The sequence below is a fragment of the Dongia sp. genome (assembly GCF_041906375.1).
Classification (GTDB): Bacteria; Pseudomonadota; Alphaproteobacteria; order Dongiales; family Dongiaceae; genus Dongia.
In genome coordinates this window covers 1-57671 of the sequence record NZ_JAYRJJ010000005.1, presented here as the reverse complement: position 1 = coordinate 57671, position 57671 = coordinate 1, and the positions used below count along the sequence as shown (strand labels likewise).

Genomic DNA, 57671 nt, shown 5'->3' with positions numbered 1-57671 from the left:
TTGCTGCAAAATGCAAATTTATCAACTTTCCTGCACGAGACGGGGCATTTCTTCCTCGACGTCTACGAGGAACTGGCGAGCCAGCCGGAAGCGCACCCCGAGATCACGCGCGATATGCAGACGTTGCTCAAATGGTTTGGCGTCAAGGACATCGCGACGTGGCGGGCGTTGTCGTTGAAAGAGAAGCGTCCCTACCACGAGAAATTTGCCGAAGGGTTCGAGCGTTACCTGTTCAAGGGCGAGGCGCCCAGCGTCGATATGCAAGGGCTGTTCGCCAAGTTCCGCGCCTGGATGATCGCCGTCTACAAATCCCTCAAGGGCACTTTCTCGCCGGAGGTGAAGGCGGTCGTCGATCGGATGATAGCCAGCGACATGCAGATCGCCCAAGCGGAGGCGGTGCGCAACATGGCGCCGATCTTCTCCACGGCCGAGCAAGCCGGCATGACACCGGAAGAGTTTGCGGCCTATCACGAGCTCGCGCAGCGAGCGACGGAGGAGGCCCGGCAGGATCTGCAGAAGCGCAGCCTGGCCGATATGAAGTGGCTTTCCGAGGCCAAGGCCAGGGCCCTGCGAGAGGTGACCAAGGACGCAAAGCTAAAGCGCGCCGAGGTCGAGGCCGAGGTGCGTGACGAAGTCCTGCGCCAGCCGGTGTACGCAGCGATGCGCTTTATGTCGCATGGCGAGTTGCCGCCCGGGTTCGAGCCCACCAACAAGGCGGCCCGCCGGGCGGGACAATCCAGCCAACTCCAAGGGAACAAGATATCGCTCGCCGCCCTTGAGGAGATGTACGGCCCCGGTGCGCCCTCGCTCTCTACCGGCAAATATGGTTTGGCGACCAAAAAGGGCGGCCTGCACCCGCAGGTCATCGCCGACCTGTTCGGTTTTCGCTCGGTCGACGAGTTCCTGCAGGCGATCACCAAAGCCGAGCCGCTCGGCGATCTGGTCGAGGGCATGACCGACCAGCGCATGCTTGAGCGCTACGGCGACATATCGAGCCCCGATGCTCTTGAGCGCGCCGCCGAGGCCGCCGTGCACAACGAGGCCCGGGCACGCTTTATCGCGGCTGAGCTTGCAGCCCTGCAGAAGGCGAACGATACCACCACGCAAACCGGCACGGACAGGAACGGTCGCAAGATCAGTGCCAATACGCTGGTACTCGCGGCGCGGAAACTCGCGGCCGAACTGATCGGGCGGACCCTCGTCAAAGACGTCTCGCCCGCCCAATACGCCGCGGCGGAGGCCCGCAACGCCAAGCAGACGTTCGAGGCCATGAGCGCGGGCGATCTCGAAAAGGCAGCAGCAGCCAAGCGGCAGCAATTGATCAGCCACCGCACGGCGACTGAAGCAATCCGCGCGCAGGCCGAGGTGCAGAAGGGGCTCCGCTACCTGTCCAAATTCGCAAAGGACAAGGTACGGCAGAATATCGACCCGGAATATGTCGAGCAGATTTTTAACCTGTTGGAGCGGTACGACCTGCGCAAGTCGACCACCCAGCGCCAGATGCAACGCCGCCAATCGTTGCTGCAATGGTATGAGGCCCAGCTCGCCGGCGGTCAGCAGCCCGTCGTGTCGCAGGCCCTGCTGACGGATGCCCGCAAGCTATCCTACAAGCAACTCACGGTCGCCGAGTTTCGCGACCTTATCGATGCGGTCAAGAATATCGAGCATCTGGGCCGGCTCAAGCAGCGGCTCCTCACCAACAAGGATGGGCGCGAGTGGGACGCCATCAAGGCGGATATCACGACGTCGCTGCAGGCGAACCGTACGACCGATCGCCGCACCTATAGCGAGGACGGCTGGCGCGCCAAGGCGGCCGATCTGTGGAACGGCTTCTTGGCACTGCACCGCAAGGCCGCCAGCCTGATCTATGAAATGGACGGTTTCAAGGATGGCGGCGTCCTGTGGAACTATTTCATCCGACCGATGAACGAGCGCGGCGCGCTCGAAGCCTCGATGCGCGAGCGCGCCACCATCGATCTGTCGCGGATCATGAAGCCGTTGCTGAAGAAGGGCGGGCTCGGGGGACGTCGGATCCTGTACGCCGAGGTTGGGCAAAGCCTGACGCGGGAACAGCTCATCACCGTAGCGCTCAATCGGGGGAACGAAGGCAACCTGCAGCGCCTACTCGACGGCGGCATCAAGAACAGCGGGCCGCTGCGCATTGAGCAGATCGACGCGTTGCTCAGCCATCTGACCGCTGACGAGTGGAAAGTGGTCCAGGCGATCTGGGACTATTTCGATAGCTACCGCCCGCAGATTGCCGAGAAAGAGCGCCGAGTTACCGGCGTCGAACCGGAATGGATCGAGCCGGCGCCGTTTGCAACGCCGCACGGCACAATGCGCGGCGGCTACTATCCGATCAAATACGACGCCAAGGCCAGCAAGAAAGCCGAGCAGTTTGCCAACGCCGAGGCCGCGCGGGCGCAGATGCAGGCGGCCTTTACCAGCTCCACGACCCGGCGCAGCTTTACCAAAAGCCGGGCCGAGGCCGTAAGCGGTCGCCCCTTGATCCTGAATTTCAGCGGCATCTATCAGGGGCTCAACGAGGTCATACACGATCTGGCTTGGCATGAATGGCTGATCGACGCCAATCGCATCCTGCGCGACGAGAGCATTGACCGGGACATGCGCTCGGGCTGGGGGCCGGAGAGCATCCGCACACTCACCTCGGCCGTCGAGGATATCGCTCGCGGGGACGTCGGGGCGCAGAACGAATTCGAACGGATCATCAACCATCTACGGACCGGCGCGACTATCGCCGGTTTGGGGTGGAACCTCATGACGTCATTGATGCAGCCGCTCGGCCTGACGCAATCGATGGTGCGTGTCGGCACGCCATGGGTGGCCAAGGGGATGACGGCTTGGATCAAAAACCCGGTCGCCTCTATCGAGCAGATCCACGCCAAATCGGAATTCATGCGGCTGCGCGGCAAGACGATGCAGCGCGAACTTAACGAACTCGAAAACCGGGTGCAGGGCCAATCCGATGGCGGCGCGCTGTTCCAGACCTCGCTGTTCTACATGATCCAAAAATTCCAGGCTTTGGCCGATGTGCCGACTTGGTTGGGGGCGTACGAGAAGGCCCTTGCCGGCAACGAGACGGAGGAGCGCGCCGTCGCCTTGGCAGACCAGGCAGTGCTCGACGCGCAAGGCGGCGGCCAGCAAAAGGACCTCGCTGCGATCCAGCGCGGCGGTCCCATGATGAAGCTGTTTACCAACTTCTATTCGTTCTTCAACACCACCTGGAACTTGGCGGTTGAACGCACAAAGGCGACGGCGGCAAAGCCCAGCCCACAGGCCATCGCCGGCTTGGCGGTCGATTACGCCCTGCTGTTCGCTGTCCCGGCCATCGCCGGCGAGCTCATGCGCATCGCCCTGAACGTCAGTATAGGCGGGGAGCCGCCCGACGAGGAGGAGATTGCCAAGCGACTTGCCGCAGCGCAGCTCTCCTACCTGCTCGGGACATTGGTGGGCTTGCGCGAGATCGGTGGTGCCTTTGGCGGCGCGGTCGGCTACAGCGGTCCCGCCGGAAATCGGTTTTTTGCAAGTCTCACCGATCTTGGCAAGCAGGTCAGCCAAGGCGAGCTCGACCGGCCGTTGGCCCGCAAGGCGATTGACGTGGTCGGCATTCTGACCCATCTGCCTTCCGGGCAGATCAACCGGTCGCTCGACGGTGTTATGGCGTTGATCGAGGGCGACACCGTGAACCCCGCCGCGGTGCTCCTGGGCGCCCCGCGCTAGTGGCGCATGACGCCACGCACGGCGGGTAGGATGGCGACAAACCGGAGAGCATCGCCATGCCCGTTAATTCAGCCGTTCGTCGTGCTGGGCCCTATACCGGCGGAACCGTGTTTCCGTTCGACTTTACGGTGTTCGAGGACACCGATGTGCAGGTCGTCGTCACCAACAGCGATGGGGTCGACGCGACCCTCGTCCTAGGGGTCGACTACACCATTTCGCGCAACGCCGACCAGAAGAACGACCCCGGCGGCGAAGTCACTTACGCCAGTCTGGCGGGGGGATCATCTCTCGTTATCCTTGGGGCGATCGATTACGAGCAAGGGGTCGAGCTACCCTCGGGCGGCAATTTCAACGCATCGGTTATCCAGCAGGCGCTTGACCGCGCCGTGATCATGATCCAGCAGTTGCGCGAGCAGATCTCGCGGGCGCTGCTGCAACCCGTATCGACGGCGTCAACCGACTTGGCCGTACCGGAGCCGGAGGAGGGAACCTTCCTCCGCTGGGTCGGCGGCAAACTCGTAAACTCGGCGCTGGTCGTGGCTGGCGCGTTGTCTTTGCCGGTCAGCATCGCCAACGGCGGTACAGGCGCCTCTACCGCCACCAACGCACGCACCAATCTGGGCCTGGGCACGCTGGCGACCAAGGCCAGCGTCACCCACACCGAGCTCGACAAGACGGCCATCTCCGGACAAACCGAGCTCACCGGGGTCGACACCGCCAACGACTTCGTCCTCGCCTGGGACGCCAGCGCCAACGGGGGCACGGGCGGCTTGGTTAAGGTCAAGCCGCAGAACCTTATCAGCGTCGGAGCGGCATCGCTCGACGTCCTCACAAAGACCGCGACCTACCCAGCCAACAACACGACCGACAAAGGCAAGGTCATCCGCTTCACGACGTCGAGCACGATCCTGCAGTTGCCAGCGGTGTCGGGGAACGCGGGCCTTTGGTACTGGGTCGAGAACGCGGCGGCGAGCGGCGACGTCACAATCGATCCGAACGCGAGCGAAACCCTCGACGGCCTCGCAACGCGTTTGCTACGCCCCGGCGATCACGTGCTTCTTTATTGCGATGGCGCGGGGTGGAAGACGCTCTCCGGCGCCTACAGCTTTGAGAGCGCTGAGCAGACGGTCACTGTCGGATCGGTCGCTGTTGTCGCCCACGGCCTCGGCAAGAAGCCGGAGAACGTTACGGTGTGGCTGCGGTGTAAGACTGCAGAGTTCGGCTGGTCTATCGGGGACGAGGTGCTTGTCTATGGCGCCGGCCTGGGCACCAACTCCGGCGCGTATGCGGATGCCGCCAACATTGGCTTACCGATCGCCGGAGCATATGCGTTTCAGGTCAACACCAAAGGCGGCGGCGGCTACAACAACGTCACCCCGGGGAACTGGCGTGCCGTCATCCGCGCGTATGTGAGGTAGCACGATGCAAAGGTTCTTCATCGACGCGCAGGGTTATCTGATCGGCTCATACGACGGGCCGGACCCGCACCCGTTCGGCGAGAACACTACGGCCCTCGACCATGGACCGACCGACGGTCGCATGCGGTGGGACGGCACGGCGTGGTGTCTAGACAAGAGCATCTTGCTGGAAGTTGCGGCGGAGAAGCGTTGGCGGGTAGAGCAGGGCGGGACGACCTGGAACAGTTGGGCGCTGCCGACCGATGACCGTTCACAATCGAAGTATCAGGCCGAGCTCGCTGCGGTAAACGAAGGGGTTCGCCTGGACGGTGACTTCTGGAAGTTCCCCCACGGTTTCGAGCCCATCACAAACACGCAAATCCGCGCGATGGCGATACAAGCCCGGCAGCACGTGCTGGGCAGCTTCGCGCACGAGGCCCAGCTCCAAGGGCTCATCATGTTGGGCCAGATCACGACCCCAGAGCAGATCGAGAATTGGGAGGGCTGGCAGTGACAGGCGGCGAGCTCAACGAAACGTCGGTCGCCATCGGCGAGTTGAAAGCCGGCTTGGCGGCCCTGCGGCAAAACCATGACGACAAGGCGCGCAAGGACGAAGACTTCCGCAAAGCGGGCTACGAGGCGTTCGGCGCACTTAAGCACATCGCCAAAACGCAAGAGGAGCATGCCGCCGCGCTTAAGACGCACGGCGACCGCCTTGACGATGTGGACCAGCGGCATAGCAGACAGAAGGGCGTCATGGTCGCCCTGGGCGCGGTTGGCTCGGCTATTATGGGCGCCGCCGGGTTGCTGGTGCAGTACATCACATCCGGTCCGAACGGCCAATGACGGTCGAGCGCCAAGCGCCAAACCGCATCGGCAAGGTTCCTCTGGCCATCGCGGGAGCCGGCGCGCTCGGCATTGCCACCTTCCTGCTGCAGCCGTTCGAGGGCCGCGAATACGACGCCTATTGGGACGCGCCGGGTCAAGTCTGGACGATCTGTGACGGCGCCACGACGGGGGTCAAGAAAGGGGATTTTGCCGACGATGCTGACTGCAATCGCATGACGCGGCGGGATGCGGCGGTCGCCGATGCGACGCTGAACCGCTGCGCCCCTGGGGTCGAGATGCCACCATATCGGCGCGCCGCTTTTATCGACTTCATCTACAACGTTGGCCCAGGCCGCACAGGTATCAAAGACGGCTTCTGCGTCCTGAAATCCGGCCGACCGTCGACGATGCGCGTCAAGCTGAATAGCGGCGATCAAATCGGCGCCTGCAATCAACTCCCCTTCTGGAACAAGGCCGGCGGCAAGGTGCTGCGCGGCCTCACCGAGCGCCGCGAAGTCGAGCGGCTGATCTGCCTCGGCCTCATCGTCGAAGGCGCCGGGCACTGGCACGACTGGAGAAAGCGTTAACATGAGCCAGCTCAAGCGCGTTGAAATCTATATCCCCAGCGACGTCGGTTGCCGTTGCGTCGTTCGCACCGAGACGCTCGGCGGTTCGGCGGTACCCGGCGTCCCTTTCCGCATCATCGATCCCGGCGAAAGCGCGGCATTCGAGCTCGATCCCCTGTCGCAACAGCTTGTCGTTGCGGCCAAGCCGGAGGAGTAGGCGGCATGATCGGCATCGATGACCTCGCTGTTGCCGGCATTCTCGGCGTTGCCAAGCGGAACTGGAAGCCGTTGCTGCTTGGCGGGGTAGGGCTCGCCGCGGCGGTCTATATCTGGATCCTGCGGGGCGACGTCGCCGACCTCGAGCGCGACGTCGTAGCGGCCCAAAAAGGTGAGCAGGCGGCGCAGACCGAACGCGACATCTGGCAGGCCAGCGCCGAAGCCCAAGCCGCCGGCGCGCGTGACGCCTACCGCGTGGTCGAAGGCCAGAAGCGCCAGATCGACCTCCTCACCACCGCTTGGCGCGACACCAGGGCCGATGCCGAGAAAGCCGCCGCGCGCGCCAAGGCCAGGGCCGCAGCCTATGCCGAGGCCGAGCGCAACACCACGGAGAGATCCCATGATCCGAAAGCTGATCCTGCTGACATCGCTCTGCGCAATTTTGAGTGCCTGCGCAGGCTCCGGGAAGCCGGCGCTTCCGCCACCGCCGCCACCTGTCGAGACTAAGGTCGTCTTTGCCCCGCTCGATGGCGCGCTTCTGGACTGCCCGCAAGGGCCGGATCTGGCTGCGGCCATGGCGCAGGTCGAGGCGGTGAAATACGACCCGACGCTGCCTACGGCCGACGCCAAGGCCAATGCCATCATCGGCATCCAGGGCGTCACCATGCTGCGGTACCAGAGCGACCTCACGACCTGTCGCGACAATCTCGAAACGATCCGCAGCATCCAGGGCAAGGAAGCCCCGGGGCCGTGATTCGGGCGCTCGCATTGGCGCTTTTGCTCGCCGGCTGTCAGATCGAGCTGCCGGGAGGGATGTTCTCCCCGCTCCAACCCGAGCGGCCGGTGGAGTTTTTGGTTACCGTTTGGACGATCCGTTTCTGACCCGGACTGTGGGGTAAAGGTAGAACATTTTCCCCACACAATTCCCCAAGTTTGAGCGGATCATAGCAGATTATTAGCAGTCGCTATCTATTCTGCTAAACCAAAAAATCAATTAAATCAATGGGAAGTGGTGCCGTCGAGAGGAATCGAACCTCCGACCCCGTCCTTACCAAGGACGTGCTCTACCCCTGAGCTACGACGGCGCCGTTTAGAGCTTCTTATCAAGCGGGCTTGGGTGAGGCCCGGTGAAGCGGCGCGGAACATGCCAGAAGGTGTTTCCGATAGCAAGCGCCGTGACGACAGGGAAGAATTCACGCCGGGAATGCTCTAAACAGCCTTGGCCGGGCCCTATTTTGGCCGTAATTAAATGGTGTCAATTCAGTTACTTGCAGTAAACGAGCCGAGGCGGGAAAAGCATGGCCAACGGGGAGGACGAACGACCGGCGGCAGGGAATGCCAAGCCGGCCGCAAATGACAAGGCGGAGCGGCTGGCGGCTGCTTTGCGGGCGAATCTGAAACGCCGGAAGGTCCAGGCCCGCGACCGGGCGGAAATCGGCCGGGAACCGCCTGAAACCGATCAAAAAACACGCTAGATCCAGAACACGCTAGAACTTGAGGCTTGGCAGGCCTTCCGATACAAACGGCGCGATTGGGTGGAGCGCTGGCAGTTGAGCGAATCCACCTGGCAAACCGTTCACCCAACCCCAACCTTCGACACGCAAAGGGACCCTACCGCCTATGTCGATCATGCCCGATACCTGGATCCGCGAGATGTCGCAAAAGCACGGCATGATCGAGCCATTCGTCGAAAGTCAGAAGCGCGATGGCGTCATCTCCTATGGCGTCTCTTCTTATGGCTACGACGCGCGCGTGTCGCCAGAATTCAAGATCTTTACCAATGTCGATTCCGCCGTGGTGGACCCGAAGGAATTCAACCCGAAGAGCTTCGTCGACCGTGAGGCCGATGTCTGCATCATTCCGCCCAATTCCTTCGCGCTGGCGCGCACGGTCGAATATTTCCGTGTCCCGCGTGACGTGCTGGTCATCTGCCTTGGCAAGTCGACCTATGCCCGCTGCGGCATCATCGTCAACGTGACCCCGCTCGAGCCGGAATGGGAAGGCCATGTGACGTTGGAATTCTCCAACACCACCCCGCTTCCCGCCAAGATCTACGCCAATGAAGGCGCCTGCCAATTCCTGTTTCTCAAGGGCGCTTCGGCCTGCGAGACCTCGTACAAGGACCGCGCCGGCAAGTATATGGGCCAGCGCGGCGTCACGCTGCCGCGGCTTTAAGAGAGATCGGATCAGATATTCATGGATCGCATTCGCATTCGCGGCGGCAACGCCCTCAAGGGCGAGATCAGGATCAGCGGCGCCAAGAACGCCGCCTTGCCGCTGATGTGCACCTGCCTGCTGACCGATGACGAGGTTCGGCTCGATAACATGCCGGACCTTGCCGACATCACGACGATGACGAATCTGCTCGCTCATCTCGGGGTCGAGGTGACAACGCGCCAGTCGCTGAAGGGCCGCTCGGTGAACTTTTCGGCAAAGGGCCTCGCGATCACGACCGCGCCCTACGATCTGGTGCGCAAGATGCGCGCCAGCGTCCTGGTGCTGGGGCCGCTCATCGCCCGCCATGGCCAAGCCAAGGTGTCGTTGCCCGGTGGTTGCGCCATCGGTACGCGCCCGGTCGACCTCCACATCAAGGGCCTGCAGCAGATGGGCGCCGAGATTGAACTCGATTCCGGCTATATACTTGCCAAGGCGCCCCATGGCCTCAAGGGTGGCGAAGTTACCTTTCCCAAAGTCTCCGTCGGCGCCACCGAAAACCTGCTGATGGCAGCCACCTTGGCCAAGGGCGAGACGCACCTTATCAACGCGGCGCGGGAGCCGGAAATTTCCGACCTCGCAAACTGCCTCAACGCCATGGGTGCCGAGATTGAAGGCATCGGCACCGATCATCTCAAGATCCAGGGCGTCGACCAACTCCACGGCTGCACCCATGCCGTGGTGGCCGACCGGATCGAAGCCGGAACTTACGCGATGGCGGCGGCTATCACCGGCGGCGAGGTCGAGTTGGTCGGCCTTCATCACGAACTGATCGGCGCTGCCGCCTCGACCCTGTCGCAGGCTGGCGTGTCGCTGACAGAGACACCGCGCGGCCTCATGGTGAAGCGCAAGAACGGTGCGCTCAACGGTGTCGATGTGATGACCGAACCATTCCCCGGTTTTCCGACCGACCTCCAGGCGCAGATGATGGCGCTGATGACGACGGCCGAAGGTGCTTCCATGATCACCGAGACGATCTTCGAAAACCGCTTCATGCATGTACCGGAACTGGCGCGCATGGGTGCCAGCATCAATGTGCACGGCTCCTCGGCGATGGTGCGCGGCGTCAAGAAGCTTACCGGCGCCCCGGTCATGGCGACGGATCTGCGTGCCAGCGTGTCGCTGGTTCTTGCTGGCCTGACGGCTGAGGGCGACACCTATCTAAACCGCGTCTACCATCTGGATCGCGGCTATGAGCGGCTCACCGACAAGCTCTCCGCTTGTGGGGCGGAGATCGAGCGCCTCAGCGACGGCGCGGCGGAGTAGGGACATGGCGAAGCCGGCCAACGCGAATGATATGCGCCTGATGGCGAAGGATGCCGATGATCTCGCGATCATCGCCGCCTGCCTGCAGGACGCGTTGGTGCCTATCTCCGAGGTGCAATATCTCAGCACTGAGCAGCGCTTCATCATGCTGCTTAACCGGTTCCGCTGGGAACGCCAGCCGGCTGGTCGTCACGCACCCACGGCACCGGCCAAGGCGGATGCCAGCTTCCACGATGCCGATGATTATTACGATACCGAGCAGCGCATTCACTGCGGACTCTGCGCCGACAAGGTGACGGCCGTGCGCAGCCGGGGCGTTGATCTCAAGCAAAGAGGCAAATTCCTGTCGTTGTTGACGCTGCAGGTTGATGGAACGCATCTCAATCTGCTGTTTTCCGGCGGTGGGGTCATTCAATTGACGATTTCAGAACTCAGCGTCTTCCTCAAGGACATGGGCGAGGGATGGCCGACGCAATGGCGCCCGGATCATGAGCGCGAAGGTGCTGGCACCAAGGGGCGAGAATGAGTGACGTTTTTGTTCTGGCCTTGCCGAAGGGGCGCATCCTCAAGGAAGTTCTCCCGGTCCTGAAGCGCGCCGGCATCGAGCCCGAAGCCGAGTTCGCCGATGAAAATTCGCGCGCCCTCCGATTTCGCACCAACGATCCGCGGCTGGAGATCATCCGCGTGCGTAGCTTCGATGTGGCGACCTTTGTGGCCTTCGGTGCGGCTCAGCTGGGAGTTGCCGGCAATGACGTGCTGCTCGAATTCGACTATCCGGAAATCTACGCGCCGGTCGACCTCAGGATCGGGCATTGCCGCTTGTCTGTGGCTGAACCTGCTGATCTCTCGGCAACCGACGATCCCAGCCGCTGGTCGCATATTCGTGTTGCCACCAAATATCCCAATATAACGCAGAGCCATTTCGCTGCGCGCGGCGTGCAGGCGGAGTGCATCAAGCTTTCGGGCGCCATGGAATTGGCACCGACCCTGGGCCTCTGCCGTCGCATCGTCGACTTGGTTTCCAGCGGTGCTACCTTGAAAGCCAATAACCTGGTCGAGATTGAGAAGATTGCCGAAGTCACATCGCGCCTCATCGTCAATCGTACGGCGATGAAGACCTACCCGCGCGAAATCGACGAGCTCGTCGAGCGCCTGCGTCTGGCCGTGGGCTGACCGACCCGCCATGACCACCGGCCGGCTGATCCGCATCGATCTCGACGAGGAATCGACGGCACGCCGATCGCCGGAGGTCGAGCGAGAGCGCGCGGTCGCCGTTTTCGATCTGCTCGAAGAAAACGAATTCGTGCCGGCGATCGAACACAAGGGCCCCTATCACCTGGGTCTCTCGATCGAGGAGAACCGGCTGGTTTTCGACATAAAGGACGCGGCCGAAGCACCGCTCTACAAATTCATCCTGTCGCTGTCGCCATTTCGCCGCATCGTCAAAGAATATTTCGACATCTGCGAGAGCTACTACCACGCCATCAAGACCGCCTCGCCGTCGCAGATCGAGGCGATCGACATGGGTCGGCGCGGCTTGCACAATGAGGGGTCTGAGATCCTGCGCGAAAGGCTCGCCGGGAAAGTCGAAGTCGATTTCAACACTGCGCGCCGGCTATTCACGCTGATCTGCGCGCTCCACGTCAAGATGTGAGGCCGCATGCCGCAGGGCCTTCCCGGCAGCGTCCTCTTCTGTTGCACCTACAATTCTGTGCGTTCACCGATGGCCGAGGCGATCATGAAATATCTCCACGGCACCCGGGTCTATGTCGATTCAGTGGGAGTGCGCGCGCAGGAGGTCGACGGTTTCGTGGTCGCCGTGATGGACGAGATCGGCATTGACGTCACCAAGCACCGGTCCAAGACCTTCGACGATCTGGAGGATGATTCCTTTGACCTCATCATCTCGCTGTCGCCGGAGGCGCAGCACAAGGCGGTCGACATGACCAGGACCATGGCGTGTGATGTGGAGTTCTGGAATACCATGGACCCGACCATCGTCGAGGGCAGCCGCGAGGACCGGTTGGAGGCCTATCGCGCTGTTCGCGACGGCCTGATGAAGCGGATTCGAGAGCGTTTTCCGGTCTCGGGCGCTCCCCAGATATGAATTTCGGGCGTACGCTATTCTACAACGTTAAATTAGCATCATTCTGGAAGGCCAACTCTTGCCCCTCATCCTAGCCTCCGCCTCGCCCCGGCGCCTCGACCTTCTGAAACAGATTGGCATTACGCCGGCCGTGATCGACGCGCCGCATATTGACGAAACGAACCAGAAGGGCGAATTGCCCGCCGTCTATGCCAAACGCATCGCGGCAGAGAAACTGGATGCGGTGGCGGCCCGCCATCCGGGTGCCTATGTGCTGGCGGCAGACACCGTGGTGGCCCTCGGGCGACGCATCCTGCCCAAGGCAGAGGACGAGAAGACGGCACGCAAGTGCCTGGAATTGCTATCGGGTCGGCGGCACAAGGTGATTGGCGGCATCGCCATCTCGGCACCGGATGGCCGGCGCGCGGTCCGAGTGGTGAGCACCGGTGTTGTCTTCAAACGGCTCGACGCCACAGAGTTCGAGCGCTATATCGCAAGCGGCGAGTGGCACGGCAAGGCTGGTGGCTATGCCGTGCAGGGCCTAGCAGCCGCTTTCATCCCCGACATCGCCGGCTCCTATAGCAATATCGTGGGCCTCAGTGTCAGCGACGCCTATGCCATGCTGATTGGGCTAGGCTTTCGAGGGTAATCATGGCGGATCATGTCTTTGTCAGCATCTCACTGGATCGCATCGAGTTCTTTCGCTGGGCGAACGACCGCCTCGCGCAGGCGTTTGTCGAGGGGACCGGTGCGGGCAGTGTGATTGGCGGCATCTATCTCGGGCGCGTTATCCGGGTGGAACCCAGTCTCAATGCCGCCTTTGTCGAGATCGGGCTGGATAAGCCCGGCCTGCTGCCGCTGAAGAAGCAAGGTGCCCGACCTGGTGAGGGCGATGCGCTGATCGTCCAGGTCCGTCGCGAGGGGCGCGAGGAGAAGGGTGTTCGGCTGACCACCAGTATCAAGACACTCGTCGATGCGGCTGCCATCGCCAAGTCGAAGCAGCCGCCGGCTCTACTGGTGGCACCACCGAATCTGTGGCAGCGATCGCTGGGGGCGCTGGATGATGTGGCAAGCATCACATGCGATCGGCGCGTGGACGTGCCAGTCATTGATGAATGGTGCAGGCGACATCGGCCGACCTTGGCCGGCAAGGTCGAATTTCTGGCGGAGCGCGACTGGGTTCCCTCCCGCGCCGACATCAAGGATGCGATCGCCGAAGGTTTGGATGAGGAAGTGCTGTTGCCGGGCGGCGGCAAGTTGCTGTTCGAACCGGTGCGCACACTGACAGCGATTGACGTCAATTCGGCGGCGGCGACAGCGGAAAAGGGCTTCGAGCGGACAGCACTGTCGGTCAATATCGAGGCTGCGCGCGAAATTCCGCGTCAACTCGCCTTGCGCAATCTGGGCGGCATCGTTGTGATCGACTTCATCGACCTTGAAAACCGCAATAAGCGAGATCAGGTTATCGAGGCGTTGCGACAGGCGGTTGGGGTCGATCCGGCCATAGAATGGGTCGGCAACATGTCGCGGCTGGGATTGGTGGAATTGCTGCGCAGGCGCAATGGCCCGACGCTTTCAGAGATGTGGCAGGTGGCAAATGGCTAAATGTCCAATCTGTGGCAAGCCGACCGAACCGGAGTTTCGTCCCTTCTGCTCGGCGCGCTGTAAGAAGGTCGATCTCAATCGATGGCTGAGCGATGTCTACCGAGTCCCGGCCGACGCTACCCCGCCGGATGAGGATGGCAAGTCAAGCGATTGATCCGGCATACCTTTTTGGCTAAATAGGCGATCTCATTTGCGGCTGGACAAGGTCGGTTAAAGCCATTAAATATCCGCCGGTTCCAACGTGGCCCGGGTAGCTCAGTTGGTAGAGCAGCGGATTGAAAATCCGCGTGTCGGCGGTTCAAATCCGTCCCCGGGCACCACTTTCCCTATCAGAAAATCGAATGTTCGCCAGAACGCCCCTGTCAGCGGGTGTGGAATAATTCTGCGTCTTCGGCGCTTGGCGGCACGCCTAAGCCGGCGGCGACGCGTTCGGCCAGCGCCAAGCTGGCGGTGAGGCCGGGGGATTCGATCCCGTAAAGGCAGACCAGGCCAGGGGCGCCGTGATCGGCTTCGCTTGCGATGAGGAAGTCTGAATCAGCGCGTGGATCGCGCGAGAGCTTGGGGCGGATGCCGCAATAAGCTGGCACAAGCGAATTGTCGGCAAGCGCCGGATAGTAGCGACGGATTGCGGGATAGAACTTGGCGGCGCGGTCGGGATCGAGACTGTAATCGATCTTGTCGATCCATTCGACATCGGGGCCGAAACGCACCTGTCCACCAAGATCGAGCGTCACATGCACACCGAGACCGCCGGGTTCCGGCATTGGATAGACGAGACGCGAGAAGGGCGGCTTTCCGCCTTGCAAGGTGAAGTAATTGCCCTTGGCGAAATGGGTGGCCGGCACGCGGTCGGGGGCAAGACCCAAGGCGCGCGCCACTTGGCTCGCCTGCAGGCCAGCAGCGTTGACCACATGCCGCGTCTTGATGTCGTCGGGTTCGTCGCCGCCGAGGCCGATCTGCCAATGATCGGATTTTCGCATACCACGGATGACGGGCGTGCGCAGGGAGAGGGCCGCGCCGGCATTCTCGGCATCACCCAGGTAGCTCAGCATCAATTGGTGGCTGTCGATGATGCCGGTTGATGGGGAGAGCAGAGCAGCCACGCAATGGAGTTCCGGTTCCATCGCTTTTGCTGCGGCGACGGAAAGGATATGCAAGTCTTCGACCCCGTTGGCTAGCGCCTTGTTTGCCAAAGCCTCAAGTGTCGGGCGCTGGTTTTCATCGGTCGCCACGAGAAGTTTGCCGATCTGGCTGTGCGGGACGCCACGCGTCGCGCAATAGCGATAGAGCGCCCTGCGGCCGCTGACGCAGAGCTGGGCCTTCAGGCTGCCAGTCGGATAGTAGATGCCGGCATGAATGACCTCGCTGTTGCGCGAACTGGTTTCGCTGCCGATCGACGAGCCGGAATCGACGATAATTACTTCGCGCCCAGCACGGGCAAGACGGCGGGCAATGGCAAGGCCGACGACACCGGCACCGATGACGAGAAAGTCGAGCATGGCTCCGACACTAGCAGTGCTCCCATCGGGCGTCACCAGGACAAAGCAAACGTGGTGGGACCCTAAGCCCCACCACGTTCCGGCGGCGATCAAATGCTCCGATTACAGGTGGTCAGTTTCGGGCTGAGTCGAGGGATGGTTGCCGCCATCTTCCGGATCTGGATCCGGGTCCGGATCGGGATTGCCGCCACCGTCTCCGTCGCCGTCGCTTTCGTCTCTCTCGCTGTGATCATTGTCAGACTCGTGCTTATTCGGCTGGTTCGGTTCACCACCGGCAGCCGTCGTCACGTCCAGGTCGCACTTTCCCTGGTCAACAGCCTGCAGAAAGGCTTCGCTCGGCAACTGGTCGCAATTTCCCTGCGCCGTTTCGTTGGTCTGCGCACAGGCGGCCATCAGTGCCGCGAGCGCGATCGCGGTAAGAAGTTGGATCTTGCGCATATTGTCGTCCTCCAATGTGATCATGTACCGCCGAATGCGGGTTCCATGTCCGTTGGTGCCATGAGGACGTCGAACGGTTCAAATGCAGGGAAAATGCGATGGCATCAGCGTGACGGCTATCACAGTGGGCCGGGCGGACGGCCTATTCCTCCGCGGAAATCGGCCCGCTGGCCTTGGGCTGCTTGGTCGGTTCGGTCGCCGGCGGCGGCAGCGACTCAGCTCTCGGCCGGATGAAGCTGGCGGTATGGGCCATTTCCACGCCATGGGCGTGGAATGCGGCGTCGATGGCAAAATTGAGATCCGATGTCACCTGATTCACATAGGCGGTGTCGATGACGAAGCAGCGCAGTTCAAATTCGAGGCCAATGTCGACGAAGCGCTTGAACAGGACGGTCGGCGACGGTTCGGCACAGACGCGGCGCTGCTGTCGCGCGCAATCGAGCAGCAGGTCGCGGACGAGCTTCGTGTCGGTACCCGGCACCACGCGCATTGGAATGACGATGCGGATGATGCGATCGCGTAGAGTCCAGTTGACGACAGAATTGGCGATGAGTTCCGAATTGGGGAAGATCACGCTGGCATTGTCGAAAGTTTCGACCTCGGTGGAACGCACCGAAATGCGTTTGACCGTGCCTTCAGTGCCGCCGACCACGATCCAGTCGCCCACCTTGATGGGGCGTTCGATCAAGATCAGGATGCCGGCCACGAAATTCTCGACGATGGTCTTCAAGCCGAAGCCGACACCGACCGACAAGGCGCCGGCAATGATCGCGACGCTGGAGAGGTCGATGCCCAATGTTACGACGGCCAGGGTGATGACGATAATGCTGGCGACATACCCAAAGCCGGCGGCGACCGAGTTCTGCAGGCCGATATCAAAGCGCGATTTCGGCAGAATCTGGTTGGAGAGCCAGCGCTTGACACGGCCGACGACGAAGAGGCCAGCCACCAGCACAAACAGGGCCAGCACGATCTCGCTCAGCGAGAGTGAGACCTGGCCCACCTGAATGCCGCCCACCGCCCGGTTGATGATGAGATTAAGCAGCGCCGGCGAGAGGCCATAAAAAAGCAGCAACAGATAGGCGGCCGGCAGCCAAAGGACGGTTTCGACCAAGAGCCTGGCCCAGAAGGTGAGGCGGAAAGCATGCCCGGTCCCCGGTGTTGCCGCCGCACCTTCGTCGGTTACCTCGGAGCCTAGGATACGCGCCAGGCCTTCCAGCATGACAGAGCGCAGCAGCCATACCACGCCGACGAGGACCAGTGTGGCCGTGACGGCTATCAGCACCGATTCCGACAGATAGGCATAGCCGGCGAGTGACAGCAGCGGTGATGCGCAGGCGACGATGATGAGTACGCGTCGGACGAAGCCCATGATGCCGGCAAGGCGTGCATCCGGAGCGGCCCAATAGACGCGGCGTAGCAAAGAGAGTGCGATAACGCCGATCACGACGTCGCGCACGAAAGTGTTGCAGGCGGTAAAGGCGTCCGCGGCGATGGGACCCTCTTTTGTGCCCATCAGATAGATCATGTTAAAGATGGCGACCATGATCGCCAGCAGCGTGACACGGTTGGCGATCTGCTGCGCACCCTGTGGCGTTACCGGAATGACACGCCAGTTTGGGAGGTGGGGGGACAGGGTCGCACGGGCGAGGCCCGAAACAAGCAGGAACACCATGACATTCTTGGCGCCGCCGCCGACCAGTTGCGTAAAGAAGTCTTTCTCGACCGGCACGGTAACATCCACCAATGCCCAGAGGGCGATGAGGAAGATGCAGGGCAGCAGAATGTCGGAAACGGCCATGGCGCCGGCCGCCAGAATGCGCCGCGCATGGCTCGGTTCTTCGATGCCGTGATTGGGTCCCCAGCGGCGGCGAAGGAAAAGATGTAGGGGCCAAGCGAGGAAAAGGGCAAGTGCCGTAAGGATCGAGCCACCGAAGAGGACGATGCTCTGCATGCCCTCGGCCGCAATAACCCGCCACCAGCGTTGTGGTGCGGCCAGGGTGTCTTCGACGGCGCCCAGCATTTGCTGCCAGCCTTCAACCCAGACGCCCGGCTTCAGCGGTGCAGGCAGCCGCTTGAGGATGAAGGCGGTGCGCTGTCCCTGCTCATGCACGCCTAAGGCGCCAATGAGATTCTGCGCGCGCACGGTGGTGAGCTGGGCCTGGCTTATATAGCCATCGAGTTCAGCTTGGCGCCTGGTGAGGGTTGCGCGAGTGTTGGCGACCTTGTCGTCTTCGGGGGGAGCACCTTCGACAGGCGCCGGTCCCAGGCTCTGCAGCTCGGCGACAATGGACTGCAGGGCTTGCTGGCTGGCACTGCGCAGCGCCTGCGCCTCGCCAATGATTCCGGAAAGTTCCTTGGTCGCCGCGTCGATCTGAGGGGGATCAAGCTCCTCCTGCTGCAAAGCAGCCTCCGCCGCCTTCAGAGTCTTTTCCCAACCGGCCACGCGCTGCGTGGCCTCGACGAGAGGCGATTGCCCGGTTGACGTCTGGGCCAAAGAGGGGCTGTCGACGGTTGAGAGGAACAGGGCAAAAAAGACGAAAAAAGCGATTGAAGCGCGGGTTACCCGCATTCTGACGGCCTGCAGTGTGAATTGGGTAAATGAATGCGTCAGAGTAGCCAGCCCGGCGCTGAAGTCCAGGGGCTACACGACGCAGGCAGGAGTTCGGCCGGTCACATTCCCGGCACGAGGCATAACCGGTCGATAGGGAAATAGTTTCGCCCGGTTAGATGGCCGGGTCGGACGCTCGGCTAAATGCCGATGAATGGCTGCATCAGGCGGCCGATCCAGCTGTCGAAGCGCAACGGAGCATCGGTAACGGCCAGGCAGATGCAGACATCCTCGGTCCCGGCGACCGGTCGGTGGTTAACGCTCTCATCCGCCACCTCGATATCGCCGCGCGCATAGCGTTCGCCCTGGGAGCTGTAGCTGCCCCTGAGAACGAGGGTCAGTTCGGAGCCACCGTGGCCATGGTCGAAGACGGAACGACCGGGTGCGATGCGCAGAAGCCGCGCCGTGACGCCCTCGGCGTTCACCAGCGGCATATGATGAATGCCCGGCCCGAGGGGACGCCATTTCACGGCATCGACATCGCCACCGGCATAGCGGCGCAAGGGCGCCGGCAGGACGATCGACGAGGAGGGCGCCAGTGCATTTTTTGTCGGTGCTGACAGGGAAATGGCTTGCGGTGCCGGCGCCTTGGCGCGAGCCAAGGTGGCCGCCAGGGCGCCATCGGACATCGCCGCTTCTGGGAGCGCATCAATGAGGTTACCGCCGAGTGCCTCATATTCCGCCGCCTGCCTACGGCAGCAAGGGCATAGGCTCATATGCGTGGCGATGGCAAGGGCGCTTGCTTCGTCGAGTGCCCCAGCCACATAGGCGGCGATCAGGTCTTCACCCGGGTGATGAGCGATGGGGGGAAGGGGGGTCATGAGTCGGGCTCTCCAAGGGCCTTGCGGAATCGCTGGAAGGCGAGGCGCATGCGCGACTTCACCGTGCCGAGCGGAATGCCGAGCTGCACAGCAATTTCGGCATGAGGTTTGTCTTCGAAGAATGAGAGGCGGACAATGGTTGCCTGTTCCCTTGGCAGGGTTTCAAGCGCCGCCCGCACGGCCTGCGCCTGCTGGCCATGATCGAGTTCGGCCTCGGGCGAACGCGGATCGTCGGGCACCAGCGTTGGATCATCCAGTTCGATCTCGGGCCGTTTCCGCCGGCGCAACGCATCAATGCGGAGATTGCGGGCGATCGAGAAAATCCAGGTGCCAGCACCAGCCTTGTCAGAGTCGAAAAGATGCGCCTTTCGCCAGACCATGGCCATGGCTTCCTGCGCCAGTTCCTCGGCCATGTCCTCGGCGGCGCCTAGCTTGCGCATGTAGGATTTCAGTCGTGGGGCATAATAGCGAAACAGCTCAGCGAATGCAGCTTCGTCGCGCGACAGCTTCAAGACGCACAGAAGCTCGGTCATGCGTTCGGCGCCTGTTTCGGCTTTGGCGCCAACGGGCTCCGAATCGCTAACGCTCATTCTGTTCGACGCTGATCGTAAATCTGCCCATGAACCCCTTTTAGACTGTTTCTTGTCGGGGCGCATCCACACGGCATTGAGGAGGCCGGAGGCGGGCAGGATCTGACGGATGACATGCGCGTTTTCCATGCCATCGTTACGACACCTGTCGCCGTCTGGATCAGCCGTCGGAACCCCCCTTCATTCCGGCACCTGGTGATCTGGCCGCCGATCCAGCACGTAACGCTGTCACAAATAAGCATTTTTTGACGATCTTATAAGGGCGGTTCATGGCTCCGAACGACCAAGCTACCTTCTTTCCGACCGAGATCGCCCCACCTCAATTCAGTCCTGTCGCGCCGGATATGCCGGCGCGCCGGCTGCGCGTGGCCGTCCTGGGATCCGGGGTTTCGGGGTTGGCCGCCGCCTGGTTGCTGGCGCAACGCCATGACGTGACGCTTTATGAGCGGGATGGTCGGCCGGGCGGACACAGCCATACGGTCGAATTGGATTTGCCGGAAGGACGCGTGCCAGTCGATACCGGCTTTATCGTCTTCAACGAGCGCACCTATCCTAATCTCACAGCACTGTTCGATCATCTGGGGGTTGCCACCCAGGCGACCGACATGTCTTTCGCTGCGTCGGTCGATACTGGGCGCTTCGAATATTCGGGCGGCAACCTGCGTGGCCTCTTTGCGCAAAAGCGGAATTTGCTGCGTCCGCGCATGTGGCGCATGATTGCCGACTTGCTGCGCTTCTATCGCGAGGCGCGCCTGGCTTCGGTTAGCGACGTGACGCTCGGCGATTATCTGGACGCAGCCGGCTACGGCGCGAGCTTCGTGCATGACCATCTGCTCCCTATGGGGGGCGCCATCTGGTCCACCTCGCCGCGGCAGATGCTGCAGCATCCGCTGGGGGCGTTCGTACGGTTTTGCGACAATCACGGGCTGCTGCAGGTAATGGACCGACCCTGTTGGCGCACGGTGGTCGGCGGCAGCCGGACCTATGTCGAGCGGATGCTATCGGCCCGGCCGATCGATCTTAAACTGAATGCACACATTGCCGCCGTGCAACGCGGTGGCGCCGGACCCAGCCTGGTTTTTGCTGATGGAACAACCGCGTGGTTCGATGCCGTTGTCATGGCGACCCATGCTGATCAGGCCCTGGGTCTGCTCGCCGCGCCGACGGCGCTCGAGCGCCGGCTTTTGGGGGCTATGCGCTATCTGCGGAACGATGCGGTGCTCCATGGCGACGCAAGCATGATGCCGAAGCGGCGCGCTGCCTGGTCGAGTTGGAACGTGCTGAGCGAAAGAGCAGGGATTGAAAACGACGCGCAGGTCTGCGTCACTTACTGGATGAACCGGCTGCAGCATCTGCCGGTGGCGCGCCCAGTCCTGGTAACGCTCAACCCGAACCGGCCTGTGCGCGAGGATCTCGTTTGGGGGCGGTTCGACTACGCCCATCCCTTGTTCGACCGCGCGGCCGTAAAGGCGCAGCGTGAGTTGTGGTCGCTGCAAGGTCAGGGAGGCGTCTGGTATTGCGGCGCCTATTTCGGTGCCGGATTTCATGAAGACGGGCTGCAGGCGGGTCTCGCCGTGGCGGAACGGCTGGGCCAGGTGCGCCGACCCTGGCAGGTGGCTCATCCATCAGGTCGCATCCATCTGCCGGAAATGCCGGGTCTCGCCGATCTCCTGCCGGCGCCCGCGGTATTGGCGATTTGAAGGGGATAGCCATGTGGCGATCGGGCATCTATTGCGGCAGCGTCATGCATCGACGGGTACGACCGAAGCGGCATCATCTGCGCTATAGCGTGTTCTATCTTGTGCTCGATCTCGATGAGTTGCCGGACCTGCAGTTTGCCATGCTCGGCATCGAACGCCCGGCGCCGCTCTCGTTTCGCGCCAAGGATCATGGCGACGGCAGCGGCAACCTCAAGGCCTGGGTGCTGCGGGAACTGCGGGCGGGCGGGGTCGCCGGCGACATCGGGCGCATCAAGCTGATGTGTTTCCCACGCGTTTTCGGCTTTGTCTTCAACCCGATCTCGGTCTTTTTTTGCTATGCAGCATCTGGCGAGATCGCTGCGATTCTATATGAAGTGAATAACACCTTTGGCGCACGTCATGCATATGTGCTGCCGGCAGAGGCCGCGGGAGACAAGGTTTTCCAGACCTGCGCGAAGCGCCTCTATGTTTCGCCCTTCAACGACGTCTCGGGTGGCTATCATTTTGCCGTGCGGCTGCCGGGTGAGAAGGTGGCGCTCTCCATCGACCAGCACGATGCCGGCGGCCATTTGCTGCGGGCGGCCTTCGCGGGACGGCGCCGGGAGTTGACCGAAAAGGCCCTGCTGCGGCTGTTGGTGGTTTACCCGCTTCTCACCCTCAAAGTCGTGGCCGGCATTCATTGGGAAGCCCTGAAATTGTGGCTTAAGGGGGTCCCGCTTCACAAACGGCCAGGATCCGTCGATACTTCCCGTCGGTCTGACATTGCCGCACCTGACATGAGGGGGGACAAGCATGGCGGGGTCTTTTCAGAGCCGGGATCCGCATAATCCCGAAAGCCATGGAGCAGACATGGGGAACAGAGGCCTCATGTCCGGTCTTTGGGAGACGGTCTTCAACCGCACCCTCAACCATCTGCGGGTCGGGCGCCTCGCAGTGCTGTTTCCCGATGGTCGCCGCCACGCTGTCGAGGGCGCGGAGCCAGGTCCCGAAGCGGAGCTTGAGATCCGTGATCTCAAAGGCATCCAGCGGCTCCTGCGCGGTGGCGATATCGGCTTTGCCGAGGCCTACATGGCGGGCGAAGTGGACAGCCCGGACCTCACAGACCTCATCGAACTGGCGGCGCGTAACGAGCAGGCGATGGCGGCGGCGCTATCTGGTAAGCGGCTGGTGAAGGCGTGGCACCGACTGCTCCATCTGATGCGGCCCAACAGCAAAGCCGGTGCCAAGCGCAACATCGCTTATCACTACGATCTGGGGAACGAGTTCTACGGCAAATGGCTCGATCCCTCGATGACCTATTCTTCGGCCTATTTCGAACGCGGCGCCAATGAACTTGAGGCGGCGCAGGCCGACAAGTACCGGCGCGTGGCGGAGTTGGCGGAACTGGCGCCCGGCAAGCATGTGCTGGAGATCGGCTGCGGCTGGGGCGGTTTTGCCGAAGTGGCGGCGCGCGATTTTGGCTGCAATGTTACGGGTCTCACTTTGTCGAAAGAGCAATTGGCCTTTGCCCGGGCGCGCATGCAGCGGCAGGGCCTTGCTGACAGGGTCGAACTGCGCCTGCAGGATTACCGCGATTGTCCCGGGCGCTTCGATAGCATCGTCTCGATCGAGATGTTCGAGGCGGTAGGCGAAGCGCATTGGAAGCGATATTTTGACGTCCTGCGAGAGCGGTTGAACCAGGGTGGCACAGCGGTCTTGCAGATCATCACCATCGCCGAGGCGCGTTTCGAAAGCTATCGGCGCAATGCCGATTTCATCCAGCGTTATATCTTCCCTGGTGGCATGCTCCCAACCAGCACCGCCTTACGCGGGCTGGCGCGCGAGAGTGGACTGGAGTTCCTGGGCGAGGACGGCTTTGCTGGTTCCTATGCGCGCACCTTACGCGAGTGGCGGGAATCCTTCTTGCAGGCCTGGCCGCGCATCCAGCCCCTAGGCTTTGACGATCGCTTCCGCCGTATGTGGACTTATTATCTCGCCTACTGCGAGGCCGGGTTCAAGGCGGGCTCGATCGATGTCGTGCATCTGAAACTGCAGCGCTGAAGGAGTGATCTATATCGGCACGCAGTCCGTAACTGGAGCAAAGACATGGCCCCGTTGCGGATGTGATGTGATGAAGATCGAGTTTTTTGGCGGAAATCAGCCGATGTTTGAGCCGGAAAAATACTTTCTTGGCAAGACGCGTGGCGCTGGGATGTTCCACGACCGTTTTGGCAATCTGCGGACCCAGTTCACGATCGACATGATGGGTGAGATAGAGGGCGACATTCTCGTTCTCTCCGAAGATTTCCTCTTTGATGACGGCTCGACAGACCGACGTACCTGGCGGCTCGCGAGCCTGGGTCACGGGCGTTATGAAGGCGTCGCCAGCGACGTGATCGGCATGGCGAAGGGCCGGGTTGTCGGCAATGCGTTCCAGTGGTGCTATAAGCTCAATCTTAAAGTAGGCGGCGGACATTGGCGCGTCGCCTTTGACGATTGGTTGTTCCTGCAGCCGGGCGGCGTCATCCTCAACCGTGCCACTGTTACGCGCTGGGGCTTCGAAATCGGTACGATGACAGCGACTTTCAGCAAGAAGAGCGTCGATTCGATTTCGGATCAGTTGATGAGTGCTTCCGCCTTCGCTTGAACCGGCGAGAGATAGTCCTGCTTCACTCGTTGCGGCGGGAATACCAGCCCCATGCGGGTGCCTTGGCCGACCTTTGTTTCCACCGTCACATCACCCTCGTGCAGGCGAATCAATCCCCTGGTGATGGAAAGGCCGAGCCCGGTGCCGCCGCGGCCCGCTGGCGCATTCTCCGCGATATGCGCCGAACGGATTCCGAAGGGGGAGAAGAGCAGCGGCAGCATACGGTCAGGAATGCCAGAGCCGGTGTCGGAGACGGCCACCATCAGGCCGCCCTGCGGTGTGGGATCGGCACTGACTGATACGGTGCCCGCGGCCGGGGTGTGGCGGATCGCGTTGCTGAGCAGGTTGAGCAGCATCTGGTTAAAGGCGCGTCTGTCGCAATTGAGAACAATGGGCAAAGTGCCGGCCGGTGCATGCAGGATGACTCCGCGTTCGTCGGCTGCCGGCTTCACCATGGCGAGACAGCCATCGATCAGCGGCCGGATATCATAGCTGTCAAACTTAAGATCCATTTTGTCGGCCTCGATCTTGGACAGATCAAGGATGTCGTTGATGAGGTCGAGGAGATGCTTGCCGCTGTGGTGGATATGGCCGACATATTCGCCGTAGCGCTTGTCGCCGAGCGGTCCATAGAGCTGCAAATTCAGAATTTCCGAGAAGCCTAGGATGGCGTTGAGAGGAGTGCGGAACTCGTGGCTCATATTGGCGAGCACATTCGACTTGGTGCGGTTGGCGCGCTGCAGCTCGGAATTACGACTCTCCAGCTCGCGACGCGCCTCTTCGAGCTTGCGATGCGACTTGCTGATACGCTCCGCCATGGCGTTGAAGGTGCTGGCGAGGCGACCAAGTTCGTCACTGCGGCGAATCTCGGCACGGACGTCCTGTTCACCATTCTCAAAGCGCTGCACGGAACCAGCCAGCAGCCGCAACGGCTGGACGACACGCTGCTGAACAAGGGCGTGAATAGCCATGGCGACCAGCAGGAAGGCGATCAGGGTGACGATGGCGGATCCGAGGAAAGCGTCGGGAACGCGCCCCGCGACGCTTTCTTGCGGCACGATGTCGATCAATGTCCAGTTCGGCCCGGCGATCCTGCTCGCAGTTGCCAACACCGGCTGGCCTTGGAATTCCGTCGTCGTGACGATCGATGTCTCCAAATCGCCAAGTCTCTTTATGACCGGAGCGAGGGCTTTGTCGATGACTGCTTTGTCCGGCGCCGAGAAAGCGACGCTTTCGATCTGATTCTGCCATTCGCCGGCCAGCATGTAGCCGCCATCAGCGTCGATCAGAAAATCCTGCGACTTGGCAAAGCTCGGATTGCTGGCGAGGCGATCGAAGAGGCCGGCAAGAAAAAGATCATGCCCAATCGAGCCCACCCATTGGCCGTTGATATCCATGGGCTTGGCGACGCTCACCATCCATGACCGTGCCACGGGATCATACGCTGGTTTGGTCCAATACAGTGACCGCGTCGGGTTGACGGCCGGGTCGGCACCCTCGATCCATTCCGTCTTCGTGTAGTCATCTTCCGGCGTGGCGTCCCAGATGAAAGACGGCACGCGCGGCATCAGAACGATCATCGAATGCCAGCGCGTGAGGAGCCAGAGCGAGTCGAAGGTTGGGACCGTTCCCGCGCCATAGAGGTCGATGATGGGATATAGGCGCGCATGCAGGGCTAGAGAGGCCTCGGTGCGCGGCGTTCGCGGGTCGAGATAGAGCCCGGCGTGCTGCCTACCGTTGAATTTCTTGGGATCGGACCGCATCGTACCGTCGATGAACGGTATCGCGAGGCGCTTCAGGGCGGCTTTGTCGGCCGGCCCAGGGGGCGGCACCATGGCTGCCGCAATGAAGCCTTGCAACTTGGTGAGACTGGGCTCTGCCATGGCAAGCGTCGCTTCGATCTCGCGGCGCTTGCTTTCCTGAATGCTGAGGATGATGTGCTTGGCGTCTTCCAGCGCCCAGCGCTCGCTGAAGAAATATAGCAGGAAGCCGGCTGGCGCGCCGATCAGGAAGACGCTGACCGCCAGAGCCGCCATCAGCTGCCGAGACAGCCTACCGCCCAACCATCGCTGAATTCCTGCCAGCATCGAACACCTTCCGGACCGAGCCAGAAAAATGACTGACGAGAATTAATAAAGCATTGAAATATCACGAATTAACGGTAGCAGGGGAATCCGCGAATCATACGGTAAAGGGTTGAAAACAGGGGAAAAGTCGCGCATTCTCCGGCCAGTCATCAGAAAATATTAGAGTGATTCAAAAGAATGAGCAGTCGCAACCTCGCTGCCCAGGCGGAGATTGGCGTTGCCGCATTGGCGGGACGTTTGGAACTGGGAATCGAAAAAGCTGCCGACGCCCTGCTGAAGCAACAGCGGGAAGATGGCCATTGGGCCTTTGAACTGGAGGCCGATGCGACTATTCCCGCCGAGTATGTCTTGCTGAAGCACTTCCTGGACGAGATTGACACGGCCACGGAAGCGAAGATCGTTCGGTATCTGAAGAACATCCAGGGTGCCCATGGCGGCTGGCCGCTCTATCACGGTGGCGCCTTCAACATCTCGGCCTCCGTGAAGGCGTATTACGCCCTCAAGATCTGTGGCGAGGATATTGATGCGCCGCATATGAAGCGGGCGCGCGAAGCGATCCTGGGATTCGGCGGCGCGGTGAAGAGCAATGTCTTCACGCTGATCCAGCTTGCGCTATTCGGTCAGATCCCTTGGCGGGGCGTACCGAAGATGCCGGTTGAGATCATGCATCTGCCACGCTGGTTTCCGTTCCATCTCGACAAGGTCAGCTATTGGTCGCGCACGGTGATCGTGCCGCTGCTGGTGCTGATGTCGAAGCAACCCAAGGCACGCAACCCGAAGCGGGTCGATGTGCGGGAACTGTTCCTGGTGCCGCCGGAACAGGTCACCAATTGGTACAATATGGACCGTAAAGGACCTTGGGCAGTCTTCTTCCGCGTGGTCGATCGTATCCTGCAGCGCGTCGACGGGTTGTTTCCGAAGAGCGTTCGCCAGAAAGCGGTCGACAAGGCCGTGGCCTGGACGATCGAGCGCCTCAATGGCGAAGACGGGCTGGGCGCCATTTACCCGGCAATGGCCAATTCGGTCATGATGTTCGATGTGCTGGGCTTTGACAAGAATGACCCCAATTTCGTCATCGCCAAGCAGTCGATCGAAAAGCTGATGGTAGTCAAGGATGATGAGGCCTACTGCCAGCCCTGTCTGTCGCCAGTCTGGGATACGGGCCTCACGGCCCATGCCCTGCTTGAGGTGGGCGGAGAGGCGGCGGCACGCGTAACTGCGGCCACCGACTGGCTGAAGGACCGGCAGATTCTGGACGTGGTCGGCGATTGGGCGGTGAAGGCGCCGGGCGTGCGTCCTGGCGGCTGGGCCTTCCAGTACAACAACGCGCATTACCCGGATGTTGATGATACCGCTGTCGTGGTGATGGCAATGGATCGCCTGGACCATGCCCGCTACAAGGAATCGATCGACCGTGCCGTGGAGTGGATCTTTGGCCTGCAAAGCAAGAATGGCGGCTGGGGTGCTTTCGACGCTGACAATGAGTACTACTATCTCAACCACATTCCATTCGCCGATCACGGTGCGCTGCTTGATCCGCCGACGGCAGACGTCTCCGCGCGTTGCCTCTCCATGCTGGCACAGCTCGGTTACAAGATCGATCACCCGAAGGTGACGGCGGCCGTTGACTACCTGCTGCGCGAGCAGGAAGCGGATGGCGCCTGGTTCGGACGCTGGGGCACCAACTACATCTATGGCACTTGGTCCGTGCTATGCGCGTTGAATGCGATCGGGCTGCCGCCGGACCATCCGGCCATGCGCAAGGCGGTGGCATTCCTGATCAGCAAGCAGCGCGCGGATGGCGGCTGGGGTGAAAGCGGCGATAGCTATTGGGCCGACAAGCCGCGTGGTGAAGGGCCGGAATCCACGCCCTCGCAAACGGCCTGGGGCGTGCTCGGCCTGATGGCAGCTGGCGAGGTCGATAGCCCCGCTGTGGCGCGCGGCATGGCGTATCTCACCGACACGCAAAAGGCTGACGGCACCTGGGACGAGCAGGAATACACTGCCGTCGGCTTCCCACGTGTTTTCTACCTGCGTTACCACGGCTACAAGGCGTTCTTCCCTATTTGGGCGATGGCGCGGTATCGCAACCTCAAGCAGGGTAACGCGCAACACGTCATGTACGGGATGTGATGACGATCGGCGTCGTCACCGGGATGTTGGCCGAAGCCAGGCTTCTTGATGGGCTCGGCTATCATGTGGTTGCCGGCGGCGGGCATGCGGGGGCCACGCGGCGGAAGACCGAAGAGCTCATCGCGGCTGGTGCGACGTCGTTGCTGAGTTTCGGCATTGCCGGTGCACTCGATCCGGCGCTGCAGCCGGGCGACCTAGTCGTTGCCGAAGCGGTGGAACTCGCCGATGGACGGCGCTTTCCCTGTGACGCCGCATGGCGGCACCGCGTGTTGGAAAAGAGTGAGGCCATCGGCGGTGTGATTGCCGGGCGATCCATCGCAGCCTCCACATCAGCCGAAAAGAGCGCGCTGTTCAAGGCGACCGGTGCCGTTGCGGTCGATATGGAAAGCCATCATGTGGCAGAGATCGCCAGTCGGCATGGCCTGCCATTCCTGGTGATCCGCGCTGTGGCCGATACGGCGCAGGATAATGTTCCGCCAGCGGCACTTGTAGGCCTCAACGAAGAAGGACGGCCCGCGATCGGCGCCGTCCTTCAGTCTTTGCTCATAAGGCCCTGGCAATTGCCTGGGCTGATCCGCGTTGCGCTGCGCTCGCGAACCGCGATGGCGGCGTTATTCCGCAGCCGCGCGGCCCTGCTTTAGGCGCTCTTTCTCCTCGTGGATCTCGTGCATCGCCTTCTCGACATGGCTTGAGAAGACGTATTCGGCCGGACGCTGCTTATCGAGCGAGATGTCGGCCACCATCGGCTTTTCCGTTTCGATGCCCTTCATGACGACCTTCAAGGCCTTCAGTGGGCTGCGAATGGTGTCTTTCACGGCGCTGCCTTCGAAGCCTGAATGGACCATGCAATCGGCGCACTTCTCGTAATTGCCGACGCCGTACTTATCCCAATCGGTTGTTTCCATGAGTTCGGTGAAAGACTTGGCGTAGCCTTCACCGAGCAGATAGCAAGGGCGCTGCCAGCCAAACACGTTGCGGGTCGGGTTGGCCCAGGGCGTGCAGTGATAGGCCTGGTTACCGGCCAGGAAGTCGAGGAACAGGGTTGACTGGCTGAACTGCCAGCGACGACCACCATTGCCTTTGCGGAAGATGGCACGGAACAGATCCTTGGTCTTCTTCCGATTGAGGAAATGCTGCTGGTCGGGCGCGCGCTCATAGGCATAGCCCGGCGAGACGGTGATGCCATCAACGCCCATGGCCATCACGTCGTCGAAGAAGCTCGCTGCACGATCAGCATCGGTGCCGTCGAAGAACGTGCAGTTGATGTTGACGTTGAAGCCGGCCGCCTTGGCCTTCTTGATGGCATCCACGGCCTGCTCGTAGACGCCTTCCTGGCAGACCGACTTGTCATGCTCGGCCTTCGAACCGTCGAGGTGAACGGACCAGGTGAAATAGGGCGACGGCTTGTAGAGATCCATCTTCTTTTCGAGAAGAAGGGCATTGGTGCACAGATAGATCGAACGCTTCTGCTCGTTGATCAGGCGATCGACGATCTCCGGCAGTTCCTTGTGCAGCAGCGGCTCGCCGCCAGCGATGGAAACCACAGGCGCGCCACATTCATTGGCGGCGTCGAGGGCTTCCTGCACCGAGATGCGCTTATTGAGGATCTCGGCCGGGTAATCGATCTTGCCGCAGCCGGAGCAGGCGAGATTGCAGCGGAACAATGGCTCCAGCATGAGCACGAGCGGATAACGCTTGCGACCCAGGATGTGCTGCTTGACCACATACGATCCGACGCGGATGGCTTGGCGCAATGGGACGGACAAGGGGTGATCTCCTTCTTCTTATTCTTTACTGCGCCGCGGCCGACTGGTCAGCCAGTTCGGGCGGCAAGCGGAAACGGACGTTCTCTTCGACGCCTCGCATCAATTCGACCTGGACGTCCTTCAGTTCCTGAAGCCGTGCAACCAAATCCTGGACCAGAACATCGGGCGCCGAGGCGCCGGCGGTGACGCCGACGGAGCCGACATCGACGAGCCATTCGGGACGCAGCTGTGAAGCGTCCTCGATCAGGTAGCTCTTGATGCCCAATTCTTTGGCCAGTTCCTTGAGGCGGTTGGAGTTCGACGAATTGGGGGCGCCGATGACAAGGACGAGGTCGACCTGTTCAGCCAACTGACGCACGGCCTGCTGGCGATTCTGCGTGGCGTAGCAGATGTCCTTGGTGCTGGGGCCGACGATCTCCGGGAAGCGGGCCTTCAGGGCCTCGATCACGGCTTTGGTGTCGTCGACTGACAGCGTGGTCTGGGTAATGTAGGCGAGCTTGGCCGGGTCGCGAACATTGACCTTGGCAACATCGTCGATGGTTGAGATCAGAAGAACGCCGCCCGGCACCTGGCCCATGGTGCCTTCGACTTCGGGATGGCCGGCATGTCCGATGAGGATCACCTGCCGACCCTGATCGGCATAGCGCGTGCCCTCGGTGTGGACCTTGGAAACAAGCGGGCAGGTGGCATCGATGACATTGAGGCCGCGCTCCTGTGCCGCCTGGACAACGGTCTTGGAAACACCATGGGCGCTGAAGATCGCGTAACGGCCTTCAGGAATCTCGTCGAGCTCCTCGACAAAGACGGCGCCCTTGGCGCGCAACCCTTCGACCACATGCCGGTTGTGCACGATTTCGTGACGCACATAGACCGGCGGTCCAAAGCGCTCGATGGCGCGCTCGACGATTTCAATCGCGCGTTCGACGCCGGCGCAGAAACCGCGCGGCTGAGCCAGAACTACCCGCATGCCATTCGATCCAATTTGTTCAACAAGAAAGCGACAAATACCCTAGCATAGCGCTCAGTTTTGGCGCCTTATTTCAACGCAAACCAACCGCGGCGAATAGCTGGGACTGAAAGCACCGTTTACACAGAATTGCCTTGTTTGACCACAGCAAATACCCCATGCGGGTGCTAACATCCGGCATGTTACAAGGAAATGCGCAATAATCTAACGATTTGGTCAACCATTTCGGGGGTTTTACTGCCGACAGCAGCTAATCCCCTTTGGAAAGGGGTGGCACTTTGCCGGCGTTTTGCCTATAAGCAGCCGGATTCGGATAACCGTGAATACTCTTTTAATCCGGCGTTTGGCTGATGACAGACGACCGGCCAGCAGCGCGTCGGATTGGGGCGCATCAACAATGGGTAAAAGGCTTTTCTCTTGACCAGCAAAACCCCCTTGCTCGACCGCGTCATTACGCCGGCACAACTGCGCCAGCTAGACCCGTCCGATTTGCGCCAACTGGCCGATGAATTGCGCCAGGAAACGATCGATGCCGTATCGGTGACTGGCGGCCATCTCGGCGCAGGTCTTGGTGTTGTCGAATTGACGGTGGCAATTCATTACGTCTTCGACACGCCTTATGACCGCCTGATCTGGGATGTAGGACATCAGGCCTACCCACACAAGATCCTGACCGGCCGGCGCGACCGGATTCGCACCCTGCGTCAGGGCGGCGGCCTCTCCGGCTTCGTGAAGCGCTCCGAATCGGAATATGATCCGTTCGGCACGGCACATTCCTCGACCTCTATTTCGGCGGCCCTCGGCATGGCGGTCGGCAGCGAAATGCAGGGCCGTAAGCGCGCTGCGATCGCTGTTATCGGCGACGGCTCCATGTCGGCCGGCATGGCCTATGAAGCGATGAACAATGCCGGGTCGCGCGACACCAAACTGATCGTCATCCTCAACGACAACAACATGTCGATTGCGCCGCCTGTCGGCGCCTTGTCCGCCTATCTTTCGCGGTCACTGTCTTCCACCTCGTTCCGCTCGCTGCGCCACTTCGCGAAGGACACTCTGCGCATCCTGCCTGACCGGCTGCAGAAGATGGCGGCGCGAGCCGAGGAATATGCTCGCGGCATCATTTCGGGCGGCGGTACCTTGTTCGAGGAGCTCGGATTCTATTACGTGGGGCCGATCGACGGCCACAACATCGATCATCTGTTGCCCGTGCTGCAGAATCTGGCGAAGTCGGACGAACCTGGCCCGGTCCTGGTTCATGTGGTGACGCAGAAGGGCAAGGGCTATGCGCCCGCCGAAGCCTCGGCTGACCGCTATCACGGCGTGGTCAAATTCGACGTCGCCACCGGCGTACAGCAGAAGTCGGCGCCCAAGGCCCCGAGTTATACCGGCGTCTTCGCCAAGGCGCTGATCGCTGAAGCGAAGGCCGATGATCGCGTGGTCGCGGTGACGGCGGCGATGCAGTCCGGCACCGGCCTTGATGCGTTCGGCAAGGAATTCCCCGACCGTACTTTCGACGTCGCGATCGCCGAGCAACATGCGGTCACCTTCTGCGCCGGCATGGCGACCGAAGGCATGAAGCCGTTCTGCACAATCTATTCGACCTTCCTGCAGCGCGGTTACGACCAGGTGGTGCACGATGTCGCCATCCAGAGCCTGCCCGTGCGTTTTGCCATCGACCGTGCCGGCCTCGTCGGCGCTGACGGCCAAACCCATGCCGGCAATTACGACATCACCTATCTGGGCTGCCTGCCGAATTTTGTTCTGATGGCACCTTCGGACGAACTTGAGCTCATGCACATGGTGGCGACAGCCGCCGCCATCGACGATCGCCCCAGCGCCGTGCGCTATCCGCGCGGCGAGGGTATCGGCCTCGATCTGCCGTCGCGCGGCGAAGTGCTGCCCATCGGCAAGGGCCGCATCATTCGTGAGGGAACCAAGATCGCCATTCTCAATTACGGTACCCGGATGGTGGAAGTGCTGAAGGCAGCCGACGAACTCGCGGCTAAGGGCCTTAGCTGCACTGTGGCCGATGCTCGCTTCTGCAAGCCGCTCGACGAGGATCTGGTGAAGCGCCTTGCCCGTGAGCACGAAGTGTTGATCACGATCGAGGAAGGAGCCATTGGCGGTTTCGCGGCCCATGTCCTACAGTTCCTGGCCAAGAGTGGTGCCCTGGACAAAGGCTTGAAGATCAGACCCATGACCCTGCCGGATATCTGCATCGATCACGATGCGCCGCAAAAGCAATATGACGTGGCATGCCTCAATGCCCGCCACATCGTCAGCCAAGCGCTGACCGCCTTGGGTGTTGCCGAGGCGAGTGTCCGCGCATGACTAAGCTGAGCCTGTCCCGCCGCGAGGCCCTGGCCTTGTTTGGAGCTGCTGCCGTGCTTCAGCCGGGCATTGCGTTGGCGCAGGCCGTGCCGGACCCAGTGACGCTGATCAATGGATTCTATGCCGCCTTGCTTGAGTGCATGAAGCGAGGGGCGGAACTTGGCTTTGATGGCCGGTTCAAGCTGATCGAGCCGGTGCTGAACGAGACCTTTGATGTCGCCACGATGTGCAAGATTGCCGTTGGGCCGGAATGGACCAAGATGCCGGGCGAACAAAAGGGCGCTGTTCTGGTCACATTCAACAAGTACATGATCACCACCTATGCTGCGCGCTTCAAGGCCTTCAAGGGTCAGGAGTTCCAGGTCGGTGAGGCGAAAGAAGCCGGTGAAGGCCGCACGCTGGTGGAAACGAAGCTGATCCGCTCGAACGGTGAACCGGTCGAACTCAACTATCTGTTCCGCTTCAACAAGAATATGTGGCGGGTCATCGATATCTATCTCGCCGGCGCCATCTCGCAGATGGCGCAGCTGCGCTCGGAATTCTCCAAGACGGTGGTTGACGGCGGCGCCGACGCCCTCATCGCCTCGCTTGAGCAGAAGATCGAGGATCTCAAGAAGGAAGCCTGACCGGGTCTGGCCGGTCGGACCAATCGAAATACCAAGAAGCGGGCGACCAATCAGCGCCCGCTTTTTCTTTGCCTATTCCGCAGCCTGGGGCGGCTTGCCCATCAGCACCGGCATGAAGGCGAAGATCACCACCAGCAGCATGGTCAGCGAAATCAGCAGCAGCATGCCCATGCGGGCGGTCCCAGGATGGCTGGAGAGGGCAAGGCTGCCGAAAGAAGAACCCGTCGTCAGCGCGCTGAAGAGGACCGCGCGGGCGGTGCTCGTCGACAGTGGTTCCGCAATACCGCGACGCCAGTTCACGACGAAGTAGATGTCAAAGGCGACGCCGATGCCGAGCAGCAGAGGCAGTGCAATGATGTTGGCGAAATCGAGCTTCAGCCCGAACGTGACGCAGATGATGATCGTACCCAGCGCTGTCATCAGCAATGGCAACATCACATAGGCAACGTCCCGCGGGCGACGCAGGATGGCAAAGAGCAGGATGGCGATGGCGATGATTGCGGTGAGGGTCGCCATCTGGAAAGCCTTGGTGACGGCGCGGCCTGACTCATATATCTGCACGGCCGGGCCGGTTGCCTCGGGCGCCACGCCACGCACGGCGGTGACGAAGTTAGCCAGCACGGTGCTGTCATTGCTATCGCCCTTGGGCATGACGGTGAGGCGCATTTCGCCATCTGCCGCGATCCATTGCGATTGGATCTCGTCGGGCAGCGTCTCCAACGTCACCGGTTCGGCTTGCAGGGCAGACGCCAGCATCTTCAGGCGCGGCGTGAGTCCGTCGACCAGCATACGCTGCAACTCCGGAAACAGAGAGGCTTCCGCTGCTGCGGCCTGGTCGAGCAAACGGGCCAGCTGCTGCGCCTTGTCTGATGAGGGCAGGGCTTCGCGCAGTTTTGCCGCGCATTGCTTGAGTGAAGCGCGAACCTCGTCGACAGTGGGCGCCGGTTTGGTGGAAATCGGCTCCAACGTCAGTCCCATCAGCATCTGCAGATCGCCGAGGATGGCGAGTTTATCGTCCTGATCCTTGGGCACGAAGCTGGAGGCCGAGATTACAGCATGAACCTCGCGGAGCCTGCCGAGTTTTGCCTTCAGTTCGTCCGCTGCCGCGGCATTGGGCACCAGGATCTCGATCGCATAGGGCGAACGGATCGGATCCTTCATCAGGTCGAGGATCGCGGCCATGGATTCGACCTTGGGATCCTTGAGATGCAGGGGATGGAAATCGAATTCCAGCCGCGGTGACAGGACCACCCCGATTACGGCGACAATTCCCCAGCCGACAAGGACAAGCTTGCGGTTGTTGACGAGCCAGCGATCGGCTGGCTTGCCCCAGGCGAAACCCATCTCGCCGCTCAAGATGCGCGGCCTGAGCAGGGCCAGCAGAGCCGGGAGCAGAGTGACGTTCAGCGCCAGGGTGATCGCCATGCCGGCGGTGGCGATGAGGCCGAGTTCCGACACACCGCGATAATCGGTTGGGATGAAGGCGGCGAACCCAACGGCAATGGCAATGGCCGCCAGGGTCAAGGGGCGCGCCATGGCAAGGCCGGTGCGAACAAGGGCACCGGTCAGGCCACCTTCAACCTTTTCCTGGCCATAGCGCACACCGAACTGGATGCCGAAATCGATCGATAGACCGATGAACATTACAGCGAAAGCCACTGAAATGAGATTGAGCTTGCCCACCGCGAGCGTGGCGAAGGCAAAGGTCAGGACGAGACCGATGATCAGTGTGATGAAGGTTGCCAGGATCAGCTTGATCGATCGCAAGGCCATGAAGAGCCAGAGCAGCACCAGCACGGTCGATATGAGCAGGGCCCATCCCATGCCCTCGGCGACGGTTGCAAACTCGTCGTCATTGAGTGCCACCGGACCGGTCAGGCGAATAGTGACGCCGGTGTCGGGTGTAAGGCCGAGTTCCTTGACGGTGTCGCGAATGAACCCGGTTGCCGCGGCGCCGGGCTTAAGCGCAGCGAAGTCGCGGTTGGGCTGGGTGAGGATCAGGCGGCGCAGGTCGCGCGCCTCAACCGGGCGGTCAAGCAGCAGGGTCTGCCAGGACATTGCCTGGCGGCTGCCGGAGAGGGCGTCGCTGAGCGTTGCCGAAATGGCGGCCAGCGGCTTCTCCAGGCGATCGATACTGCCGGCTTTCTGCATCACACCCTGCATCGCCAGAGACAGCACATCGAACAAGCCGCGCAGGCTGGGGTCCTGGGTCAGCGAACCGATGAAGGGCTGTGCCTCGATTACCGCATCGGCGATCTTCTGCACCTGATCGGTGGGCAGGAAAAGGAGGCCGTATTTTTCAAAGAAGGGGCCGCCATCTGCACGGCGCGCGGTGGCGAACAGATCCTTACGTGCTTCGATCTTGGCAAAAAGAGCCGCAGCGGCATCTTCGGCAGCATCAGGCGTCTTGCCGTCGATCATGACGACGAGCAAGCCGGTATTCTGTGGAAAGAGGCTGTTGAAATGCGCGAGGTCCTTGCGCCAGGAAAGGTCCGGCGAAATCATGTTGGCCGTGTCCGTATCCATGCCGAGATGGCGCGCCGTAAACACGCCGGCACCGGCCGTCAGCAGCAGGGACAAGATCACCAGCAGCAGGGCGCGTCTTTCGCTCCAGGCAACAATGGCGCCCACTAATCTCTCAAGCATCAGATCAAATCTCGCGATAAAGAATGAGTATTATGCCGACGAGGCAGAAGAAGGTCGGCCATAGCCAACCGCAGATTTCGCGCCCCCGGCCGACCAGACGCAGTTCAAGCCAGCGCGACCAGGCGGCCCAGATGCCGAGGATAGCGATGGGCATGTGCGTCATTTCGATCAGCAGCAATTCCTTCACATTCGCGATGGAATGCGAATGGGTGAGCAGCATCATGCCGCCGGCGGCGCTCAACAGCGGAAAGATGTAGCGCGCCCAGCTTCGTGTGAGGGCGCCTGTCCGGACGCTCCATTCGAAACCGGCAAATCCCGTGATCAGCGCCATGAAGAGCTTGTGCTGAACGTATTCAGGGTCGCGCAGGCTTTCACCCAGGCTGAGTGTCCCCAAGGGCCAGCCTTCGGCCTCGGACCGCATGAAGAGAAAGCCGGCGAGGCCGACGAAGAGGAGTGGCCAATGCCTGGCCCAGGGCGCCCGTCCAGTCCGTTCCAGCAACGCCAGGATCCCGATCATGAGCACAAAAATGCCGGCCCAATGGTGATTGTATTCCGACCAGGCGATATCTTCGGCATTGCGCGGCAAGGGTACGCCGGAGCCTGGAACATAGACCTGCATATGGCTCGACATGTCCGGCATCGCTGCCTTGTGCTGCTCTTCATAGAAGGCAAGGCTGCTCTTGTCGGGACTGGTCAGCAGGGGCCATTTGGGCGACAGCCGCTCGGTGATGTCGCTGAGGGTGGCGCGCCCCTCAGTAAGGTCGATCGCCGGGGGCAGGGAGGTGATCGAGGCCGCCACAAAGAGGATTGTGATGCCGATCCCGATCTCCACTTCGACAAATCTCTTCAAGCGCAGGAGCGGCGCGCCGGAATGGCCGGCCAGCATGCGGACGGCACGGGAGTTGAAAAAGCCCAGTCCAAGAAGTGTTACAAAGAGGATGGTCTTGGTGCCAAGCATCATGCCGTAGGCGGTGCCGTACATCGCCTCGGTCGAGCCGACATAGTAGACCAGCATCACGAAGCCGGAGAAGGCAATCGCCAGCACCGAGAGCAGGCAAAGGAGAGAGTATCGCCGGCCGACACGCTCCAGCAGGGGACCAACTGGTAGCGTGTTAAGTGCGAATAGGAAGGCCGGCAAGCCGCCGATCCAGATAGCCGCGCCGAGATGATGCAGGGTTGTGGTGACAATGAGCAGAAGCTGGTTGTCGAGCCGGGCCGCGGCATGACTGGTGGCGATCCCGGCACCGATGTCGATCAGGGCGAGGAGCGGCAGGAAGATATCCGCGCGGCTGCGCCGACAGAGGATCAGAAGGGCCACGACAGCCGCACCCAGCCGCAGCAACTGGGCCGAGGCGTAGGTGCCACCCAGAGCATTGAGATAGCTGCCGTCGGTCGTGCCGGCCAGGATCGCTGTATGCGCCCAGAGGCTCGCGGCCAGAACAGCAATCATGACAAGTAGACTGTAGGCGGCGGTCTTCCGGCTGACGATGATAACCCGATCACCCAGCACGCCGGAATGGGCACAAATTGGTAAAGCTGCGAGAAACAGGAACGCTATCGAGCCCACGTAAAAACACTGGGCGGTCCTGGTGAGCCCGGACAGCAAAACGGTCAGGAAGCCGAAAATGTCGAGCAGAAATGCCACGGTGCTTCAGTCGCCTCGCAAGTAACGAATGAAGTTCAAGGAAGCACCGTGAAGGCGACATCGCCGCGGGTGATGTGGCCGTCCGTGGCCAGGACCTGCCATCTGACCGAATAGGCGCCTGGCTTCAGCCCGGTCAAATGGCCAGCCAGTACGGCCGGACTGTCATCGGCCACGATGACAATGTCCGAGTTGCTCCCATCCGGCCCGGTGAGGGTCAGTTTGGAGCGTTGGGGGTCGACACGGACATTGAAAGTAAAGGCAAGATCGACGTCGGGGCCGCTGACGCTGGCGCCGGCAGCTGGCTGTGCCGACACGATAATAGCGTGGGCCCAGCCCGGTACCGGCCCGATCACCAAGCCAGCCATCAATAGTGCGCTGCCCAGAGTCAGGATCCTGACAAAATAAGTAAATTTATTCAATGTCTTACCCGAGTGAGGCTGGTGGGGTGGCGAACCCGCTAAATAGCAGACCGGCGCGGCGAAGTCATCATTCGGCCAGTATTCCTAGGGCAGGCTCGTAGGCGGCGGAAAGGCGCGGTCGAGGGCGTGCCGCCACGGCCCGAGGATTCGCGCCGCGTTGGCAGGATGTGCGGTATCGAGAGGTGCCTGGAGCGCCGTCAGCCCGCGCAGAAAGATGCCGAGCGAAATGCCGAGAATCCGCAGATCGGCCAAGCGCAGGTGACCGTCGTCGGCGGCTACGACCCATTTGACGGCCCAGGGTTCGCGCGCGGGCCGGACGACCCGGCTTGCGACAATGACCATTCCTTGGGCGCCGGGACTGACCTGCTCCAATTCGAGGTGCAGACCGGGAAAGGCTGAGCGCAGTCGCGTGACGGCGTCGATCGCCAAGCCGCAGAAATCCGCAGCGAAGCGGGTTCGCTCGCTCTCAGGGAGGCCATGCCAGGCATAACCTGCCGCGAAGCGACCAAATTTCGCAACATCCGGGCAGATGCTGGCTGCTGCCGTCCCGGACCGCAGGCTTGTCTCAAACAGGGCGCGAATATAGCTTGCGGCCGCCTCCTGCTGTATTTCTGCATACAGCGATGTCGGCCAAGTCAGTGAGAGGCTAAGTGCCGCAATTAAAGCAGCTTTGAAGCGGGTCATCAGCATGATGCGGGAATTTACATGGTAGGATCGGAGTCGCGCGAGAACGGCCTGAACCTTGTCACGGGCGGCTGCGGTTTCATGGGGCGACACCTCGTCTCGCTGCTGAGCGCGCGGGGCGAACGGATTCGCGTCCTCGATCTGCGTGATTGGCCGCAATCGGCCAACCTGCCGATGCCTGGAAACGTGGAATTGCGGCAGGGATCTATCCGCGACCGTGCTGTCGTGACGCGGGCAATGGCGGGCGTAAACCGAATCTTTCATCTCGCAGCCAATCCCAATCTTTGGGCGGCGGATCCCAATACTTTTCACGAGGTGAATTATGAGGGCACATGTCGTGTCCTTGAAGCCGCTGCGGCGGCCAATGTGGCGCGCTTTGTCTATACGTCGACGGAATCGATCCTTAAGAACATCAATGCGCCACGCACCTCGCGGAACGCCCTGATTGACGAGAAGGTGCGGCACTCGGTGGACGATGTGCCCGGCCCCTATTGTCGCTCTAAATTCCGCGCGGAGGAGGCTGCAAAGAGTGCCGCTGACAACGGGCTGCCGTTGGTCATCGTCAACCCGACCATGCCGATTGGTCCCGGTGATTTCCTGCTCACGCCGCCGACGAGGATGATCCTCGGCTTTCTCAACGGCACGACGCCGGCCTATCTCGACTGCGATTTCAACCTGGTCGATGCGCGCGATGCCGCGCTGGGTCATCTGCTTGCTGCGGAACGCGGCCGCATTGGCGAGCGCTATATCCTGGGCCACGAGAATTTGAGCCTCGGCCGCCTGCTCGCCGAGTTGGAGCGACTGACGGGGCTGGCCATGCCGCGACGTAAGGTTCCCTATTGGCTGGCCTATGCCTCGGCAGTGGTGAGCGAGGGAATTGCCAATTTAACGAAGAATCCGCCATTGGCACCACTTACGGGCGTGCGGCTGGCGCGGTCTTCGATGGCGTTTGATTGCAGCAAGGCGCAAAAGGAACTGCAGTGGCAGTGCCGGCCGCTGGAACAGTCGCTGCGTGACACGGTGCTGGATTTGCAGCAGCGCGGCCTATTGCGGCGGCACCCAGTCCTGCCCACCGCTTGAGGTCGAGGCGATCGGCGCCGGACTGGCACCCGCGGCAACGTTGTAGACGAAGCCATAGGCCGGATAGACGCTGCCATAAACGCCCGCTTCGGCATTGAAGAAGCGCGGCATGGACCAATCATTGGCCGGGGAGACGTCATAGACGCTTTGACCATTGATTACCTGGCCGGGAATCCAATTGGCATGGTCGACTAGGATTTCACGCGCGTTGACGACTTGGCGCACGACCGCAACATGGCCGCTGCGCAGCCGATCAGTCTGTGCAAGGACGAGCACAGCGCCCGGTGCAGGCGTGGCACCGCGCTGATAAATGCCGCTGGCGCCACTCCACCAGGTATAGGCATCTCCCCGCAGGTTGATTCCCGACACCATGCGCGCATAGGGCACGCATTGCATGTCGGAATAGGGTGACACGCGGCTGGCATCGGGGCCGGTGATGTCGAGGAAGACGCTTGAGTAACGCGGCTCGACCTTCGGTGCTTCCAAAGTATCTGCACAACCGGTCAACAGTATCGCCAGCACTGCCAGCGGTGATATCGCAAGTATTCGGTAATGCTGGTCCAACGGTGTTTTCCGTATGATCATGTCGCGCCGACGACTCGTGACGTTTTCGCAATCATGGTAGTCGAATCTGGGACAGTGAGAAAGACCCGCAACGATAGGATGAATCCGGGTCGCCAAAAGCGCCCGGACGAGTGACCGGACAAGCGCGCCACAGGTTGATGCTGGCGCCGGGAAGTAGTCGTCATCCGCCCATGCGACCAGAGTGATCGCGTGCCGGATGCGGGGGTCGGAGAAAATTCCGGCCGCCTGGTCGATCGGCCTGCTGAACGCAGCACCTGACAGCACAGACAGTTGAACGCGCGATTGGGCGCCACGGCCTCGCTTGGCCCTGGCCCGGCGCAGGTCGATAGGGGAGAGTCGGCGATGAACATTCATGAATATCAGGCCAAGCAGTTGCTGCGGCGGTTCGGCGTTCCGGTGCCACGGGGCGATGTCGCGCATAATCTGGTAGAGGCAGAATCAATCGCGGAAGAACTCGACGGACCGACTTGGGTCGTCAAAGCACAGATCCATGCCGGCGGCCGCGGCAAGGCCGGTGGCGTCAAGGTTTGCCGGTCAATCAAGGAAGTGGTTGCCAATGCCGACCAGATGCTCGGCATGAAGCTGGTGACGCATCAGACCGGACCGGAAGGCCGGCAGGTGCGTAAAGTCTATATCGAGCAGGCGAGCGACATTGCCCGCGAGCTCTATGTGGCGCAATTGATCAATCGCGCGACCGGTGGCGTCACCCTCATCGCTTCGACCGAAGGCGGCATGGATATCGAGGAAGTGGCGGCGCATCACCCGGACAAGGTCATTCGTCTCGACATGCAGCCGGCAACGCCGATGCGCGCCTATCAGGCCCGGCAGGTGGCGTTCGCATTGGGGTTGAAGGAGCGGGAAGTGCACAAGTTTGTGCGCTTGGTCATGGCGGTCAACAAGGCCTTCCGCAGCCTCGACGCGGTGATGATTGAGATCAATCCACTGGTCGTGACCGGTGTCGGTCGCCTGGTGGCGCTCGATTGCAAGATGATCTTCGATGACAACGCTTTGTTCCGCCACAACGACATTCAGGACCTGCGTGACGATAACGAAGTCGATCCGCTTGAATTGGAGGCGGCGCGCCATGACCTCAATTATGTGAAGCTCGATGGCGATATCGGCTGCATGGTCAATGGGGCAGGCCTTGCCATGGCGACCATGGACATTATCCAGCATTTTGGCGGGCAGCCCGCCAATTTCATGGATATCGCCGGTGCTGCAACGAAGGAACGTGTGGCTCGGGCTTTCAGGCTGATCTTCAACGATCCCGGCGTGCGGGGCATTCTGGTCAACGTCTTCGGCGGCATGATGCGCTGCAATTCGATCGCGGAAGGGATTGTTGGCGCCGCCAAGGAGGTTGGGCTCGACCGGCCGCTGGTCGTGCGGCTTGAGGGCACCAATGTCCAATTGGGGCGCGAGATCCTCGAACAATCAGGCTTGCCGATCATCACGGCGACAACGCTTGCCGATGCGGCTCAGAAGATCGTTACCGCCACGCGGCCCATCGGTACAGATAGGAAGAGGGCTTAAGCCATGGCCATTCTCGTCGACAGGAACACCAAGGTCATCTGCCAAGGTTTCACCGGTACGCAAGGTACCTTCCATTCGCAGCAGGCGATGGATTACGGCACGCAAATGGTGGGCGGTGTCACGCCGGGAAAGGGCGGCAGCTCGCATCTCGGCCTGCCGGTTTTCAACACGGTGCATGAGGCGCGCGCCAAGACCGGGGCCAATGCGACAGCGATCTATGTGCCACCGATCTATGCGATGGATTCGATCATGGAAGCGATCGACGCCGAGATCGAGATCATCGTCGCCATCACTGACGGCATCCCGGTCCATGACATGGCGCGGGTGCGCAAGGAATTGAAAGGCACCAGGTCGCGGGTCATCGGCCCGAATTGCCCGGGCGTCATCACACCGGACCAGTGTAAAATGGGCATCATGCCCGGCTACGTGCACAAGGCGGGCAAGGTCGGCATCGTGTCACGTTCCGGCACGCTATCCTATGAAGCCGCCACGCAGACCACAGCTGTCGGTCTCGGCCAATCGACTGTCGTCGGTATCGGCGGTGACCCAGTGAACGGGTCGAGTTTTCTCGATATTCTGGAACTCTTCCTCGGTGATGACCAGACTGAAGCAATCATCATGATTGGCGAGATCGGCGGCACCCCGGAGATCGAGGCCGCCGAGTTTCTGAAGCGGGAAAAACGCCGGAAGCCGGTCGTTGGCTTTATTGCCGGGAAGGCAGCGCCGGCTGGTCGTCGCATGGGACATGCAGGGGCGATCGTTTCGGGTGGCGGCGAGAGTGCTGCCGAGAAGATCGAGGCCCTGCGCGCGGCCGGTATCCGCATTACGCCCAGCCCTGCGGAACTGGGTCAGACTGCGCTCGAGGCTTTGCGAGCCGGTGCCTGATCGATCTATTTTGCGCTGCACAAAAGTTCTTTTGCAGCTGCGCCGAGCGCGGTACTCTGTCGCTTCGGCGCAGCTATTTTCTTTGATTTGGAGGGGTTGTATGAGCACGGCAAAGCGGGCACCGTCGCGGGGTGGTGATGTGGCGGCTTTGCGCGTGAAACCGGCTCATCGGAAGCCCGCCAAGGCTGATGCGGCGCTGGAAGTCGGCCTGAAATCGCTCGATCGCATGTTCCCGGTGGAGCGGGGCTTCGACGCCTCGAGAACCGAGCGGGAGCTGAAGTCCGTCTTCGGTGACCTGATCGGGCTGCGCGAGCGCAATCCCTTCGGCAATTCGGTAAAGCTGCTGGCGCTCGAGGTGGGCAAGCGCCTCGACAAGGGCAAACTGAGCCTGGGCGCGGTGGAAACGCTGATCCAGGAACTCACCACGGGGGCCTTCGAGCACCGCGCCGAGCGGCTCCACAACTATCTTGGCGAGAGCGATCCCAAGCGCAACGAGCAGCGGCTGCGTGACGTGTTCCAGGCTTTGGCTGCCGGATCGCGGCGGCCGGGCGGCGGGAAGGGCAAGGGCGCCCGCATCCCTTTCCAAGCCTATAAGGCGGCAGTCGAACGAGAGCTGTTCGGCATTGTCATTACCGGTCACCCGACGTTCAGCCAATCGCATGAGATGGTGCGGCTTCTGGCTGAGCTTGGCATCGGCCGCACGGCCGAAGGGGAGAAGGTGACGGCGGCACGCCGGCGCAAAATTCTGACCAACGCCCGCGCTGTCGAGCATCGACCACCGGAGAAGCTTGATCTCGCCTATGAATATGACATGTCGGTGGCGGCCATTGCCAACATCCACATTGCCCTGCGGCAGGCGTATGAAATTGCGCTCGATGTGGCGGCGGAGAACTATCCCCAGGAATGGGAGCAACTCTCGCCGCGGCTGATGACGGTGGCGAGCTGGGTCGGATATGACCTCGACGGCCGCTCCGACATCAAGTGGAGCGACACGCTGTTTACGCGGCTCAAGATCCAGGTGCTGCAGCTGCAGCGCTATGTGAAGGTGGTCGAGGAACTGCGCACCGGCATCGACCAGAAGCGAAACCAAGTGGACCTCGTTCATCTGCTCGAACTGCTGGAAAGCCGCCTGGCCTTGGCTGTCAAGGAAGCCGAGGACGAGATTGCTGTCTTTCAGGGTGGCAAGAAGGAGGGTGAGGCGCCGCTTGCCTGGGCCGAGGAAGTTCGCCGGATCGCCAAGCGCATGCATGACGGGCGCGATCTGCGCCTGATCGACTCAGCACAACTCCTCGAACTGATCGACCGGGCGATCGGCCTTTCCAAGACGTCGGAGCAGCGCCGTAAACTGATTGTGCTGCGGGCGGAACTGGCCAATCACGGGCTGGGTCTGGCGCACACTCATGTGCGGCTCAATGCCGTGCAGATCCACAACGCGATCCGCAAGCTGATCGACATGGAAGCCGCGCCGGATGATCCAGCGCACAAGCGCTCCTACATCGCCAAAATCACCAAGCTCCTTCTCACCGTGAAGCCGGTGCAGATCAACTTCGCCTCGATCCTGGCCGAGCGCACATCTGCCAAGCGTCTCTTCATGATCGTGGCGAAGATGCTGAAATATATCGACGCCACGGTGCCGGTGCGCTTCCTCATCGCCGAGACGGAAACACCGCTCACTTTGCTGGCAGCGCTCTATTTCGCCAAGCTGTTCGGTGTCGATGGCAAGGTCGATATCTCTCCCTTGTTCGAGACCACGAAGGCCTTTGAGCGCGGCATCCGTGTCATCGATGAATGCTTGCAAAACCCTGCTTTCGCCGCCTATGTCCGCCAACGCGGACGTCTATGCATCCAGACCGGCTTTTCTGATGCCGGACGCCATTTAGGGCAGACGGTTGCGGCAATCTCGGTCGAATGGTTGCGTTTGAAGCTGGCGGAGTTGCTGCGCCAGCGCGGCTTTGACGATGTCGAACTGGTCATCTTCGACACCCATGGTGAATCGATCGGCCGCGGTGGCCATCCAGAGGATTTTCGCGCCCGCCTCGAATACATTGCCTCTCCGGTCAGTCGGCAGAACTTTGCTCAGGCAGGTATCCGGGTGAAGGAGGAGGCGAGCTTTCAGGGCGGCGACGGTTATCTCTATTTCATCACGCCTGACGTCGCCTTGGCGTCGGTCACCCGCATCCTGGAATATATGCTGCCAATTCCGACCGAAGACGTAGAATCCGATCCGGCTTATCGCCACGACGAAGACTATGTGAAGGAGTTCTTCATCACCATCCGTCGCTTCAACGAGGAGGTGATGAACGATCCAGCCTATGCCGCGCTTCTGGATACGTTCGGCGGCAATCTGCTGTTCACCAGCGGGTCGCGGCCCGTCAAGCGCGAGCATGAAGGGCTGGCGCACCGCGTCAACCTTACGCATCCCAAGGAGATGCGTGCCATCCCCCATAACGGCATCCTGCAGCAGCTCGGAATGTTGGCAAATACGGTGGGCGGTGTCGGGCAAGCGATCGCGCGTGACCCGGAGCGCTTTCAGCGCCTCTATCAGTCATCGCCGCGCTGCCGCCGACTCCTCGGCATGGTTGATTGGGCGCTGGCCTTCACCGATCTTGAAGCCTTGAAATGCTATGTGGATCTGTTCGACCCCGGCCAGTGGTTGTCGCGCGCTTATCAGGCCAAGGACCAGACCACGGCAGTTGAACTGCGCCACGTCGCCGAACATCTTGAGGGTGACCGTGTCTATGAGAAGCTTGCCAAGATCTATCGCGTGTTCCAGCGCGACATGCTGGATCTGCGCGAGGGTCTGGCGCTGGTCGGCCTGCCGCAGGCCAAGATCAGCGACGAGACCAGGATGAATCTGCGCCTGATGCATGGTTTGCGTATTGCACTGATCATGCGAATCTTCACACTGACGGCGCATATCCCTGACTTCTCCGACCAGCACAACATCACCCGTCAGCAATTGGTGTCGAAGATCTTCCACCTTGAGATTGACGACGCGATGCGCAAGCTCAACATGATCTTCCCGAAGGTCGAGCAGCTGAAGTTCGAGGGTGATTTCGGCGAGGCTGCAACTTATGTGGGCGACTGGCATCAGACCTATGAGCGCGAACACCAGGCTATTTTCGGTCCGATCGCCGGTCTCTATACGTTGGTGCGACGGTTGAGCTCGGGCATCATCCACACGGTGGGTGCGCTCGGCTGAGATTTCAGGGATTTTTCCGGACGTGGAATGGATTTTGCGGACGGGCATGAGTTTGGCTATGCTCGCCCACGATTTTTCCGGTTCGCATTCCATGTTCTAGAGGATTCCCCTGATGAAAATTGAATTTGTAACCAAGCCGGCAGCGAAGGCTGCGGTCCTGGTCCTGCTGATTGCCGAGGCCGGCAAGCTCGGCGCCCACGGTGCCGCTATGGACAAGTCACTTTCTGGTGCGCTGCAGCGAAGTCTCTCTTTGCCGCGGTTTAAGGGCAAGAAGGGCGAGGTGACGGAATTGCTGGTGCCAGTCGGCACCGCCGCGCGGCGGGTCATTGTTCTGGGCCTTGGCAAGGCGAAAGACATCGATGCGCTGTCGCTGCGTGAAGCTGGCGGGGCCCTGGCCGCGCATCTCGTGGCGGAGTTTGAGGCCGGAGCCACGGTTCTGGTCGATCCGATCAAGGAAAGCAGGGTTGATGAAGCGCAGATCGCGGCCGAGCTCGCTCTCGGTGCCATTTTGCGCAACTACCGCTTCGAGCGCTTTTTCACCAAGCCGAAGCCGGACAAGGCGCAGGCCCTCGGAGGGCTGTCGCTGGTTGTGCCCAAGCCGGCCGCGGCCGAGAAGGCGATGCACCGCCTGCAGGCGGTCGCCAACGGTGTCGCCCTCGCGCGCGATCTCACCAACGAGCCGCCGAACGAGCTCTATCCCGAAAGCTTCGTGGCGCGCGCCAAGGCGCTCAGCAAGCTCGGTGTGAAAGTCGAGGCGTTGGATGAGAAGGCGATGGCGAAACTGGGCCTCAATGCAATGCTATCGGTCGGCAAGGGCTCGGCCAAGCCGCCACGGTTGCTGGTGCTGCAATACAATGGAGCGCCGACCAAAAAGGGCGACGGGCCGCTCGCCTTTGTGGGTAAAGGGGTCTGCTTCGATTCCGGTGGCCTGTGCATCAAGCGATCCGGCGCCATGTATGACATGAAGGGTGACATGGCCGGCGGTGCCGCCGTCATCGGCCTGATCCACGCTCTGGCAGAGCGGAAAGCCAAGGTAAATGTCGTCGGTGTCGTTGGCCTGGTGGAGAACATGCCGTCCGGCACGGCGTTCAAGCCGGGCGATATCGTAAAGACACTGTCCGGGCGCACCATCGAGATGATCGACACGGATGCGGAAGGGCGGCTGGTCCTGATTGACGCTCTTTTCTATACGGCATCGCGTTTCAAGCCGAAATCGATCGTCGATCTTGCCACTTTGACCTACTCGATCCAGGCGGCACTCGGCACAGTCTTTGCCGGCCTCTTCGCCAATAATGACGATTTGGCTGAACAGTTGACTGCGGCCGGAAAGTCCGTCGGTGAGCGGCTGTGGCGCATGCCGCTCGACAAGGCCTATGACGAGCATCTCGAATCCCGCATCGCCGACATCAAGCATCACGCCGAGGATTCCGAATCCGGCGATGCCCCGCATGCCGCGGCACTGCTGAAGCAGTTCGTCGAGGACCGGCCCTGGGCGCATCTCGACATTGCCGGGCGCGAGTTTGCCGGCAAGGACCGTTCGACATGTCCGGCGGGCGGCACCGGCTACGCCGTTCAACTGCTGGAGCAGTTCGTCGCCAAGACGGAAGGCATCATCTGATTGACACGCGCGCGCCGCAGATCTTGCTCTTGATCTGCGGCGCGCTGGCTTTCATCGAAATTACCTATATAGGTCATAGGGAAAGGACCCTGTGACTTCGATTTGTAATATATCCTTCATCATAGATGCGCAGTTGATGGCCAATTTCCTGGCGCCGCGTTGGGCGGTCGCACACCAGGAGATTGGGGAATGAAGAATTGGATCTCGCGCCGGCAACTGGCGCTGTTGGGGGTAGCTGTCCTGGGGACGGCCGCCGCATTGTTTTCCACCACCCAGCCGAGCTCGGCTGACGACGTGGTGTTGAAGGTCTACACCGCGCTCGAGGAAGAGCAGCTCCCGATCTACAAGGAAGCCTTCGAAAAGGCCAATCCCGGCATCACGATCGAATGGCAGCGCGATTCCACGGGCGTGATTTCGGCGCGTCTCCTGGCCGAGAAAGAGAACCGCCAGGCTGACGTCGTCTGGGGCCTGGCCGCCACCAGCCTGATGGTGCTCGACAAGGAGGGCATGCTTGAGCGCTACCGCCCGGCCGGCTTCGATCAGATCAAGGAAGACTTCAAGGATACGCGCAGCGGCTGGCCGACTTGGGTTGGTATGGACGCCTGGGCATCGGCCATCTGCTTCAACAAGGTCGAGGCCGAAAAGCTCGGCCTGCCGAAGCCGACGAGCTGGAAGGACCTCACCAACCCGGTCTACAAGGATCAAATCGTCATGCCGAACCCGGGTTCGTCGGGGACCGGCTTCCTTACCGTATCGGCCTGGCTGCAGCTCTTCGGAGACAAGGGTGGTTGGAGCTACATGACGGCGCTGCATGACAATATCAAAACTTACCTCCATTCCGGCTCGAAGCCCTGCAAGGCGGTTGGCGCCGGCGAATATCCGGTCGGCATTTCCTTTGCTTATCCGGGCGTCAAGCTGATCAATGACGGTGCGCCGGTCGAAGTCATCCTGCCCAAGGAAGGTATTGGCTGGGATATGGAAGCGACGGCGATTATGACGGGCACGAAGAATCTTGATGCGGCGCAGAAACTCGCCGACTTCGCAGCCAGCGCCGATGCCAACAAGCTCTACAATGACAGCTACCAGGTGTTGGCACGAAAGGATGTGACCGCATCCCTGCCGGCCAACTACCCGGCGGGCGAAGAGAAGCTGATGATCTCGCCGAACAATTTCTATGAAATGGCGGATCGCCGTCAGGCCATTCTCGACGAGTGGCAGCGCAGCTTCGGTTCGAAAGACGCGCCAAAGTAAAGACGACAACGCATCAGTTTGCGTTCTTTTAAGGACGATCCCGGCGCTTGGCGTGCCGGGATCGTCTCCTTGTTTAGCAGTGGGATTTCATCATGACGAGCCAGGAGCCTTATCTTCGCATCCAGCGGGTGGCCAAGAATTTCGGTGATTTTCAGGCTTTGCGCGATATCTCGTTGGACATCTATGCCGGCGAATTCGTTTGTTTCCTGGGGCCATCTGGTTGCGGCAAGACGACGTTGCTGCGGGCGATTGCCGGCCTCGATATTCAGACATCCGGTCGGATCATCCAGGACGGGGTCGATATCTCCGCTCTGCCGCCTTCGGAGCGTGACTTTGGCATTGTCTTCCAATCCTATGCGCTCTTCCCCAATCTCAGCGTCGCCGACAATGTGGGCTACGGGCTGGTTGGTGGCAAGCTTTCGCGGCCGGCGATCAGCAAGCGCGTGAACGACCTGCTGGCCATGGTTGGCCTCACCGGGCAGGAGAAGAAATATCCGGCCCAACTCTCCGGGGGGCAGCAACAGCGTGTGGCATTGGCAAGGGCGCTGGCTATGTCCCCGGGCCTGCTGTTGCTAGACGAGCCGCTTTCGGCCCTCGATGCGCGCGTGCGCCAGCATCTGCGCGGCGAGCTGAAGCAGTTGCAGAGGCGTCTCAACGTGACGACGATCATGGTGACGCATGACCAGGAAGAAGCACTGGCGATCGCCGATCGGATCGTCGTGATGAATGAGGGGCGCATCGAGCAGATCGGTACGCCGATGGAGATCTATCGCCAGCCTGAGGCCGCCTTCGTCGCGGATTTCGTCGGTCAAATGAATTTCTTGCCGGTCGACATCCACGGCGACAAATCGATTCGGCTTGGTGAGGCCGTGATCGAGCTGGCAGGGCAGATTTCACATTCTGGCCCAGGTGCCACACTCTGTATCCGACCGGAGGATATCCAGGTCCGCGGGGTTGTCCTCGGAGAAGGCAACAGCCTGTTGGCGCGGATCGAGCATATGGAGTTCCTCGGTTCTTTCTGCCGGGCCGAATTGCGGCTTCCCTGTGGTCGCAATCTGTTGGCGGATTTTTCGATCAATGCCATGCGCGATCTCGCCCTGGTGCCGGGCCAGGAGCTTTGTGTGGCGCTGCCGCCGGATCGCATTCGCCTCTTTTCAGGTGAAAGGACGCGCGGTCATGGCTGATATCGCTTTCACGGCCGAGAACGTTGAGGCTCCGCGGATAAGGGCAAAAGTCACGCGGGAGGATTGGCTTGTACGCCTCGGCCTGCTGTTGCTGGCGATCTATCTAATCTTCACCCTGGTGCTGCCGCTCTATACCCTGCTGGCCAAGAGCCTGCAGGACAAGGAGGGGCAGTTTGTCGGCTTGGCGAATTTTGCACGTTACTTCGCTGATCCGGCGATGCTGCAATCGTTCGGCAATACGATCTTCGTTTCGCTGCTCGGCACATTCATCACTCTTGGGCTGGCATTCATCTACGCCTATGCGTTGACGCGGACCTGCATGCGCTGGCGCGGCTTTTTCCGCGCGATTGCCTTGATACCGCTGCTTGCGCCTTCCTTGCTGCCTGGCCTAGCGCTTGTCTATCTCTTCGGCAATCAGGGACTCTTGAAGTCGCTTCTATTTGGCCACGAAATATATGGTGCCATCGGTATCGTCATGGGAGAGGTGTTCTTTGCCTTTCCGCATGCGCTCATCATTCTGGTAACGGCGCTCGCAGTCGCTGATGCGAGGCTTTACGAAGCAGCTGAGGCGCTGCGGGCGCGCCCAATCAGGATATTCTTCACAGTAACCTTGCCGGGTTGTCGCTATGGACTGGTCAGTGCGGGCCTGGTGGTCTTTACCCTCATCTTCACTGATTTTGGCGTGCCGAAGGTGATCGGCGGATCTTACAACGTCCTCGCGACCGATGTTTATCGTCAGGTGATCGGGCAGTTTAATTTCCAGATGGGTGCCGTCGTTGGTCTCATTCTGTTGCTGCCCGCCTTGGTTTCCTTTGCTGCCGACCGCATCGTGCAGCGCCGCCAGGTGGCGCTGCTGTCGGCGCGGGCTGTGCCGCTGCAGCCCAAGCCGCGTGCGATGGTCGACAGTCTATTCTTCGTCGCAGTTTCTTTGGTGGCGGGCTTCCTGCTCCTCGTACTCGGGATGGCTCTGTTCGGTTCGCTGACCAAGCTGTGGCCCTACAATCTCGGCCTCACCTTGAAATGGTATGATTTTTCCCGCATCGGGACGGACGGCTGGGGGCCTTATTTCAACAGTCTCAAGTTGGCAACTTGCGTCGCTGGAATAGGAACAGCAGTCATCTTCTGCGGCGCCTATCTGGTGGAGAAGAGCAGGGGCGCGGGCAGGTTGCGGACAGTCCTGCATCTCCTCGCCATGATTCCCCTGGCGGTCCCCGGCATCGTCCTCGGCCTGTCCTACATCTTCTACTTCAATGCCCCCGGAAACCCGCTCAACGTCATCTATGGCACCATGACCATCCTGGTGATCAGCACCATCTGCCACTTCTATACGGTCAGCCATCTGACGGCCGTCACGGCGCTGAAGCAGGTGGATGCCGAATTTGAAGCGGTTGGCGCCTCGCTGAAAGTGCCGCTCTACCGGACCTTCTGGCAGGTGACGGTGCCGATCTGCCTGCCGGCGATCCTCGACATAGCGATCTATCTTTTCGTCAATGCCATGACGACCGTCTCGGCGGTGATCTTTCTTTATTCGGCCGATACGAAGCTCATGTCCATCAACGCCATCAACACCGATGATGCCGGCAACACGGCAACCGCCTGCGCCATGGGAATGACCATCGTGGTGACATCGGCAATGCTCAAGGGCCTGCAAAGCCTCGTGGCGCAGGGTCTCAACCGACGCACCCAAGCCTGGCGCAAGCGCTGACGGCTTGGCGTAAGCGCTAGGTTAGCCGTCGGTTCTAGGCTGCCATCGCGAACCCCATCGCTTATATGTTACAGTTTCGTGACACCGCACGGGATGGTTGGTCTCGAGTCGAGGCGATTAGGCATGATCTTTCTGTTGAACCTGTTCGGCGCTGCGGCGCTGCTCCTGTGGGGCCTGCGCATGGTGCGCACGGGCGTGCTGCGGGCCTATGGCGCCCAACTGCGCCAAAGCCTCGCCCGCGCCACGAGCAACCGTTTCTCGGCCTTTGTTTCGGGCCTGGGCATCACCTGCCTGCTGCAGTCATCGAGTGCCACGGCGCTGCTTTCGGCTTCGTTCGCGTCGAGGGGGCTGGTGACGACGGGCGGCGCACTCGCCGTCATGCTGGGGGCAGATCTTGGCACCAGCCTCGTGGCGCAGGCCTATTCGTTCAAGGTCGGTTGGATTTCACCGCTGTTGATCGTGATCGGTTGGATCCTGTTCAATAAGTTCGAGGATTCCAAGACCCGCGATCTGGGGCGCGCCATCGTCGGCCTCGGCATAGCGCTACTGGGGCTACATCTCATAACCGACGCGGCAGAGCCGGTACGTGATGCGCCGCTTCTGCCTCAAATCCTGCAACTGATGAGCAATGCACCGATCTTCGGCGTGTTGGTCGGCGCCGGCCTTACCGTGCTCTCGACATCGAGCCTCGCGGTCGTGCTCCTCGTCATCAGCTTCATGGCAAAGGAAATGGTGCCGGTTGATCTCGGACTGGCGCTCGTTCTTGGCGCCAATCTGGGCAGCGCCGTTATGCCGATCCTGGCCACCGCCGGGGAGCCGCCTGAGGCGCGGCGGGTGCCCGTGGGTAATCTTATCTTCCGCGTCATCGGTGTTGCGCTGACCGTGCCATTGATCGGGCTGATACAGCCTTATCTCGCCATGCTCGAAATCGACCGCGCGAGACAGGCCCTGAACTTCCACGTGGCCTTCAATCTGGCGCTGGCCATGACTTTCATATGGTTTACAGGACCGGTCGCGCGACTGACGGCACGCCTGTTACCCGACCAAGCCGGCATCGACGACCCGGGAAAGCCTCGCTATCTCTCGCAGGGACCGGTCGATCAACCCACCATTGCCCTTGCCAATGCGGGTCGCGAGGCCTTGCGCATGGGTGATCTCGTGGGGCAGATGCTGCGCCAGTCGCTGGCGGTCTTCCGCTCCGACGATCGTCGCTTGATCAAGCAGGTAAGTGACCTCGATACCCAGATCGATCGCCTGAACGAGGCCATCAAGCTCTATCTCACCGGTGTCAGCCGCGAGTTGATGGATCCGTCCGATCAGAAGCGCGTGGTAGATCTCATTACCTTCATCACGAATCTCGAGCATATCGGCGATATCGTGGACAAGAATCTGATGGAGCTGGCAGCGAAGAAGGTGAAGTACCAGTTGAAGTTCTCGCCGGAAGGGACGCAGGAACTCGACCAGCTGCATGAACGCCTCACGCATAACCTGGAACTCGCCATGAATGTCTTCATGTCGGGTGACATCAAGTTGGCGCGCCAACTATTTGAGGAAAAGCGGCTGTTCCGCGAGATGGAGAAGAGTGCTGCCGAGAATCACCTGTCGCGGCTGCGTTCGGGGCGGGTCGAGAGTATTCAGACCAGCAGCCTGCATCTCGATATTTTGCGGGATCTTAAGCGGATCAACTCGCATTTGGCCATTGTCGGCCAGCCGATTCTGGAAGCTGCCGGTGAACTGAGCCCAACGCGCCTCCGTTAGGCGCGTTGGCCCCGTCTTGCTTTCTGGGTCCTACTTGCCGGAGCGACGATCCCCGGCCGGCAGACGCACAGGACGACGCAGGAAGGCGGGCAGGTGATCGCCAAAGCCGTGGCCGGCGACCATAGCCTCCTCCTCATGATGCGGCTTCGATTGAGCGCGGCGCTGATGCCTATTTTCGTGCGGTTGAACCGGCGCCATGCCCTTCTGGCCCTGCGACTGCGACTGCGACTGCGGCGCCGGCGCCACGACGACATCAAGGGGCACCGGCAAGGCCGTGCTGGCTTCAAGAAGGTCATGGCGATGGAGCGACTCGCTCGGGTGCGGAATGGCGGCGTCGATCACGGCCTCCGGTGAAACGGCGATCGGCGCGTCCTTCTTGCCGCCACGGCGGCGACGCGGACTGCGTGATTTACCCTCGCTATCGGCAACAGGTGCCGCCGAAACGACATCAACCACGGAGACAGCAAGCGGTTCGCTGCCAATATCCAGCTGCGGCTGCTCATCCTGTTGCGGTCTAGAGCTCGGGCGTCCCTGATCTCGCCCGCGGCCGCGCGTATTGCGGCTGGCAGGGGCCCCACGACCGCGACCGCGGCCACGGCGGCCATCGCCTTCCTCGAAGGGAAGTCCTTCGAAGCCTTCGATGGTAATCTGCGGGATTTCTTTGCCGATCAGCTTCACGATCGCAGCCACATGCTTACCGTCATAGGGCGTGGCAAAGGTAAAAGCGCGGCCTTCTCGGCCGGCACGACCCGTGCGGCCGATGCGATGCACATAGTCCTCGGCATGAATCGGCGTGTCGAAATTGAAGACATGGCTCAGGCCGGCGATGTCGATGCCGCGCGCGGCAACATCGCTGCAGACCATCAGCGAGGCTTCGCCGCGCTTGAACATTTCCAGCGTTTCGCTGCGCGCCGATTGGGCCATGTCACCATGCAGGCGCACGGCCTTGAAGCCATGCTTGGTGAGCGACTTGTAGAGGATGTCGACGTCGACCTTGCGATTGCAGAAGATCAGCGCATTGCCGACATTCTCGGCGCGGATGAGGCGGCGCAAGGCTTCGCGCTTATCCATCTCGTCGAGCACGATCATGCCCTGAGTCACTGTCGTCGCCGTGCTGGCCGGCGCCGAGACGCTGATCTCTTTTGGATTCATCAGGAAGGCATCGGCCAGGCGCTTCACTTCCGGCGCCATGGTGGCGGAGAAGAACAGCGTCTGGCGAATCTTCGGCAGCAGGCTGACGATTCGCTCCACATCAGGAATGAAGCCCATGTCCAGCATGCGATCGGCTTCGTCGATCACCAGGATCTTGACGTCGATGAGCAGGATCTTGCCGCGCTCGAAAAGATCTAGCAGGCGGCCGGGCGTGGCGATAAGGACGTCCACGCCGCGCATCAGCTTGGCTTCTTGGTCCGCAAAACCTTCGCCGCCGATGATCAGCGCGTGATTGAGATTATGATACTTGCCGTACTTCTCGAAATTCTGTGCCACCTGTGCCGCGAGTTCGCGGGTCGGTTCGACGATCAGCGAGCGCGGCATGCGCGCCTTGGCGCGTCCGTTCGCCAGGATGTCGATCATTGGCAGGGTGAAAGAGGCTGTCTTGCCTGTTCCGGTCTGGGCGCACCCCAGCACGTCGCGGCCCATCAGGACCGTCGGAATTGCCTGCGCCTGGATGGGCGTCGGTTCGGTGTAGCCGGCTTCGGTGACGGCGCGGATAAGCTCGGGGCTGAGCCCCAGATCGGGAAAACCCATGATGTCTCGAAAATAAGGGGGCCGATCAAACAAGCAAAACGGCCGCCCTCGGCTCCCGTGGCGACCGCCGCATTTGTGAGCGGGACTATAAGGAGAACCTGGCTTTTGTCAATCGCAACTGCCCGCTATGCTCGCAGAAATGCCGTCAAATCCGCGTGTTCTGGGAGGTCACTATGTTGATCGACAGATATAAATCTCAAATATTAGTAGTCGATATGCAGGAGCGACTGGCGCCGGCCATCGATGGTGGTGCGGCCGTTGAAGGCCAATGCGGCATTCTGCTTCGGGCCGCGCGCGAAGTGGCTGTTCCGGTTATCTTCTCTGAGCAATATCGCAAAGGGCTGGGCGCCACTTTGCCGCCCCTGCTTGCCCTCGCTGAAGGGGCGCAAATCTATGAGAAGATGGAGTTCTCCTGCTTCGCCAATGCGGAGCTGAATTTGGCGCTGACCAGCGAACTAAGCCGAACGACGATTATCTGCGGCATCGAGGCGCATGTCTGCGTTTTGCAGACGGCGTTGGAGATGGCGACTGCTGGGCGCCCTATCTGTGTTGTCGCCGACGCGGTGGGGTCGCGCCGGCCGGAGAGTCGGGCCATTGCTCTTGCGCGCATGCGTGCCGCCGGCATTGACGTGGTGACGACCGAGATGGTGTTGTTCGAATGGCTGCGCAGTGCCGCAGTTCCAGAATTCAAACCGGTTTCCCGGTTGATTCGCTAACCTCATCAACATCGCAATTTCCGAGCAAATGACGGTTCATCTGGTCAAACTCTGCGTCGGCGTCGATAGCATCGCCGAATTGGTCCGCTACCGCGAAGAACTCCAGCGCAAGCGGCGGGCTTCGAAGAAGCCGCTTGAAGATCAGCATTGGACACGCTCGTTCCCGCGCCGCGCGGAGGAGGTGCTGGATGGCGGCTCGCTCTATTGGGTCATCCGGGGCCGAATCTGCGCGCGCCATCAAATCCTGCGACTGGATGAGGTCGAGGACGACCAGGGCAAGCCTTATTGCGCCATCGTCTATGATCCGACGGTGATCGTGACCGAGATTCGGCCGCGGCGGGCCTTCCAGGGCTGGCGATATCTCGAGGTCGAGGACGCCCCGCCGGATCTTCCCAATCAGCGGGTGGCGTTGGGCCAGGCAATGGCGGAGGAGGGAATGCCGGAGGAATTGCGCGCGGAGTTGCGCAGCCTGGGCCTCCTCTGAGGCGAGCCGAAATCACCCCTTCGAGGGCCATTTCGGTGCTTTTTTGAGGGGGCGAAATTTTTGTGCTTGCAAGTCCCGATCCGACTCGCCTATAAGCCGGCCACCGAACGGGGCCGACTGGTTCGTCGGGTCCGGTTCGAACCGGCGGCTGAGAAGCCCCGGCGAGATCTTGGTGGAGCAGGTGGAGGCGAAGGCCTCTAAGCGCTTGTAACGCCATCCCGGCATCGCTATATTGCACGGCTTCACCGGCCGAGTCTGGCTGGTGGGTTTCCGTGTGACTGCGGGGCCAAGCTATTTGACATTGTGATATTCGAAGAAGGGATACGCGGACGGCGGGTCTTTGGGCTTTGTTGCTTGAGGATTTTAGTGAAGCTGTCGCGTGTTTCTGAATGGAGACCTGGGTCTATGGGGTGGCT

General features: G+C 61.1%; 50 protein-coding genes and 2 tRNA genes (1 of these 52 running past the window's edge). 37 read left to right on the top strand and 15 right to left on the bottom strand.

The window, feature by feature from the left end; translation table 11 throughout:
• The 8 genes from ACE3OA_RS15845 to ACE3OA_RS15810 form a co-directional block, all read left to right on the top strand.
• Positions 1-3741, top strand: the 3' portion of a protein-coding gene (locus ACE3OA_RS15845; protein ID WP_374312420.1) for a hypothetical protein. It extends 2451 nt beyond the left edge of the window; the window shows 3741 of its 6192 coding nt (coding positions 2452-6192); the start codon falls outside the window, past its left edge; its stop codon occupies positions 3739-3741.
• 56 nt (positions 3742-3797) lie between these two features.
• Positions 3798-5159, top strand: a complete 1362-nt coding sequence (locus tag ACE3OA_RS15840; protein WP_374312418.1) for a hypothetical protein — start codon at positions 3798-3800, stop codon at positions 5157-5159.
• A 4-nt stretch (positions 5160-5163) separates the two neighbouring features.
• Positions 5164-5652 (top strand): DUF4376 domain-containing protein, encoded by a 489-nt coding sequence (locus ACE3OA_RS15835; RefSeq protein WP_374312416.1) that lies wholly within the window; start codon positions 5164-5166, stop codon positions 5650-5652.
• Complete coding sequence (locus ACE3OA_RS15830; protein ID WP_374312413.1) at positions 5649-5984, top strand: hypothetical protein; 336 nt, start codon at positions 5649-5651, stop codon at positions 5982-5984. The genes ACE3OA_RS15835 and ACE3OA_RS15830 overlap by 4 nt, the downstream gene beginning before the upstream one ends.
• Entirely contained in the window at positions 5981-6553 is a 573-nt protein-coding gene (locus tag ACE3OA_RS15825) for a lysozyme (protein ID WP_374312411.1), read from the top strand. The genes ACE3OA_RS15830 and ACE3OA_RS15825 overlap by 4 nt, the downstream gene beginning before the upstream one ends.
• 1 nt (position 6554) lies before the next feature.
• Positions 6555-6749 carry a hypothetical protein gene (locus ACE3OA_RS15820; protein ID WP_374312409.1) on the top strand — a complete coding sequence of 65 codons (195 nt, stop codon included), beginning with the start codon at positions 6555-6557 and terminating at the stop codon, positions 6747-6749.
• 5 nt (positions 6750-6754) lie between these two features.
• Positions 6755-7255: a hypothetical protein gene (locus tag ACE3OA_RS15815; RefSeq protein WP_374312407.1), complete on the top strand. Its 501-nt coding sequence runs from the start codon at positions 6755-6757 to the stop codon at positions 7253-7255.
• 67 nt (positions 7256-7322) lie between these two features.
• Positions 7323-7502 (top strand): hypothetical protein, encoded by a 180-nt coding sequence (locus tag ACE3OA_RS15810; protein ID WP_374312405.1) that lies wholly within the window; start codon positions 7323-7325, stop codon positions 7500-7502.
• A 256-nt stretch (positions 7503-7758) separates the two neighbouring features.
• On the opposite strand, the gene ACE3OA_RS15805 is transcribed toward ACE3OA_RS15810, so the two are convergent.
• Positions 7759-7833: transfer RNA gene (locus tag ACE3OA_RS15805), tRNA-Thr, on the bottom strand.
• A gap of 535 nt (positions 7834-8368) precedes the next feature.
• Here ACE3OA_RS15805 and dcd point away from each other — a divergent pair.
• The 10 genes from dcd (at position 8369) to ACE3OA_RS15755 (ending at position 14239) form a co-directional block, all read left to right on the top strand.
• Positions 8369-8923 (top strand): dCTP deaminase, encoded by a 555-nt coding sequence (dcd, locus tag ACE3OA_RS15800; protein ID WP_374312403.1) that lies wholly within the window; start codon positions 8369-8371, stop codon positions 8921-8923.
• A 21-nt stretch (positions 8924-8944) separates the two neighbouring features.
• Positions 8945-10228 carry a UDP-N-acetylglucosamine 1-carboxyvinyltransferase gene (gene murA / locus ACE3OA_RS15795; RefSeq protein ID WP_374312401.1) on the top strand — a complete coding sequence of 428 codons (1284 nt, stop codon included), beginning with the start codon at positions 8945-8947 and terminating at the stop codon, positions 10226-10228.
• A 4-nt stretch (positions 10229-10232) separates the two neighbouring features.
• Positions 10233-10754, top strand: a complete 522-nt coding sequence (locus ACE3OA_RS15790; RefSeq protein ID WP_374312399.1) for a DUF2948 family protein — start codon at positions 10233-10235, stop codon at positions 10752-10754.
• Positions 10751-11401, top strand: a complete 651-nt coding sequence (gene hisG / locus ACE3OA_RS15785; RefSeq protein WP_374312397.1) for an ATP phosphoribosyltransferase — start codon at positions 10751-10753, stop codon at positions 11399-11401. Before ACE3OA_RS15790 ends, hisG begins: the two co-directional genes overlap by 4 nt.
• 10 nt (positions 11402-11411) lie before the next feature.
• Entirely contained in the window at positions 11412-11882 is a 471-nt protein-coding gene (locus ACE3OA_RS15780) for a UPF0262 family protein (RefSeq protein ID WP_374312395.1), read from the top strand.
• Positions 11883-11888: 6 nt separating this feature from the next.
• Complete coding sequence (locus ACE3OA_RS15775) at positions 11889-12335, top strand: arsenate reductase ArsC (RefSeq protein ID WP_374312393.1); 447 nt, start codon at positions 11889-11891, stop codon at positions 12333-12335.
• Between the two features lie 58 nt (positions 12336-12393).
• Complete coding sequence (locus ACE3OA_RS15770; RefSeq protein WP_374312391.1) at positions 12394-12963, top strand: nucleoside triphosphate pyrophosphatase; 570 nt, start codon at positions 12394-12396, stop codon at positions 12961-12963.
• 2 nt (positions 12964-12965) lie between these two features.
• Positions 12966-13919 carry a ribonuclease E/G gene (locus ACE3OA_RS15765; protein ID WP_374312389.1) on the top strand — a complete coding sequence of 318 codons (954 nt, stop codon included), beginning with the start codon at positions 12966-12968 and terminating at the stop codon, positions 13917-13919.
• Positions 13876-14073 carry a DNA gyrase inhibitor YacG gene (locus ACE3OA_RS15760; protein ID WP_374312387.1) on the top strand — a complete coding sequence of 66 codons (198 nt, stop codon included), beginning with the start codon at positions 13876-13878 and terminating at the stop codon, positions 14071-14073. The genes ACE3OA_RS15765 and ACE3OA_RS15760 overlap by 44 nt, the downstream gene beginning before the upstream one ends.
• Positions 14074-14163: 90 nt before the next feature.
• Positions 14164-14239, top strand: a tRNA-Phe gene (locus ACE3OA_RS15755).
• Positions 14240-14281: 42 nt separating this feature from the next.
• On the opposite strand, the gene ACE3OA_RS15750 is transcribed toward ACE3OA_RS15755, so the two are convergent.
• The 5 genes from ACE3OA_RS15750 to ACE3OA_RS15730 all read right to left on the bottom strand — a co-directional run bounded on the left by ACE3OA_RS15750 (position 14282) and on the right by ACE3OA_RS15730 (position 20007).
• Positions 14282-15418 carry an NAD(P)/FAD-dependent oxidoreductase gene (locus ACE3OA_RS15750; protein WP_374312385.1) on the bottom strand — a complete coding sequence of 379 codons (1137 nt, stop codon included), beginning with the start codon at positions 15416-15418 and terminating at the stop codon, positions 14282-14284.
• A gap of 102 nt (positions 15419-15520) precedes the next feature.
• Positions 15521-15856 carry a hypothetical protein gene (locus tag ACE3OA_RS15745; protein WP_374312383.1) on the bottom strand — a complete coding sequence of 112 codons (336 nt, stop codon included), beginning with the start codon at positions 15854-15856 and terminating at the stop codon, positions 15521-15523.
• Positions 15857-15998: 142 nt separating this feature from the next.
• Positions 15999-18428 (bottom strand): mechanosensitive ion channel family protein, encoded by a 2430-nt coding sequence (locus ACE3OA_RS15740; protein WP_374312381.1) that lies wholly within the window; start codon positions 18426-18428, stop codon positions 15999-16001.
• 179 nt (positions 18429-18607) lie between these two features.
• Positions 18608-19288 carry a ChrR family anti-sigma-E factor gene (locus tag ACE3OA_RS15735; RefSeq protein WP_374312379.1) on the bottom strand — a complete coding sequence of 227 codons (681 nt, stop codon included), beginning with the start codon at positions 19286-19288 and terminating at the stop codon, positions 18608-18610.
• Entirely contained in the window at positions 19285-20007 is a 723-nt protein-coding gene (locus tag ACE3OA_RS15730; protein ID WP_374312377.1) for a sigma-70 family RNA polymerase sigma factor, read from the bottom strand. Before ACE3OA_RS15730 ends, ACE3OA_RS15735 begins: the two co-directional genes overlap by 4 nt.
• A 140-nt stretch (positions 20008-20147) precedes the next feature.
• Between ACE3OA_RS15730 and ACE3OA_RS15725 the strand changes: the two genes are divergently transcribed.
• The 4 genes from ACE3OA_RS15725 (at position 20148) to ACE3OA_RS15710 (ending at position 24204) form a co-directional block, all read left to right on the top strand.
• Complete coding sequence (locus tag ACE3OA_RS15725; protein ID WP_374312375.1) at positions 20148-21578, top strand: NAD(P)/FAD-dependent oxidoreductase; 1431 nt, start codon at positions 20148-20150, stop codon at positions 21576-21578.
• A gap of 11 nt (positions 21579-21589) precedes the next feature.
• Positions 21590-22405 (top strand): DUF1365 domain-containing protein, encoded by an 816-nt coding sequence (locus tag ACE3OA_RS15720; protein ID WP_374312373.1) that lies wholly within the window; start codon positions 21590-21592, stop codon positions 22403-22405.
• 40 nt (positions 22406-22445) lie between these two features.
• Positions 22446-23618 carry a class I SAM-dependent methyltransferase gene (locus ACE3OA_RS15715; protein ID WP_374312371.1) on the top strand — a complete coding sequence of 391 codons (1173 nt, stop codon included), beginning with the start codon at positions 22446-22448 and terminating at the stop codon, positions 23616-23618.
• A 70-nt stretch (positions 23619-23688) separates the two neighbouring features.
• Positions 23689-24204 carry a DUF3833 family protein gene (locus ACE3OA_RS15710; protein ID WP_374313035.1) on the top strand — a complete coding sequence of 172 codons (516 nt, stop codon included), beginning with the start codon at positions 23689-23691 and terminating at the stop codon, positions 24202-24204.
• Here ACE3OA_RS15710 and ACE3OA_RS15705 read toward each other — a convergent pair.
• Positions 24174-26291: a sensor histidine kinase gene (locus tag ACE3OA_RS15705; RefSeq protein ID WP_374312369.1), complete on the bottom strand. Its 2118-nt coding sequence runs from the start codon at positions 26289-26291 to the stop codon at positions 24174-24176. The two genes, ACE3OA_RS15710 and ACE3OA_RS15705, sit on opposite strands and share 31 nt — an antisense overlap.
• Before the next feature lie 177 nt (positions 26292-26468).
• Here ACE3OA_RS15705 and shc point away from each other — a divergent pair, with 177 nt between their 5' ends.
• Both shc and ACE3OA_RS15695 read left to right on the top strand, forming a co-directional pair.
• Positions 26469-28424 carry a squalene--hopene cyclase gene (gene shc, locus ACE3OA_RS15700; RefSeq protein ID WP_374312367.1) on the top strand — a complete coding sequence of 652 codons (1956 nt, stop codon included), beginning with the start codon at positions 26469-26471 and terminating at the stop codon, positions 28422-28424.
• On the top strand, positions 28424-29065 hold the full coding sequence (locus ACE3OA_RS15695) for a nucleoside phosphorylase (RefSeq protein ID WP_374312365.1): 642 nt from the start codon (positions 28424-28426) through the stop codon (positions 29063-29065). Before shc ends, ACE3OA_RS15695 begins: the two co-directional genes overlap by 1 nt.
• On the opposite strand, the gene hpnH is transcribed toward ACE3OA_RS15695, so the two are convergent.
• Both hpnH and ispH read right to left on the bottom strand, forming a co-directional pair.
• On the bottom strand, positions 29036-30190 hold the full coding sequence (gene hpnH, locus ACE3OA_RS15690) for an adenosyl-hopene transferase HpnH (RefSeq protein ID WP_374312363.1): 1155 nt from the start codon (positions 30188-30190) through the stop codon (positions 29036-29038). The two genes, ACE3OA_RS15695 and hpnH, sit on opposite strands and share 30 nt — an antisense overlap.
• Positions 30191-30215: 25 nt before the next feature.
• Complete coding sequence (gene ispH / locus ACE3OA_RS15685) at positions 30216-31157, bottom strand: 4-hydroxy-3-methylbut-2-enyl diphosphate reductase (protein ID WP_374312361.1); 942 nt, start codon at positions 31155-31157, stop codon at positions 30216-30218.
• Between the two features lie 417 nt (positions 31158-31574).
• Between ispH and dxs the strand changes: the two genes are divergently transcribed.
• Complete coding sequence (gene dxs / locus ACE3OA_RS15680) at positions 31575-33488, top strand: 1-deoxy-D-xylulose-5-phosphate synthase (RefSeq protein WP_374312359.1); 1914 nt, start codon at positions 31575-31577, stop codon at positions 33486-33488.
• Positions 33485-34114, top strand: coding sequence for an ABC transporter substrate-binding protein (locus tag ACE3OA_RS15675; protein ID WP_374312357.1), 630 nt, complete (start codon positions 33485-33487; stop codon positions 34112-34114). Before dxs ends, ACE3OA_RS15675 begins: the two co-directional genes overlap by 4 nt.
• Positions 34115-34186: 72 nt before the next feature.
• Here the strand turns inward: ACE3OA_RS15675 and ACE3OA_RS15670 are convergent, their stop codons facing one another.
• From ACE3OA_RS15670 to ACE3OA_RS15655, 4 genes are all read right to left on the bottom strand, one after another.
• Entirely contained in the window at positions 34187-36760 is a 2574-nt protein-coding gene (locus ACE3OA_RS15670) for an MMPL family transporter (RefSeq protein WP_374312355.1), read from the bottom strand.
• Between the two features lie 4 nt (positions 36761-36764).
• Positions 36765-38405, bottom strand: coding sequence for a copper resistance D family protein (locus ACE3OA_RS15665; RefSeq protein WP_374312353.1), 1641 nt, complete (start codon positions 38403-38405; stop codon positions 36765-36767).
• Between the two features lie 35 nt (positions 38406-38440).
• On the bottom strand, positions 38441-38770 hold the full coding sequence (locus ACE3OA_RS15660; RefSeq protein WP_374312352.1) for a copper resistance CopC family protein: 330 nt from the start codon (positions 38768-38770) through the stop codon (positions 38441-38443).
• Between the two features lie 138 nt (positions 38771-38908).
• Positions 38909-39508, bottom strand: coding sequence for an ABC transporter substrate-binding protein (locus ACE3OA_RS15655; RefSeq protein WP_374312349.1), 600 nt, complete (start codon positions 39506-39508; stop codon positions 38909-38911).
• Between the two features lie 21 nt (positions 39509-39529).
• Between ACE3OA_RS15655 and ACE3OA_RS15650 the strand changes: the two genes are divergently transcribed.
• On the top strand, positions 39530-40588 hold the full coding sequence (locus tag ACE3OA_RS15650) for an NAD-dependent epimerase/dehydratase family protein (protein WP_374312347.1): 1059 nt from the start codon (positions 39530-39532) through the stop codon (positions 40586-40588).
• Here ACE3OA_RS15650 and ACE3OA_RS15645 read toward each other — a convergent pair.
• Complete coding sequence (locus ACE3OA_RS15645; protein WP_374312345.1) at positions 40553-41095, bottom strand: CHAP domain-containing protein; 543 nt, start codon at positions 41093-41095, stop codon at positions 40553-40555. The genes ACE3OA_RS15650 and ACE3OA_RS15645 overlap by 36 nt on opposite strands.
• A 420-nt stretch (positions 41096-41515) precedes the next feature.
• On the opposite strand from ACE3OA_RS15645, the gene sucC reads away from it, so the two are divergent.
• The 8 genes from sucC (at position 41516) to ACE3OA_RS15605 (ending at position 54306) form a co-directional block, all read left to right on the top strand.
• Positions 41516-42703 carry an ADP-forming succinate--CoA ligase subunit beta gene (sucC, locus tag ACE3OA_RS15640; RefSeq protein ID WP_374312343.1) on the top strand — a complete coding sequence of 396 codons (1188 nt, stop codon included), beginning with the start codon at positions 41516-41518 and terminating at the stop codon, positions 42701-42703.
• Between the two features lie 3 nt (positions 42704-42706).
• Positions 42707-43588 carry a succinate--CoA ligase subunit alpha gene (gene sucD / locus ACE3OA_RS15635; protein WP_374312341.1) on the top strand — a complete coding sequence of 294 codons (882 nt, stop codon included), beginning with the start codon at positions 42707-42709 and terminating at the stop codon, positions 43586-43588.
• A 100-nt stretch (positions 43589-43688) separates the two neighbouring features.
• Complete coding sequence (locus ACE3OA_RS15630; protein WP_374312339.1) at positions 43689-46790, top strand: phosphoenolpyruvate carboxylase; 3102 nt, start codon at positions 43689-43691, stop codon at positions 46788-46790.
• 112 nt (positions 46791-46902) lie between these two features.
• A complete protein-coding gene (locus ACE3OA_RS15625; RefSeq protein ID WP_374312337.1) occupies positions 46903-48408 on the top strand; it encodes a leucyl aminopeptidase in 1506 nt (501 codons plus the stop codon).
• Positions 48409-48597: 189 nt separating this feature from the next.
• Positions 48598-49659, top strand: coding sequence for a putative 2-aminoethylphosphonate ABC transporter substrate-binding protein (locus ACE3OA_RS15620; RefSeq protein ID WP_374312335.1), 1062 nt, complete (start codon positions 48598-48600; stop codon positions 49657-49659).
• Positions 49660-49751: 92 nt separating this feature from the next.
• On the top strand, positions 49752-50843 hold the full coding sequence (locus tag ACE3OA_RS15615) for a putative 2-aminoethylphosphonate ABC transporter ATP-binding protein (protein WP_374312333.1): 1092 nt from the start codon (positions 49752-49754) through the stop codon (positions 50841-50843).
• On the top strand, positions 50836-52548 hold the full coding sequence (locus ACE3OA_RS15610) for a putative 2-aminoethylphosphonate ABC transporter permease subunit (RefSeq protein WP_374312331.1): 1713 nt from the start codon (positions 50836-50838) through the stop codon (positions 52546-52548). The genes ACE3OA_RS15615 and ACE3OA_RS15610 overlap by 8 nt, the downstream gene beginning before the upstream one ends.
• A gap of 123 nt (positions 52549-52671) precedes the next feature.
• A complete protein-coding gene (locus tag ACE3OA_RS15605; RefSeq protein ID WP_374312329.1) occupies positions 52672-54306 on the top strand; it encodes a Na/Pi cotransporter family protein in 1635 nt (544 codons plus the stop codon).
• A gap of 30 nt (positions 54307-54336) precedes the next feature.
• Here ACE3OA_RS15605 and ACE3OA_RS15600 read toward each other — a convergent pair whose 3' ends face one another.
• Positions 54337-56055 carry a DEAD/DEAH box helicase gene (locus ACE3OA_RS15600; RefSeq protein ID WP_374312326.1) on the bottom strand — a complete coding sequence of 573 codons (1719 nt, stop codon included), beginning with the start codon at positions 56053-56055 and terminating at the stop codon, positions 54337-54339.
• A 173-nt stretch (positions 56056-56228) separates the two neighbouring features.
• On the opposite strand from ACE3OA_RS15600, the gene ACE3OA_RS15595 reads away from it, so the two are divergent.
• Both ACE3OA_RS15595 and ACE3OA_RS15590 read left to right on the top strand, forming a co-directional pair.
• Complete coding sequence (locus ACE3OA_RS15595) at positions 56229-56771, top strand: isochorismatase family protein (RefSeq protein WP_374312324.1); 543 nt, start codon at positions 56229-56231, stop codon at positions 56769-56771.
• A 28-nt stretch (positions 56772-56799) separates the two neighbouring features.
• Positions 56800-57255, top strand: coding sequence for a DUF1489 family protein (locus tag ACE3OA_RS15590; protein ID WP_374312322.1), 456 nt, complete (start codon positions 56800-56802; stop codon positions 57253-57255).
• The last annotated feature ends 416 nt before the right edge of the window (positions 57256-57671 follow it).

Bases quoted from the DNA above. Each gene is read 5' to 3' on its own strand.
- ACE3OA_RS15660 (WP_374312352.1), bottom strand. From the start codon at position 38,770: ATGGCTGGCTTGGTGATCGGGCCGGTACCGGGCTGGGCCCACGCTATT.
- ACE3OA_RS15750 (WP_374312385.1), bottom strand. From the start codon at position 15,418: ATGCTCGACTTTCTCGTCATCGGTGCCGGTGTCGTCGGCCTTGCCATT.
- ispH (WP_374312361.1), bottom strand. From the start codon at position 31,157: ATGCGGGTAGTTCTGGCTCAGCCGCGCGGTTTCTGCGCCGGCGTCGAA.
- ACE3OA_RS15610 (WP_374312331.1), top strand. From the start codon at position 50,836: ATGGCTGATATCGCTTTCACGGCCGAGAACGTTGAGGCTCCGCGGATA.
- ACE3OA_RS15735 (WP_374312379.1), bottom strand. From the start codon at position 19,288: ATGACCCCCCTTCCCCCCATCGCTCATCACCCGGGTGAAGACCTGATC.
- ACE3OA_RS15675 (WP_374312357.1), top strand. From the start codon at position 33,485: ATGACTAAGCTGAGCCTGTCCCGCCGCGAGGCCCTGGCCTTGTTTGGA.
- ACE3OA_RS15715 (WP_374312371.1), top strand. From the start codon at position 22,446: ATGTCCGGTCTTTGGGAGACGGTCTTCAACCGCACCCTCAACCATCTG.
- ACE3OA_RS15745 (WP_374312383.1), bottom strand. From the start codon at position 15,856: ATGCGCAAGATCCAACTTCTTACCGCGATCGCGCTCGCGGCACTGATG.
- ACE3OA_RS15705 (WP_374312369.1), bottom strand. From the start codon at position 26,291: ATGCTGGCAGGAATTCAGCGATGGTTGGGCGGTAGGCTGTCTCGGCAG.
- ACE3OA_RS15790 (WP_374312399.1), top strand. From the start codon at position 10,233: ATGGCGAAGCCGGCCAACGCGAATGATATGCGCCTGATGGCGAAGGAT.
- ACE3OA_RS15730 (WP_374312377.1), bottom strand. From the start codon at position 20,007: ATGGAAAACGCGCATGTCATCCGTCAGATCCTGCCCGCCTCCGGCCTC.
- ACE3OA_RS15650 (WP_374312347.1), top strand. From the start codon at position 39,530: ATGGTAGGATCGGAGTCGCGCGAGAACGGCCTGAACCTTGTCACGGGC.
- ACE3OA_RS15780 (WP_374312395.1), top strand. From the start codon at position 11,412: ATGACCACCGGCCGGCTGATCCGCATCGATCTCGACGAGGAATCGACG.
- ACE3OA_RS15590 (WP_374312322.1), top strand. From the start codon at position 56,800: ATGACGGTTCATCTGGTCAAACTCTGCGTCGGCGTCGATAGCATCGCC.
- ACE3OA_RS15710 (WP_374313035.1), top strand. From the start codon at position 23,689: ATGAAGATCGAGTTTTTTGGCGGAAATCAGCCGATGTTTGAGCCGGAA.
- ACE3OA_RS15620 (WP_374312335.1), top strand. From the start codon at position 48,598: ATGAAGAATTGGATCTCGCGCCGGCAACTGGCGCTGTTGGGGGTAGCT.
- ACE3OA_RS15740 (WP_374312381.1), bottom strand. From the start codon at position 18,428: ATGCGGGTAACCCGCGCTTCAATCGCTTTTTTCGTCTTTTTTGCCCTG.
- murA (WP_374312401.1), top strand. From the start codon at position 8,945: ATGGATCGCATTCGCATTCGCGGCGGCAACGCCCTCAAGGGCGAGATC.
- ACE3OA_RS15600 (WP_374312326.1), bottom strand. From the start codon at position 56,055: ATGGGTTTTCCCGATCTGGGGCTCAGCCCCGAGCTTATCCGCGCCGTC.
- ACE3OA_RS15810 (WP_374312405.1), top strand. From the start codon at position 7,323: ATGGCGCAGGTCGAGGCGGTGAAATACGACCCGACGCTGCCTACGGCC.
- ACE3OA_RS15815 (WP_374312407.1), top strand. From the start codon at position 6,755: ATGATCGGCATCGATGACCTCGCTGTTGCCGGCATTCTCGGCGTTGCC.
- ACE3OA_RS15625 (WP_374312337.1), top strand. From the start codon at position 46,903: ATGAAAATTGAATTTGTAACCAAGCCGGCAGCGAAGGCTGCGGTCCTG.
- ACE3OA_RS15725 (WP_374312375.1), top strand. From the start codon at position 20,148: ATGGCTCCGAACGACCAAGCTACCTTCTTTCCGACCGAGATCGCCCCA.
- ACE3OA_RS15630 (WP_374312339.1), top strand. From the start codon at position 43,689: ATGAGCACGGCAAAGCGGGCACCGTCGCGGGGTGGTGATGTGGCGGCT.
- dcd (WP_374312403.1), top strand. From the start codon at position 8,369: ATGTCGATCATGCCCGATACCTGGATCCGCGAGATGTCGCAAAAGCAC.
- ACE3OA_RS15615 (WP_374312333.1), top strand. From the start codon at position 49,752: ATGACGAGCCAGGAGCCTTATCTTCGCATCCAGCGGGTGGCCAAGAAT.
- ACE3OA_RS15775 (WP_374312393.1), top strand. From the start codon at position 11,889: ATGCCGCAGGGCCTTCCCGGCAGCGTCCTCTTCTGTTGCACCTACAAT.
- ACE3OA_RS15820 (WP_374312409.1), top strand. From the start codon at position 6,555: ATGAGCCAGCTCAAGCGCGTTGAAATCTATATCCCCAGCGACGTCGGT.
- ACE3OA_RS15695 (WP_374312365.1), top strand. From the start codon at position 28,424: ATGACGATCGGCGTCGTCACCGGGATGTTGGCCGAAGCCAGGCTTCTT.
- ACE3OA_RS15595 (WP_374312324.1), top strand. From the start codon at position 56,229: ATGTTGATCGACAGATATAAATCTCAAATATTAGTAGTCGATATGCAG.
- ACE3OA_RS15840 (WP_374312418.1), top strand. From the start codon at position 3,798: ATGCCCGTTAATTCAGCCGTTCGTCGTGCTGGGCCCTATACCGGCGGA.
- ACE3OA_RS15825 (WP_374312411.1), top strand. From the start codon at position 5,981: ATGACGGTCGAGCGCCAAGCGCCAAACCGCATCGGCAAGGTTCCTCTG.
- sucD (WP_374312341.1), top strand. From the start codon at position 42,707: ATGGCCATTCTCGTCGACAGGAACACCAAGGTCATCTGCCAAGGTTTC.
- hisG (WP_374312397.1), top strand. From the start codon at position 10,751: ATGAGTGACGTTTTTGTTCTGGCCTTGCCGAAGGGGCGCATCCTCAAG.
- ACE3OA_RS15670 (WP_374312355.1), bottom strand. From the start codon at position 36,760: ATGCTTGAGAGATTAGTGGGCGCCATTGTTGCCTGGAGCGAAAGACGC.
- ACE3OA_RS15835 (WP_374312416.1), top strand. From the start codon at position 5,164: ATGCAAAGGTTCTTCATCGACGCGCAGGGTTATCTGATCGGCTCATAC.
- ACE3OA_RS15720 (WP_374312373.1), top strand. From the start codon at position 21,590: ATGTGGCGATCGGGCATCTATTGCGGCAGCGTCATGCATCGACGGGTA.
- sucC (WP_374312343.1), top strand. From the start codon at position 41,516: ATGAACATTCATGAATATCAGGCCAAGCAGTTGCTGCGGCGGTTCGGC.
- shc (WP_374312367.1), top strand. From the start codon at position 26,469: ATGAGCAGTCGCAACCTCGCTGCCCAGGCGGAGATTGGCGTTGCCGCA.
- ACE3OA_RS15655 (WP_374312349.1), bottom strand. From the start codon at position 39,508: ATGACCCGCTTCAAAGCTGCTTTAATTGCGGCACTTAGCCTCTCACTG.
- ACE3OA_RS15760 (WP_374312387.1), top strand. From the start codon at position 13,876: ATGGCCCGACGCTTTCAGAGATGTGGCAGGTGGCAAATGGCTAAATGT.
- ACE3OA_RS15765 (WP_374312389.1), top strand. From the start codon at position 12,966: ATGGCGGATCATGTCTTTGTCAGCATCTCACTGGATCGCATCGAGTTC.
- ACE3OA_RS15605 (WP_374312329.1), top strand. From the start codon at position 52,672: ATGATCTTTCTGTTGAACCTGTTCGGCGCTGCGGCGCTGCTCCTGTGG.